The organism is Citrobacter sp. Cpo221, assembly GCF_030332345.1.
In the GTDB taxonomy this organism is placed as follows: domain Bacteria; phylum Pseudomonadota; class Gammaproteobacteria; order Enterobacterales; family Enterobacteriaceae; genus Citrobacter; species Citrobacter portucalensis.
In genome coordinates this window covers 87,636-142,491 of the sequence record NZ_JAOWIA010000063.1, presented here as the reverse complement: position 1 = coordinate 142,491, position 54,856 = coordinate 87,636, and the positions used below count along the sequence as shown (strand labels likewise).

Genomic DNA, 54,856 nt, shown 5'->3' with positions numbered 1-54,856 from the left:
CCCGATAAACGCCGCGGATAGCTGGTTTCTTTACCCGCCAGCCCGACTTTCGCCAGCAGCTCGCGCGCACGAGCTGTCGCTTCAGCTTTTGGTTCACCTTTGACTATCACCGGCCCTTCAATAATGTTTTCCAGCACCGTCCGATGCGGGAACAAATTAAAGTTCTGGAACACAAAACCGACGTGCTGACGTAACTGACGAATCAGCCCTTTCTGCTGGGTCAACGAACGCGCGGTATCAATGGTAATCTCACCCACTTTAATGGTGCCCGCCTCCGGTTGCTCCAGCAAATTAATGCTACGCAGCAGTGTGGTTTTGCCCGATCCGCTCGGCCCGATAATCGCGACTACTTCACCAGGTTTGACGTCAAGATCGATCCCATGCAGCACCGTTTGCCCATGAAATTTTTTGACCAGGTTTCTGACTTCGATAGCACTCATTTCGGCTCTCTCTCCTGGCGATTCAGTTGTTCTTCAAAATAGTTTTGCAGCGCAGAAAGCACCGTCGCCATCACCCAGTAAATCAACGAGGCCGCCAGATACATCGTAAAGACTTCCAGCGTACGCGAGGTAATCAGCTGCGCCTGACGGAACAGTTCCGGTACCTGAATAGTGGCGGCCAAAGAAGTATCTTTCACCAGACTGATAAAGCTGTTGCTCAGCGGCGGCAACGCAACGCGCGCAGCCTGCGGCAGGATTGCCCGGCGCATGGTCTGCCAGCGCGTCATACCAATACTGGCACCCGCCTCCCACTGTCCTTTGTCGATGGAAGAGATTGCCGCACGCAGGGTTTCCGCAGCGTAGGCAGCCGTATTCAGCGACAAGCCAATCATCGCCGCCGGGATGGGATCAAGCTCAATACCAAACTGCGGCAGACCGTAATAGATCATGAACAGCTGGGCAATCAGCGGTGTTCCGCGAAAAATAGAGATATAAAAACGCGCCAGCCAGCGCACAGGCAACAGCGGCGACAAACGCATCAGCGCCAGGATAAACCCCAGCACGAGGCCAAAAAACATGCCGCCGATACTCAGTTGCAGCGTAAAAACCGCGCCTTTGAGCAGATACGGCAGAGAATCTATTACCAGTTGGATACTTTCATGCATTAGCGTTTTTCGACCTGGTTGTTACACGTGAGGATGGTAGGCAAACAGTGCAGGTGCCCCACCGGTATGAATAAAGAGGATTGGCCCTTCGTCTTTAAAGCGTTTCTGGCTGATACCGTCAATCAAACCCGCCATCGCCTTACCGGTATACACCGGATCCAACAAAATGCCTTCCAGGCGCGCCAGCAATTTTACCGCCTCCATGCCCTCTTCGTTTGGCGTACCGTAGCCTGGCGCAAAATAATCGTCCCATAGCAGGATATCCGCGGAGGCCGTCAGTTCCAGTTCTCGGGCAATATCCTGCTGCAGCGTAACAACTTTGGGTTTTTGATCCGCCACGCTGCGCGAGACAGTCACGCCGATAAGTTCGACGTCTGGCATCAATTGTTCCAGACCCACGGCCAGTCCGGCATGCGTTCCCGCACTGCCCGAGGCAACCACTACGGAAGAGAGCGCGACGGCCCCTTCACACTGCTGGGCAATTTCCAGCGCGCTTTCCACATAACCCAGTGCGCCCAGCGCGTTAGAACCGCCAACCGGGATCACATACGGGCGGAAGCCCTGTGCTTCAATGCGCGTCGCCAGTTCCTGAAGCTGCGCATTCGGGTCGGTCAGCGCATCGCACATTTCGATTTGCGTATTAAACAGGTCCAGCAGCAGACGGTTGCCGTTGGTGAGATAGTTTTCCGCAGTAGAGCCTATCGGATTTTCCAACAGCGCCACGCAGTGCAGACCAAGCTTAGCCGCTACCGCCGCCGTCTGACGAACGTGGTTAGACTGGATGGCACCTGCGGTTATCAGCGTATCAGCGCCTTCACGCAGTGCGTCTGCGGCCAGGAATTCCAGCTTACGCAGCTTATTGCCGCCCATAGCCATCGGCGTGACGTCATCGCGTTTGATGAAAATATCGCGCCCGAGGTGGTCGGAGAAACGTGGAAGATATTCGAGCGGCGTTGGCGCGCCAATAAATTCCAGACGTGGAAAGCGCGTTAAGTTATGCAGCGGCATACAGCCTCCGGTATTCGTTGTTGTGATGTTCTTTTTATTATGCACGCTCAGGCGCAATGAAATAAAAAAAGGCGCTGTTAAAGGCGCCTTTTTTCATCGGATGCCGATTATTTCGTCACATCCGCTCCAAACCATTTTTCAGACAGAGCTTTCAGCGTACCGTCTTTCTGCATTTCAGCAATGGCCGCATCAACCGCTTTCAGCAGATCTTCATTGCCTTTGCGCAGCGCCACGCCGGACTCCTGGCGGGAGAATGCTTCACCGGTCACAGCCAGCGTATCCTTGGTTTTCTTGACCAGATCCAGCGCTGCCAGACGGTCAACCAAAATGGCGTCGATACGGCCTACACGCAGATCCTGGTATTTGGTCGGGTCATCATCATAGGTACGAATATCCACGCCCTGCACGTTCTGGCGCAGCCACTCTTCATAGTTGGTGCCCAGACCAACGCCGACTTTTTTACCTTTCAGATCGGCAGCGGTCTTAATAACGCCTTCATTACCTTTCTTCACCAGCGCCTGAATACCAGAAACCGTATACGGGGTAGAGAAATCGTATTTTTTCTTACGTTCGTCAGAGATGGTCACCTGGTTGATGACCACGTCAATGCGCTTGGAATCAAGAGAGGCCAGCATACCGTCCCACTTGGTCGGCTTCAGGTTAGCTTTCACCCCAAGGTGCTTGGCCAGTTCCTCAGCGAACTCCACTTCGAAACCGGTCAGCTTGCCGTCATCGCCCTGAAAACTAAACGGGGGATAGGTCCCTTCCAGGCCCACCAGCAGCGTGCCGCGCTCTTTAACTTTATTTAACAGACCTTCATCTGCATAAGTCTTTACGCTCATTCCAGCGACAAGTGCAACAGCCATTACACCCATCAGAGCCTGACGTCCCAGAAGTGCTAATTTCATAGTTACCCCGAATATTGTCATTAGTGACTACTATTTATTCACAAACCATTCGAGTTGTATCAAGGCGGCAAGCGAGTGAATCCCCAGGAGCTTACTAAAGTAAGTGACTGGGGTGAATGAACGCAGCCAACGCAGAGACAGCTTGAAGGATGACGTGTATATGACTGTAGTGTAGAGCGTTTGTCGTGATCCACAAACACAACTCTGTTACACCTTATTCGTTTTTAATATATATCAGAACTGGCTGTCCAGGAGGATTTCTGCATATGTCCCATATGGGTATGGGCTTTGAACTGCTCATACTTACGCAAGGCGATGCGGTAATTGTTGGTGCTGGTTTCCGGCAGCCACGGGGCAAGGTTTTCGTCTAGGAACCCATCCTGCAGCAGGTCATGAGAGATATTTTGTTCGGTCAGGTGATTCCCGAGGCGACGCAGACGGACAACGTATTCACGTACCGTGCCGTGACTCATTTCGGTTTGCTCAAATAAAAACTGTTTAAAACCGATAATGTCGAAAAAGTCGCTCTGCTCTTTGCAATGCAAATCACCGCAAAAACGACACAGTGCCACCCACTCTTTTTTCTCCTGCTCCCACTCGGCTTCATCCAACAAAGTGTCCAGTCGAGCGATGGCGATTTTATTCACAATTTGCCCGCGACGAACCAGCGTGATCCGGTCGAGCAACTTAAAGCAATGGGCGCAATGCGTCTGGCTGTGTTTGAAATCTTTGAGGTAGCGGCTTAGAGGCCGTCTTTTTGATTGCTGCACCGTCATGAGAACTCCTGGTAGTCAATTCGTAATGCGGCATTGTTCAGGGGTAATGATGTACCCCTATAGCTTACCCAGCTTGGTGCGTAGACGTTTGATGGCCTGACTGTGCAACTGGCTGACCCGTGATTCCCCGACTTCCAGTACCGCGCCAATCTCTTTCAGATTCAGCTCTTCCTGGTAGTACAGCGTTAACACCAGCTTTTCGCGCTCCGGCAACGCCTCGATCGCGTCCATCACGCGCTGGCGGAGGTTACCCTCAAGTAGCTGTTGTAACGGGTTTTCCTGCTGATGTTCTTCCGTCACCAGCTCAATACTATCGCCATGCTCTTCCCGCCACTCGTCATAAGAGAAAAGTTGGCTGTTATTGGTATCGAGCAACATCTGACGATACTCTTGCACAGGAATAGCCAGACGCTCCGCCACTTCGGTTTCCGTCGCGTTGCGCCCTAATTCCTGCTCCAGTTGTCCCATCGCCTGTGCCACTTCGCGAGCATTGCGCCGAACGCTACGCGGCACCCAATCCCGGCTACGTAGTTCGTCCAGCATTGCTCCACGAATACGCTGCACTGCGTAAGTGGTAAATGCCGTTCCTTGCAAAGCGTCATATCGGTCAACGGCATTCAATAACCCGATGCCGCCCGCTTGTAGCAGGTCATCCAGTTCTACGCTCGCCGGCAAACGCACCTGAAGGCGCAATGCTTCGTGACGCACCAACGGTACATAACGCTGCCACAGCGAGTGTTTATCCATTACACCTTCAGCGGTATACAGTGAATTCACGATAAACAGCCCTGCGTTAAATGAGTTATCGGCATGATTATCCGTTTCTGCAGGGGTTTTAATCGGGTGAATAGTGGGTGAAATGAGGGGTTATTTGGGGGTTACGGGTAAAGCTAAATATAAAAAACCCCGCCGGAGCGGGGTTTGTGTAGTAAGCGTAAATTAACGCAGCAGAGACAGAACGTTCTGCGGAACCTGGTTGGCCTGTGCCAGCACAGAAGTCCCTGCTTGCTGCAGGATCTGTGCTTTAGACATATTGGACACTTCGGTCGCGTAGTCGGCATCTTCGATACGGCTACGTGCAGAAGTCAGGTTGTTAATGGTATTACCCAGGTTGGTGATAGTGGAATCGAAACGGTTCTGAACTGCACCTAAGTCGCCACGGAAAGAATCAACTTGAGACAACGCATTATCAATTAAAGCTAACTGTCCGCGAGTAGCTTCGCTTGCGGCACTTTGCTTCACAAGGCTTGCATTCGCTGATCCTGCATCTTTTACAAAAATAACTTCTGAATCATTTTTAACTTTAACTGCACCACCTGCATCAACAGTATAATCAACTTTACCTGCACCGGAGCCAACGCTCAATTCACCACCAGTCTTAGTTGCTTTTTGCTGGATAAGATCAGACTCTTTAGCGGCAACGTTATTGGCATGAGTCGTTAATTTATTTGCGCTTTCTTCATATAGCGAGCCACCCGAAACGGCAAGTTTGGCGTTCGCACCAGTGGCGCCATCGGTAGAGTCACTCACTGTCAAGGTAATTTCTTTGCCATCAATTTTGGCAGTAAATTTACCATTACCTGTTGCAGTAGCGTCGCCAGTTGCGGTCCAAGTTGTTCCTTTCCAATCAATAGTTCCCCCTTGCTTAACATTAGCAGCCAACTTCGCTACATCCACAGCATGCGTCCCCGTGGATGGGTCTATTGATTGGTTAGAATCAGTGGTTACTAATGAACCTGAAGCAGCACCTACATAAACTTTATCTGGTGTGGCGCCTGTAGTAACAGCTCCAGACTTAACATCAACATTATAATTTACGCCGCCGAGGCTATAACTTGTAGTTCCCGTTGCGCCAAAATCTTTTACCAGTTGATCTGCAGTTGCTGCTTTGTCACCGGTAACACGGAAACCATTAAGTCCAAGGGTACCACTGGTGATTTCTTTCAGATCTAAAGTGATGGTCTCATTATCATTCGCGCCAACTTGGATGGTCAGTTTATTATCACTAGATAATACTTTCACACCGTTAAACTGAGTCTGATCGGAAATACGATCAATCTCACTTAGACGCTGAGTAATTTCAGCCTGAATAGAATCCAGGTCGGAATCAGAGTTTGATCCGTTAGCTGCCTGAACAGACAGTTCACGTACACGCTGCAGGTTATTGTTGATTTCGTTCAGTGCGCCTTCAGTGGTCTGCGCGATGGAGATACCGTCGTTGGCGTTTCGGGAAGCCTGAGTCAGGCCTTTGATGTTAGAGGTGAAGCGGTTTGCGATCGCCTGGCCAGCAGCATCGTCTTTCGCGCTGTTGATACGCAGCCCAGAGGACAGACGCTCGATAGCGGAGCTCAGAGTAGACTGAGATTTGTTCAGGTTGTTCTGGGTCAACAGCGACAGGCTGTTTGTATTGATGACTTGTGCCATGATCTTTTCCTTATCAATTACAACTTGATGTTATTGGGCTGTTGCCCACGGTTTCTCACCGTAACCCATGTATCGGCACCTTAAATTCGAACTTTAGAAAATTTTCACTTTCCGCCCTCTTTTTTCTTAGCCCCAGAAATACCCTCTTTATATGTCACTATTCTGCGCATTATTTTTGCAAAACTATTATTAAACTTTGCGCGCAGATTGCCGATAACCCGCTTAACTACTGTTTGCAATCACAAGGAATTAGGCATGCCTTCATTTACATCATTGGGCGTCGGCTCAAACTTACCACTGGATACATTGCTGACAAACTTAACCACTGCTGAAAAAAAACGTTTAACTCCAATTACTCAACAGCAGAGTTCGAATACGGCAAGATTAACCGCCTACGGCACGCTGAAAAGCGCGCTGGAAAAATTCCAGACGGCAAACACCACGCTAAATAGCGCCGATCTGTTTAAAAGCACTACCGTCACCAGCAGTACAGAAGATCTGACAGTTTCGACTTCTGCCGGTGCAGCGCCCGGGATCTATAACGTTAGTGTCACCCAACTGGCGCAGGCGCAATCATTAAGTACCAAAGGTGGAATCAGCTCAACGAAGGAAGCGTTAGGTGATACCTCATCTGACAACCGTACCATTAAAATTGAGCAAAAAGGCCGCAAAGAGCCGCTGGAAATTAAACTCAGCAAAGACCAAACGTCGTTGGAAGGGATCCGTGATGCCATTAACGACGCCGACAGCGGTATTTCCGCCAGTATCGTTAAAGTTAAAGAAAATGATTATCAGCTAATATTAACAGCCGATAGCGGTGTCGATAATAAGATGACCATTTCGGTTAGCGGCGACAGTAAGCTTAATGACTTACTGGCCTACGACAGCACCGCCGGCAGCGGAAATCTGAAACAGCTGGTGGAAGCCAAAAATGCGTTGTTAAAGGTTAACGGCATTGATATTGAACGTCCGAGCAACACCATTACCGATGCGCCGCAGGGCGTGACGCTAAATCTTACTAAAGAAGTGACCGATGCGCGGATCACCGTCACCAAGAGCAATGATAAAGCAAAAGAAGCGATCAAAGGTTGGGTGGACGCCTATAACTCGCTGCTGGATACGTTCTCAACGCTAACCAAATACACTGAAGTTGATCCTGGTGCCGAAACCCAGGACACGAATAATGGTGCATTACTCGGTGACAGTGCGGTACGCACTATTCAGACAGGGATACGTGCCCAGTTTTCCAATGGTGCCAGCGACGGCACATTCAAAACGTTGGGTGAAATCGGTATTACCACCGACGGTACCTCAGGCAAGCTGAAGATTGACGATACCAAGCTGGAAAAAGCGCTGAAAGATAACACCGCGGCGACTCGTCAATTGCTGGTCGGTGATGGTAAAGAAACCGGTATTACTACCAAAATCGCCACCGAAGTAAAAGGTTACCTGGCCGATGACGGCATTATTGACGTTGCCCAGGACAATATTAACGCCACGCTGAAAAAACTGACCAAACAGTATTTGGCCGTCAGCAACAGCATTGACGATACCGTCGCGCGCTATAAAGCACAGTTTACCCAGCTTGATAGCATGATGAGTAAGCTGAATAGCACCAGTAACTATCTGGGCCAGCAATTTACGGCGATGAGTAATTCCTGATAACACGAGGTAAGTATGTATACCGCGAGCGGTACCAAAGCCTATGCACAGGTCAGCATAGAGAGTGGCGTAATGAGCGCCAATCCGCATCAGCTGATTGAAATGTTGTTTGATGGCGCAAATAGCGCCCTCGTGCGCGCTCGCCTGTTTATGCAACAGGGTGATATCGTCGCCAAAGGCGAGGCCATCAGCAAAGCCATTAACATTATCGACAATGGTCTGAAAGCAGGCCTGGATCAGGAGAATGGCGGTGAAATTGCCACCAACCTGTCCTCGCTGTATGACTATATGATCCGCCGTTTACTGCAAGCTAACTTGCGTAATGATTGTCAGGCCATTGAAGAAGTCGAAGAGTTACTCGGCAACATTGCAGATGCCTGGAAACAGATCTCACCGAAAGCGTCGTCCCAGGAGTCTCGTTAATGACCTCAGCCGTGGAGTTTATCAACCGTTGGCAGCGCATCGCGCTACTCAGTCACTCGCTGCTGGAACTGGCGCAGCGCGGTGAATGGGACCTTTTACTGGAACAGGAAGTTACTTATCTGCAAAGTATTGAAGTGGTCATGGAAGAGCAAACTCCACCGGGCATAACGCGAAGTATTCAGGACTTAGTTGCCGGGTATATTAAACAGACGCTGGATAACGAACAGTTACTCAAAACGTTGTTGCAGCAGCGCCTGGATGAGCTCAGCAATCTCATCGGCCAGTCGACACGCCAAAAGACGCTGAATAATGCCTATGGTCGTCTTTCCGGTATGCTGCTGGTACCCGACGCCCCCACCTCGCCACAATAATTTCCCGTCTCGTCTGAATTATCTTCCATACTCCAGAGGTCGGCCAAACGACTTCTGGAGCACGGAAGATGAAAAATCCCACGTTATTGCAGTACTTCCACTGGTATTACCCTGATGGCGGTCAACTCTGGCCCGAACTTGCCGAACGCGCAGGCGGACTCAATGATATCGGCATCAATATGGTATGGCTGCCCCCCACCTATAAAGGCGCGTCCGGCGGCTATTCCGTTGGCTATGATTCCTACGATCTGTTTGATCTGGGCGAATTCGACCAAAAGGGAACCGTCGCCACCAAATACGGCGATAAAAACCAGCTGCTGGCGGCAATTGACGCGCTAAAACACAATGATATTGCCGTACTGCTCGACGTGGTGGTCAACCACAAAATGGGCGCAGATGAGAAAGAAAAGATCCGCGTCCAGCGCGTTAACACTGAGGATCGCACGCAAATAGATGATGAGATTGTCGAGTGCGAGGCCTGGACGCGCTATACCTTCCCTGCCCGCGCTGGCCAGTACTCGCAATTCATTTGGGATTTTAAATGCTTCAGCGGTATTGACCATATCGAGAATCCAACCGAAGACGGGATTTTTAAAATCGTTAACGACTACACTGGCGAAGGCTGGAACGATCAGGTTGATGATGAGTTGGGTAATTTTGATTATCTGATGGGCGAAAACATTGATTTTCGCAATCACGCGGTGACTGAGGAGCTCAAATACTGGGCGCGTTGGGTAATGGAGCAAACCCAGTGTGACGGCTTTCGTTTAGATGCGGTGAAACATATTCCGGCATGGTTTTACAAAGAGTGGATCGAGCATGTGCAGGAAGTGGCACCCAAGCCGCTGTTTATTGTGGCGGAATACTGGTCCCATGAAGTCGATAAGCTGCAAACCTACATTAATCAGGTGGAGGGGAAAACCATGCTGTTCGACGCCCCTTTGCAGATGAAATTCCACGAGGCCTCCCGTCAGGGCCGCGATTACGACATGAGCCAAATTTTCACCGACACTCTGGTGGAGGCCGATCCGTTTCATGCCGTCACGCTGGTGGCCAATCACGACACCCAACCCTTGCAGGCGCTGGAAGCCCCCGTCGAGCCGTGGTTTAAGCCGCTGGCCTATGCGCTGATCCTGTTACGCGAAAACGGCGTACCGTCGGTGTTTTACCCTGACCTCTACGGAGCGCATTACGAAGACACCGGTGGCGATGGCGAAACCTATCCTATTGACATGCCGATCATTGAACAACTTGATGAACTGATCCTCGCACGCCAGCGCTTCGCGCATGGGGTACAAACGCTCTTTTTCGATCATCCTAACTGTATCGCTTTTAGCCGCAGCGGTACGGATGAGGATCCCGGCTGTGTGGTGGTATTGTCTAACGGCGATGACGGGGAAAAGACCATCAATCTCGGCGCCAATTATGGCAATAAAACCTGGCGGGACTATCTGGGAAATAGTGAAGAAAGCGTGGTCACCGATGAAAACGGTGAAGCGACGTTTTTCTGTAACGGCGGGAGCGTCAGCGTGTGGGTGATTGAAGACGTGTTGTAAAGCTCAACCCCGGTGGCCGGTGGCTACCGGGGCGTACGGTTTATGGCAGCGGTGTTGCCAGCGGCGTTTTCTTTAACGCGTCAGCACATTCCTGCGTCGGGCGATCCACCCGTTGCAGCGTCATACCGTCATATTCCAGCGTATTGCCTTCGCGCTCAATCTCGTACAGCTCGCGTTTCACCGTCACGTTGGTGAGATCGCCAGAGAGCATCGTCAGTTTCCCCGGCAGCGCGATCACCCGCTGCCACTGGCGACAATCCAGCGTATCGCCCTCTTTCGTTATCACCAGGCTGGCAATCGCTTCCGGGCTGACCAGACTGCGTTGCGGACCTTTTGACTGCCAGTATCCTTCCAGACCGGCTGGCGCTGGCGTTTTCACCACGTCGTTATAATTTTCTACTTCGGCGCATCCGGTAAGCGCCAGAAATACACCAACGATTGCTAATTTTTTCATCATTCATCCTGCATGCGAAGAAAATGGGATTGTGGCATTAAAGGCCTGATGTCGCCAGCCTTTCGGCAGCGTTGAGAAAGATTGATCCAGACGGTGTTACCTCTTATTACTCATAGTCAAAAATTCTGAACGGTGTAGTATCCACACTTCTTGTTACATACCTTCTGAGTTCAGAGGCACAACGCATGTCATGGCAACACTTCAAACAGGCCTGGTTGATTAAATTTTGGGCCCCCGCCCCTGCGGTCATCGCAGCGGGTATTCTCTCTACTTACTATTTCGGCATTACGGGAACCTTCTGGGCCGTTACCGGTGAATTCACCCGCTGGGGTGGTCAAATCCTGCAACTGTTTGGTGTGCACGCCGAAGAGTGGGGATACTACAAGCTGATCCATCTCGAAGGCTCGCCCCTGACCCGCATCGACGGCATGATGATCCTCGGTATGTTCGGCGGCTGTTTTGCTGCCGCACTGTGGGCCAACAACGTCAAGTTACGCATGCCGCGCAGTCGGGTGCGCATTATGCAGGCGATAGTCGGCGGGGCAATCGCCGGATTCGGCGCACGGCTGGCAATGGGCTGTAACCTGGCCGCATTCTTCACCGGCATTCCGCAGTTCTCACTACACGCCTGGTTTTTTGCGCTGGCCACGGCCATTGGCTCCTGGTTTGGTGCACGCTTTACCCTGCTGCCAATATTTCGTATTCCGGTCAAAATGCAGAAAGTCTCCGCCGCTTCGCCGTTGACGCAAAAGCCGGATCAGGCCCGTCGCCGTTTCCGCCTGGGCATGCTGGTGTTTATCGGCATGATCGGCTGGGCGCTACTCACCGCGATGGATAAACCCAAGCTCGGTCTGGCGATGCTGTTCGGCGTTGGGTTTGGTCTGCTGATTGAACGGGCGCAAATCTGCTTCACCTCCGCCTTCCGAGACCTGTGGATTTCCGGTCGCACCCATATGGCAAAAGCGATCATCTTCGGGATGGCGGTCAGCGCCATCGGTATCTTTAGCTATGTGCAACTGGGTGTCGAGCCTAAAATCATGTGGGCAGGTCCAAATGCGGTGATCGGTGGCTTGCTATTTGGCTTTGGCATCGTTTTAGCGGGCGGATGTGAAACCGGCTGGATGTACCGCGCCGTAGAAGGCCAGGTGCATTACTGGTGGGTTGGTCTGGGCAACGTTATTGGCTCGACCATTCTGGCCTACTACTGGGATGATTTTGCTCCCGCGCTTGCCACCAACTGGGACAAAGTGAATCTGCTCAACACCTTCGGTCCGCTCGGCGGTCTGCTGGTGACCTATCTGCTGTTGTTTGCCGCGCTGATGCTGATCATCGGCTGGGAAAAACGTTTCTTCCGTCGCGCAGGGCTGACGCCTGCCAAGGAGTCTGTATGAAAAATATCGTGCCTGATTATCGCCTCGATATGGTCGGCGAACCGTGTCCATATCCGGCTGTAGCCACGTTGGAAGCGATGCCGCAATTGAAGAAAGGTGAAATTCTGGAAGTGGTGAGCGATTGCCCGCAGTCAATCAACAATATTCCACTGGATGCGCGTAATCACGGCTATACGGTGCTGGATATTCAGCAGGATGGCCCAACGATCCGCTATTTGATTCAGAAGTAACTGGTTGCCGGATGGCACTGCGCTTATCCGGCAAACATTTTCTGCACGTTGTCCCTACACCTGCATCGACATTACTTCCTGATAGGCCGACACCAGTTTATTACGCACCTGAATACCCATCTGCATCGATACCGACGCTTTTTGCATATCGGCCATCACATCATTTAACGCAATACCCGGCTCACCCAGGGTAAATTTCTCAGCCTGCGTACGGGACGCGGTTTGCACATCGCTGATCCTGTCTAACGCCGCATGCAGTTGCCCGGCAAAACTCACGGTCGGTTGTGGCTGCATATCCTGCGTTTTTGCTGACATCGCCGTGGCCTGTAACTGGCTGATGACCCCTTCAATCCCCTGTATTGCCGACATTCTGATCCCCTGGATGATTTTTTACGTAGCTGAGATTACCAGTTAGTCAATAAGATAAAGGCGTTAAATAACGATAAAAAACCACGGTTTTTAACGCATAGAAAAATTCGAAACCGCAAATAATGAGACCGTCAATTTTTCGAGTTTGCTGACCCGGGAGTGAGTCTTGTTCCACTTTGCAAAAAACGCCGTCCACGATAAGCCACGAGGTGCGAGATGAGTGCGACAGCATCGACTGCAACCCAGCTTAAACCTCTCGAGTGGTTAAACCGCCTGCGCGCGAATCCCAGAATTCCTTTGATTGTGGCGGGAGCCGCTGCCGTCGCTATCATCGTGGCGATGGTCCTGTGGGCGAAAGCGCCTGACTATCGCACGCTGTTCAGCAATCTTTCCGATCAGGATGGTGGCGCGATTGTCACCCAACTGACGCAGATGAACGTTCCCTATCGTTTTACTGAGGGAAGCGGTGCTATAGAAGTTCCTGCCGATAAAGTCCACGAACTACGTTTACGTCTGGCGCAGCAAGGTCTGCCGAAAGGCGGCGCCGTTGGTTTTGAACTGCTGGATCAAGAAAAGTTTGGTATCAGCCAGTTTAGCGAGCAGGTCAACTACCAGCGTGCGCTGGAAGGTGAATTAGCCCGTACCATTGAAACGCTGGGACCGGTAAAACGCGCCCGCGTGCATCTGGCAATGCCGAAACCGTCGCTGTTTGTGCGTGAGCAAAAAGCGCCTTCAGCCTCCGTGACCGTGAATCTTGAACCAGGCCGTGCACTGGATGAAGGTCAGATCAGTGCAGTTACGCATCTGGTTTCCAGCGCTGTCGCCGGGTTACCGCCGGGCAACGTTACGCTGGTCGACCAGGCAGGTCATCTGTTAACTCAGTCGAACACCAGCAGCCGCGATCTTAACGATGCGCAGTTGAAATACGCCAGCGATGTCGAAGGCCGCGTTCAACGTCGTATCGAATCGATCCTGTCGCCGATTGTCGGCAACGGTAACGTACATGCGCAGGTCACCGCGCAGCTGGATTTTGCTAATAAAGAGCAAACCGAAGAACAGTACCGTCCAAACGGTGATGATTCCCAGGCCGTCCTACGTTCACGCCAGTTAAACGTCAGCGAGCAGATCGGAAGCGGAGCGCCAGGCGGCGTACCGGGCGCATTGTCTAATCAACCAGCACCGGCTAATACCGCGCCAATCGCCAACCCTCCGGCTAATCAGCAAAATGCGCAAACCACGCAGACGGCAAATAACAACAATAATGCCGGTCCACGCAGTACGCAGCGCAATGAAACCAGCAACTATGAAGTCGACCGTACCATTCGCCACACCAAAATGAACGTTGGCGATGTGCAGCGTCTCTCGGTGGCGGTGGTGGTCAACTATAAAACGTTGCCGGACGGTAAACCGCTGCCGTTAACCGCCGATCAGATGAAACAGATTGAGGATCTGACCCGCGAAGCAATGGGCTTCTCCGACAAACGTGGCGATACCCTGAACGTGGTGAACTCGCCCTTCACGGCAACCGACGATTCCATTGGCGAGCTGCCGTTCTGGAAACAGCCGTTCTTTATTGATCAGTTGATGACCGCAGGCCGCTGGTTACTGGTTCTGCTTGTTGCCTGGATCCTGTGGCGCAAAGCTGTTCGCCCGCAGTTGGTTCGCCGCAGCGAAGAAGCAAAAGCGGTACAAGAACAAACGCGGATCCGTCAGGAAACCGAAGAAGCGGTAGAAGTTCGCCTCAGCAAAGACGAACAGACCCAGCAGCGTCGTACGAATCAGCGTCTGGGTGCAGAAGTGATGAGCCAGCGTATTCGTGAAATGTCAGATAACGATCCGCGCGTCGTGGCGCTGGTCATTCGCCAGTGGATGAGTAACGATCATGAGTAATGCCCTTACCGGTACCGATAAAAGCGTCATCCTGCTGATGACCATTGGCGAAGATCGCGCGGCAGAAGTGTTTAAACACCTTTCCACGCGCGAGGTTCAGGCGCTGAGTACAGCGATGGCGAACGTACGCCAGATCTCCAACAAACAGTTGACGGAAGTGCTGGCCGAGTTTGAGCAAGAAGCAGAACAGTTTGCCGCGCTGAATATCAACGCCAACGAATATCTGCGCTCCGTGCTGGTGAAAGCGCTGGGCGAGGAACGCGCCTCCAGCCTGCTGGAAGATATTCTGGAAACCCGCGATACCACCAGCGGCATTGAAACGCTCAACTTTATGGAGCCGCAAAGCGCCGCCGACCTTATCCGCGACGAGCATCCGCAGATTATCGCCACCATTCTGGTACACCTCAAACGGGGCCAGGCCGCCGATATTCTGGCGCTGTTCGACGAGCGTTTACGTCACGACGTGATGCTGCGTATCGCCACCTTCGGCGGCGTGCAGCCTGCCGCGCTGGCAGAACTGACCGAGGTACTGAACGGTCTGCTCGATGGACAGAACCTCAAGCGCAGCAAAATGGGCGGCGTGAGAACGGCGGCAGAAATTATCAACCTGATGAAAACCCAGCAGGAAGAAGCGGTTATTACCGCCGTACGCGAATTTGACGGCGAACTGGCGCAGAAAATTATCGACGAAATGTTCCTGTTCGAAAACCTGGTGGACGTCGACGATCGCAGTATCCAGCGCCTGCTGCAGGAAGTGGATTCCGAATCGCTGCTGATTGCCCTGAAAGGTGCCGAACAGCCGCTACGCGAGAAGTTCCTGCGCAACATGTCGCAACGTGCTGCCGATATTCTGCGCGACGACCTTGCCAACCGCGGCCCGGTGCGTTTGTCGCAGGTAGAAAACGAACAAAAAGCAATTCTGCTTATTGTGCGTCGTCTGGCGGAAACCGGCGAGATGGTGATCGGCAGCGGCGAGGATACCTATGTCTAACGAACTGCCGTGGAAAGTCTGGACCCCGGACGATCTCGCCCCACCAATGGCAGAGTTCGTGCTGGCTGACCACAGCGAAACGCCGCTGTCCGAAGAGACGGAAGAACCCGAGCTTTCAGCAGAGCAACAGCTTGAACAACAGCTCGCACAGCTGCAAATGCAGGCCCATGAGCAAGGGTATAACGCGGGGCTGGCAGAAGGTCGACAAAAAGGTCACGAGCAAGGTTATCAGGAAGGTCTGAGTCAGGGGCTGGAGCAAGGCCAGAACCAGGCGCGCGCGCAGCATGCGCCGATCCATGCCCGCATGCAGCAGTTGGTGAGCGAGTTTCAGAATACGCTGGACGCACTGGACAGCGTCATTGCCTCGCGCCTGATGCAAATGGCGCTGGAAGCTGCGCGTCAGGTGATTGGTCAGACGCCTATCGTGGATAACGCTGCGCTGATTAAGCAGATTCAACAGTTATTGCAACAGGAACCGCTGTTTAGCGGTAAACCGCAGCTGCGCGTCCATCCGGACGATCTCCAGCGTGTTGAGGAGATGCTCGGTGCCACTCTCAGCCTGCACGGCTGGCGGCTGCGCGGCGATCCCACGCTGCATCACGGCGGTTGTAAAGTCTCAGCAGACGAAGGCGATCTGGATGCCAGCGTCGCCACTCGCTGGCAAGAACTCTGCCGTCTGGCAGCGCCGGGAGTCGTGTAATGACCACTCGCCTGACTCGCTGGCTCAATACGCTGGACAACTTCGAAGAGAAAATGTCGCTGCTGCCTGCGGTGCGTCGTTACGGTCGCCTGACCCGCGCCACCGGGCTGGTGCTGGAAGCCACGGGGTTACAGCTGCCGTTGGGTGCCACCTGCGTCATTGAACGCCAGGATGGCAACGAAACCCAGGAAGTTGAAAGCGAAGTCGTAGGCTTTAACGGTCAACGTCTGTTTCTGATGCCGCTCGAAGAGGTCGAAGGCGTTCTGCCCGGCGCGCGCGTCTACGCGAAGAACATTGCCGGAGAAGGTCTGCAAAGCGGGAAGCAATTACCGCTTGGCCCTGCTCTGCTGGGGCGTGTGCTGGACGGCAGCGGCAAACCGCTCGACGGACTGCCCGCCCCGGACACCACCGAAACCGGCGCGCTAATTACGCCGCCGTTTAACCCGCTGCAACGTACCGCAATTGAACACGTCCTGGATACCGGTGTACGCCCCATAAACGCGTTATTAACCGTTGGTCGCGGCCAGCGTATGGGGCTTTTCGCAGGTTCCGGCGTCGGTAAAAGTGTCCTGCTCGGCATGATGGCGCGTTATACCCAGGCCGACGTCATCGTCGTGGGCCTGATTGGCGAGCGTGGCCGCGAAGTTAAAGATTTTATTGAAAATATTCTCGGCGCTGACGGTCGTGCACGCTCGGTAGTGATTGCCGCTCCGGCGGATGTCTCGCCGCTGTTACGTATGCAAGGCGCGGCCTACGCCACGCGCATCGCCGAAGATTTCCGCGATCGCGGGCAGCACGTATTGCTGATTATGGATTCCCTCACCCGCTATGCGATGGCGCAACGTGAGATAGCCCTGGCAATCGGCGAGCCGCCGGCAACCAAAGGTTATCCGCCGTCAGTATTCGCCAAATTACCGGCGCTGGTTGAACGGGCCGGGAACGGTATCCACGGCGGCGGTTCAGTTACCGCGTTTTATACAGTACTGACCGAGGGTGACGACCAGCAGGACCCGATTGCCGATTCCGCGCGCGCGATACTGGACGGGCACATCGTGCTGTCTCGTCATTTAGCCGAAGCGGGTCACTATCCGGCCATCGATATTGAAGCCTCGATCAGCCGCGCCATGACCGCGCTCATTAGTGAAAAACACTATGCACGGGTACGTAACTTTAAACAGCTGCTGTCCAGCTTCCAGCGTAACCGCGATCTGGTTAGCGTGGGGGCGTATGCCAAAGGCAGCGATCCAATGCTGGATAAAGCCATCGCCTTATGGCCACAGCTGGAAGCGTTCTTACAGCAAGGCATTTTTGAACGGGCTGACTGGGAAGATTCTCTGCAAGCTTTAGAACTGATTTTCCCTGGTGTGTGATTAAGCAGGAGAGCATAGGTCATGGCACAACATGGTGCGTTAGCAACACTGAAAGACCTGGCTGAAAAAGAGGTAGATGACGCCGCTGTCTTATTAGGAGAGATGCGTCGTGGCTGTCAGCAGGCGGAAGAACAGTTAAAAATGCTGATCGATTATCAGCATGAGTATCGCAACAATCTGAATACCGATATGGGCCAGGGTATTACCAGCAATCGCTGGATTAACTACCAGCAATTTATACAGACGCTGGAAAAAGCGATTGAGCAACACCGCCAACAGCTCAATCAGTGGACGCAAAAAGTGGACATGGCTTTGAACAGTTGGCGCGACAAAAAACAACGATTACAGGCGTGGCAGACGTTGCAGGACAGACAAACCTCGGCGGCGTTACTGGCCGAAAACCGTCTGGATCAGAAAAAAATGGATGAATTTGCTCAGCGCGCAGCTATGAGGAAACCCGAATGATTACTTTACCCCAACTGATTACCACCGACACCGACGTAGCCGCAGGTCTTCAGTCAGGCAAAGCGGTAGATTCACCCGAGGATTTTTTAGCGCTGCTGGCTGGCGCATTAGGCGCGGGCGACGCGCAAGGTAAAGACGCACCTCTGTCGCTTGCCGACTTACAGGCGGCCAGCAGTAAGCTGCAAAAAGGGTTACTGCAAAAAAATGGCGATGCCGCGCAGTCGGTCAAATTAACCGATCTGTTGGCGCAACAGGAGCTACAAACCGAGGCTTCTCTTGCCGACATGACGGACGCTCAGCAACTGTTGTCTGCTCTCACACCTTCACTAAAAGCTAATGCCTTGACGACACTGGGCAAAGTTGCTCAGCAGGACGAAAAAAACACCACGCTGAGTGATGACGATCTCGCCAATCTGAGCGCGTTGTTCGCCATGCTGCCAGGACAACCGCTGGCTACGCCTGCCGTCGACAGCGCACCAGCCCCAGTTGATGCCACGCTTTCGGCGTTGTCACGTGGCGCTGCACACGGTGCTATCGCCGATAACGCTGGCGAATTGCTGGCGGGTGATGCCAAAAAAGGCAAAGCGGATGTCACGGTTGCTGGCGGTGGTGCAAATCAAGTAAACAATCCAACATTAACCCCGCTGACGGCGGCGGCGAACGCCAGAGCTGAAATCGACAGCACCCCGTCACCAACCAGCATTGGCATGACTGCGGCCCCGCTAAGTGGTCCGCAAACACACGCACAACCGTTACCGACGGCCGCGCCGGTGTTAAGCGCTCCGTTAGGTAGCCATGAATGGCAGCAATCGCTGAGCCAGCACGTCACATTGTTCACGCGCCAGGGCCAGCAAAGCGCAGAGCTGCGTCTGCATCCGCAGGACCTGGGTCAGGTACATATTTCCCTCAAGATGGACGACAACCTCGCACAGTTGCAAATGGTTTCACCGCACAGTCACGTGCGCGCCGCACTGGAAGCCGCATTACCGATGCTGCGTACGCAGTTGGCTGAAAGCGGGATCCAACTGGGGCAAAGCAACATCAGCAGTGAAAGCTTCGCCGGACAACAGCAGTCTTCCGGGCAGCAACAGCAGGCGGGTCGCGCTCAGGGACAAGACATTTTTGCTGCTGAAGATGACGCAATACTGGCAACCCCAGCCTCACTGCAAGCCGCTGCCCGCGGCGATGGCGCAGTAGACATCTTCGCCTAACGCCAGAGGTAGCATGATTATCCGCGTCTTTTCCACGCTTTGTCGTGGACAGGACACGGGATAATCAGCCCATAAGCTGTACCGAAACAGGAAGCCCGTATCTGATGACTGACTCCGCGATTAACAAAAAAAGTAAACGCGCTATTTGGATCCCTCTGCTGGTATTAATTACCCTCGCCGCCTGCGCAACTGCGGGTTATAGCTACTGGCGCATGCAGCAGCAGCCGTCCGCCAGCGTCAAAGCGGAACCGCCTCCACCGCCAGCCCCGGTGTTCTTTGCGCTGGATACCTTTACCGTCAATCTGGGTGATGCAGACCGTGTGCTGTATATCGGTATCACGTTGCGCATGAAAGATGAGGCGACACGTTCACGTCTTAATGAATATCTGCCGGAAGTGCGCAGCCGCTTGCTGCTGCTGTTCTCTCGTCAGAATGCAGCCACACTCGCCACCGAGGAAGGTAAGCAACAGCTGATTACCGCCATCAAAGAGACGCTGGCGACTCCGCTCGTTGTTGGACAGCCGAAACAGGTTGTCACCGACGTTCTTTATACAGCTTTTATTCTGCGGTAAAGACATGGGCGACAGTATTCTTTCTCAGGCTGAAATCGACGCATTGCTCAACGGCGATAGCGAAACCAAAGACGAACCCATTTCAGGTATCGCAAAAGAAAGCGATATTCGTCCTTATGATCCCAACACTCAGCGTCGCGTGGTACGTGAGCGTTTACAGGCGTTGGAGATCATTAACGAACGCTTTGCGCGCCAGTTCCGTATGGGGTTATTTAACCTGTTGCGCCGTAGCCCAGATATTACCGTGGGTGCGATCCGTATCCAGCCATACCATGAATTTGCGCGCAACTTACCGGTTCCGACCAACCTGAACTTAATCCACCTGAAGCCGCTGCGCGGTACGGGTCTGGTGGTGTTCTCACCGAGTCTGGTATTTATCGCCGTAGACAACCTGTTTGGCGGTGACGGTCGTTTCCCGACGAAAGTCGAAGGTCGCGAATTTACACACACGGAACAGCGCGTTATCAACCGCATGCTGAAGCTGGCGCTGGAAAGCTATAGCGACGCGTGGAAGGCCATCAACCCGCTGGAAGTGGAATACGTTCGTTCCGAGATGCAGGTGAAATTTACCAATATCACCACCTCTCCGAACGACATCGTGGTGAATACCCCGTTCCACGTTGAAATTGGCAACCTGACCGGTGAATTTAACATCTGTCTGCCATTCAGCATGATTGAACCACTGCGTGAGCTGCTGGTGAATCCGCCGCTGGAAAACTCACGTAATGAAGATCAGAACTGGCGCAATAATCTGGTGCGTCAGGTTCAGCATTCTGAGCTGGAGCTGGTGGCAAACTTTGCCGACATTCCGCTGCGGCTATCCCAGATTTTAAAACTGAAACCCGGCGATGTACTGCCGATTGAAAAACCCGACCGCATTATTGCTCATGTGGACGGCGTGCCTGTGCTGACCAGCCAGTATGGCACCGTAAACGGTCAGTATGCGTTACGCGTAGAACATCTGATAAACCCGATTTTGAATTCGCTGAATGAGGAACAGCCCAAATGAGTGATATGAATAATCCGTCCGATGAGAACACTGGCGCATTGGACGATCTGTGGGCTGACGCGTTAAACGAGCAAAAAACCACGCCCACCAAAAGTGCGGCCGATGCGGTATTCCAGCAGTTAGGTGGCGGCGACGTCAGCGGTGCTTTGCAGGACATCGACCTGATCATGGACATTCCGGTCAAGCTGACCGTCGAACTGGGCCGTACCCGCATGACCATCAAAGAGCTGCTGCGTCTGACGCAGGGTTCGGTTGTCGCACTGGATGGTCTGGCAGGCGAACCGCTGGATATTCTGATCAACGGTTATCTGATTGCGCAGGGCGAAGTCGTCGTAGTTGCGGATAAATACGGTGTGCGTATCACTGACATTATCACCCCGTCTGAACGTATGCGCCGTCTGAGCCGTTAATCATGAATACCCAGGCTACTGTTTCTCAACCCGCCGCCGTTCCCGGCTCACCGCTGGTGCAGGTAAGCGGCGCGCTGCTCGGGATCATCGTCTTGATCCTGGCGGCGGCCTGGGTCATTAAACGTCTAGGGTTTGCCCCCAAAAGTGCCGGTACGCGCGGGTTGAAAGTTACGGCCAGCACCTCACTGGGTCCACGTGAGCGCGTGGTGATTGTCGAGGTCGAAGATGCCCGTCTGGTACTTGGCGTCACAACCTCGCAGATTAACGTCCTGCACACCCTGCCCCCGGCACCTGCCGATGCAGAAGAAAAAACGGCCTCCCCTGCGGATTTCCAGGCCATGATGAAGAGTTTGCTGAAGCGTCCTGGGAGATCCTGATGCGCCGTTTGTTATCGCTTACGCTGGCAGGCTTGTGGCTTTTCAGCCCCGTTGCCCTCGCCCAACTCCCGGGTCTGGTCAGTCAGCCGTTGCCGGGCGGCGGACAAAACTGGACGTTGCCCGTGCAGACGCTGGTGTTCATCACCTCGCTGACGTTCCTGCCTGCAATTTTACTGATGATGACCAGCTTCACCCGCATCATCATCGTTTTCGGTCTACTGCGAAATGCGCTGGGTACCCCCTCTGCACCGCCTAACCAGGTGCTCCTGGGCCTGGCGCTCTTTTTGACCTTTTTCATCATGTCGCCGGTGATCGATAAAATCTACGTTGACGCATACCAACCGTTCAGCGAAGAGAAGATCTCCATGCAGGAAGCAATGGAGAAAGGCGCCCAGCCGCTGCGTGAGTTTATGTTGCGCCAGACCCGTGAAGCCGATCTGGCACTCTTCGCGCGCTTAGCAAACAGCGGTCCGTTACAGGGACCAGAAGCCGTGCCGATGCGAATTTTGCTGCCTGCTTATGTCACCAGTGAGTTGAAAACAGCATTCCAGATAGGCTTTACCATTTTTATCCCGTTTCTGATTATCGACCTGGTGATTGCCAGCGTGCTGATGGCGCTCGGGATGATGATGGTACCGCCCGCCACAATCGCGTTGCCGTTCAAGCTGATGCTGTTTGTGTTGGTAGACGGTTGGCAGCTGCTTGTCGGCTCGCTGGCACAAAGCTTTTACAGTTAGAGGCGCGAAATGACTCCTGAATCGGTCATGATGATGGGCACAGAGGCGATGAAAGTCGCCCTGGCCCTTGCTGCGCCTTTGCTGTTGGTCGCTCTGGTCACAGGTCTTATCATCAGTATTCTGCAGGCGGCGACCCAGATTAACGAAATGACGCTGTCCTTCATCCCCAAAATTGTCGCGGTGTTTATTGCCATCATTGTTGCTGGCCCGTGGATGCTTAACCTGCTGCTCGACTACGTGCGTACGCTGTTCAGCAATATCCCCTATATCATCGGGTAGACAACGTTATGTTGCAGGTGTCCAGCGTTGAGTGGCTCCACTGGCTGAATTTATACTTCTGGCCTTTGCTGCGCATACTGGCGCTCATCTCAACGGCCCCCATCCTCAGTGAACGAGCCATCCCTAAACGGGTAAAGCTGGGGCTGGGATTGATGATTACCGTCGTTATTGCCCCGTCGATTCCCGCCGTTGACGTCCCCATCTTTTCTGTTGGCGCGCTTTGGCAGGCAATGCAACAAATCCTGATCGGTATCGCTTTAGGCTTCACCATGCAGTTTGCGTTTGCCGCAGTACGTACCGCCGGGGAATTAATTGGCCTGCAAATGGGCCTTTCCTTCGCGACGTTCTTCGATCCCGGTAGCCGTCTGAATATGCCGGTACTGGCTCGACTGATCGACATGCTCGCCATGCTGCTGTTCCTGACCTTTAACGGCCATTTATGGCTGATATCGCTGCTGGTAGATACTTTTCATACTCTGCCCATCGGCGGCAATCCGGTGAACAGCAATGCGTTTCTCGCGCTGGCACGGGCGGGCAGCCTGATTTTCCTCAATGGGCTAATGCTGGCCCTGCCGGTAATGACGCTGCTGCTCACGCTGAACCTCGCACTTGGTTTGTTAAATCGCATGGCGCCACAGCTGTCGGTTTTCGTCATCGGCTTTCCTCTCACTCTGACCGTAGGTATTTCACTAATGGCGGCACTAATGCCATTAATTGCGCCATTCTGCGAACGATTATTCAGTGAAATTTTTAATTTACTGGCCGATATCGTCAGCGAAATGCCTGGAAAATAATAACCCTTATTTTTTATCCTGTTTTACTAAGGATTGTCCTAAATTTAAAAAGTGACAACATCCACCAGGATATCTCTGTCGCGGCTTATTTGTTTTTGCCTCACTCACATAACGCAACATTCACTTTACTTTAAGATGTTTCCTGGCAAATTATACGCAACTTTACGGGATAGTAAATTCGCCTGAAAAACAGCGAAAGCGTCATCTTGGGTCGTTATTATTCCGTTTAGTTGTGATGAAATAATCAGGTAAGGGGAATTATCGTTACGCATTGAGTGAGGGTATGCCATGTCAACGATTATTATGGATTTATGCAGTTACACCCGACTAGGGTTAACCGGATATCTGGTAAGTCGGGGAGTGAAAAAAAGGGAAATCAACAACATTTCCAACGTTGATGAACTCAGTCTCGCCTGTGTCTCTCAACAACCCGCTGTGGTGTTTATTAATGAGGACTGCTTTATCCACGATCCTGCTAATAGCCAGCAAATAAAGCAAATCATTAATCAGCATCCCAGCACATTATTTATTGTGTTTATGGCAATTGCCAACGTGCATTTTGATGAATATCTACTCGTCAGAAAAAATTTATTGATTAGTTCTAAATCGATTAAACCTGACTCACTGGATAAACTACTTGGCGATATTCTGAAAAAGGAAGTAGATATTGCTATTGATGTGAATCTGCCGACATTATCATTAAGTCGAACCGAATCCAGCATGCTGCGTATGTGGATGGAGGGTCAGGGAACAATACAGATATCAGATCAAATGAATATCAAAGCCAAGACGGTGTCATCCCATAAGGGGAATATAAAACGAAAGATTAAAACGCATAATAAGCAAGTTATCTATCACGTTGTGAGGCTTACGGATAACGTCACCAATGGTATCTTTGTGAATATGCGCTAAGACGTTCTGACTGGTGGCGACTCCACCAGTCAGAATCAAACAGCAGAACTCATGTCACTCCACTTTTTCCACAAAGATACCATCCTGATGACCTGATTCATTAAAGAACCAGATACCGAGCGGGTAGTCTTCCAGCGAAACCAGGTACATGGTGCCTTCACTAAACTCTTCGATTGCCAGTACCACGCCCGGTCGACGAGGACCGCCGTCCGTTTTGACTGTGACCCGATCATTCACCTTCATAGTTTTCCTCCTGTGGCTTTGTGCCAGTGTAGAACAAATTCCTTTTTCTGGCAGCGCTGTGCACGCGCGATTGCGGGTTTTATCGACGGTCTATACTTAAGTTGTACGTATCTGATGTTTGGGTACGCTCCCCCGGTATCCTTAACGGTTGAGAGGTATGAGGATGAAAACCGCGAAAGAGTACAGCGATACGGCCAAACGTGAAGTCAGCGTCGATGTCGACGCGCTGCTAAAGGCAATCAACGAAATCTGCGAGAGTGAAATTCATCGTAGCCAGGATGACCCGGAGCGCGTCAGCGTTGACGGGCGTGATTACCATACATGGCATGAACTGGCCGATGCGTTCGAGCTTGATATCCATGACTTTAGCGTGTCGGAGATCAATCGCTGACTGAGGGCGAAAAAAATCCCGGCCCTTATCGGGTCGGGATCAAGCTTGCTTATGCAAGAAGCACTTGTAAATTCGTTACACCAGAAAATCTGATGTGAACCAAACCTTATCTGCAATTTTTTTGCCTGACAAGTAAATAATTCTCACCGGAATGATAAATATAACTAATGGGTGAGAGATCACCAGGTTACGGTCGAGCCAAATGTTCAGGCATCCTGGGAGAGCTGTCTTCGCTCGCCAGGCACCACCAGTTCATCTTCACGGAATGCTTCCCGTTTAACGCCAAAGCCGTCGTACCAGCGACACTCCACCATTCCGCTGGCATACCCGGTAACGATCATACGTGGGCCACCCTCTTTGGAGGTGACTTCCTCACTGACAGAAAAGACCATACCCGCCTCCTGTATCAAGAGAAACCTTTACACCTTAGATGACAAAGAGGCGTTTTGCGTAATCAGTCCTGTAACAATTAGTGCGAAACTCCGCGCACTCTGGCGACAGCTTTTACCAGCAGAACGACAATCCCACCGATGATAAAGCCGAGCACCAGGTTAAGCAGGGTCGGAAGCATTAGCGAAATCAATGTACTTTGCTGCTGAGCAAAATGTTCAATCGCATGATGCAGCGGCGATATTCCGTGTACCACAATGCCGCCTCCCACTAAAAACATCGCCAGCGTGCCGACCACAGAAAGTGTTTTCATAAGCCAGGGGGCAACCACCAGCAACCCTTTGCCCAGCGACTGGGCAAGCAGGCTACGCTTTTCTGCCAACCAGTACCCGATGTCGTCAAGCTTAACGATAATCCCAACCAGGCCATACACGCCCACGGTCACCACTAACGCGATACCAGATAGTACCAACACCTGATTCAGCAAGGGCGCGTCCGCGACAATACCCAGCGTAATTGCGACAATCTCGGCAGACAAAATGAAGTCGGTACGTATTGCCCCTTTGATTTTATCTTTCTCAAAGGTGAGTGGATTCTGTGCGGCCAGAGCAGTCAGACGCTGCTGACGCTCCTCCGGGCTTTCTTTGTGCTTACGCGCCTCCAGGGTATGCAGAACCTTTTCCACCCCTTCAAAACAGAGAAACGCCCCGCCTACCATTAATAAGGGGGTGATCGCCCAGGGGATAAATGCGCTTATCAATAGCGCCAACGGCACCAGAATAACTTTGTTAACAAACGATCCTTTCGCCACGCTCCAGACTACCGGGAGTTCGCGGTTAGCCCGCACGCCCGACACCTGCTGCGCATTAAGCGACAGATCATCCCCCAGCACGCCCGCGGTTTTTTTCGCGGCCAGTTTTCCCATCACTGAAATATCATCCAGCAGCGTGGCGATATCATCGAGTAAGGTCAGTAAGCTACTTCCTGCCAAAATTTTCACCCTCAATATTATTTTTTTGCAGTCATAAGTATGAAGTAAAACACGCCATGCTGAAACTGACCTTTCTGGTCAACAAGTTTTTAACATCAACACGTAATTATAAATCTCGCCAGTAAGATAGTTTTGACGTTTACTATGTTGCACCTTTTTATTTCCACCGTGAGGGATTATGCGTTTCAGGCAATTGTTACCGCTTTTCAGTGCGCTATTCGCGCTGTACATCATTTGGGGTTCCACGTACTTCGTTATTCGCATTGGCGTTGAAAGCTGGCCGCCGTTAATGATGGCAGCCGTACGTTTTCTCTCCGCGGGAATTTTATTAACAAGTTTCTTACTTATTCGTGGGCATAAGCTGCCCCCCTTACGCCTAATCCTGAACGCCGCGCTAATTGGTATCCTGCTGCTGGCTGTAGGTAATGGGCTGGTCACCGTCGCAGAACATCAAAATGTCCCTTCTGGTATTGCCGCCGTGGTGGTCGCCACCGTCCCGCTATTTACGCTGTGTTTTAGCCACTTTTTTGGCATCAAAACGCGCAAGCTGGAATGGTTGGGGATAGCGATTGGGCTAGCAGGGATCATCATGCTAAACAGCGGAGGCAATTTAAGTGGCAATCCGTGGGGCGCTATTTTAATCCTGATCGGTTCGATAAGCTGGGCGTTTGGCTCGGTGTACGGTTCACGCATTACCCTACCCGTTGGCATGATGGCCGGAGCCATTGAAATGTTAGCCGCCGGTATAGTGCTGATGTGTGCATCGCTACTCTCCGGGGAAAAACTGACCACCATGCCAACATTTTCAGGCTTTATGGCGGTGGCTTACCTGGCCCTGTTTGGTTCCATTATTGCCATTAATGCGTATATGTTCCTGATCCGCAATGTCAGCCCGGCGCTAGCCACCAGCTATGCCTACGTCAATCCGGTTGTTGCCGTGCTGTTAGGTACCGGTCTGGGGGGAGAAAGACTGGCTCCTATCGAATGGCTGGCACTCGGCGTGATCGTGTTTGCTGTGGTGCTGGTGACGTTGGGGAAATACCTGTTCCCTGTTAAAGCGGATGCCGTTGCTACCCCGTCGGAAAAAACGTTACAGTAAATGAATACCGAGAGTGTCGATCTGCGCGGTGTCACCACCGCCGCAGATCCACTCGATGACACGTTCAGATAACGCTTCATCGTCCAGCTTTTCGCGACCACGCAGGGCACACTCCCAGACAATCAGTACGCGCCAGCCCAGAACCTGCAACTTTTCACAATCCCGCGCATCGCGCTGGACATTTTTGCCTATTTTTTCCAGCCAGAATTCCGTTCGTGTCGCGGGGACTTTAAACAAATAGCAATCGTGGTGGTGCCAGAAACAGCCGTGAGTAAAAATCACACAATGATAATCATCCACCACAAAATCGGGGCGACCGGGTAACGTCCCATCCTGCACGCGAAAAGTTACCCCCTGCTCTGTCAGCACGCTGGCAAGGCGTTTTTCAATTGCGGTATCGCGGGTAGCTATCGCCCGCATATTTTTACTGCGTGTTGCTTTATCGTGAACGTCCGCCACGCTGATTCTCTTTCTCGCGAATAGCAACTGCCTGCCTGATTTTCGGCTCCAGCAGCCTGGCCACCGCCGCAAATGCCGGAACGACCACCGAATTACCAAACTGGCGATAAGCCTGGGTATCCGACACGGGGATCCTGAACTGATAGCCCTGCGGAGATTCAAACCCCATCAGACGCGCGCACTCTCTGGGCGTAAGTCTGCGTGGGCGGTGGCGCTGATTCTGCGGATCGTCAAAATCTTTTTCACCCAGCGCCATATCCCAGCCACGGTCAATCAGGATCTCCGCCCCATCCTTATAATAACGCGCAGATAATGTGCGCGTTACGCTATCAGGGTTACCGGGATACACCATGCCATAGCCAAATCCATTGCCCCGCGCCTGATGCTTTTTCGCATAGCGATAGAGGTATTTCCACAGCACCGGCGTCAGCACATATTTCGCATCGACGGTCGGCTCAAGCAGTTCCGCCAGCGTGGTACGCCGCGGCGGATAACGCGTGACGATATCCCGCAGCGTGAAGTCTGATTTCAGATTTAGATCGCGTCGGAAGCCGACAAGCACGATACGTTCGCGATGCTGAGGCAAAAAATGTTGCCCATCGATAATTTTCGGATCGTCCGGACCGTTATCCGCCGCATCCGCCACGTCATAACCCAGCTCGTCCAGCGTTTGCATAATGATGCGAAACGTTTTGCCCTGATCGTGACTCTTCAGGTTTTTGACGTTTTCGAGCACAAATATGGCTGGCCGACGCGCATCGATAATGCGCACCACGTCAAAAAATAGCGTGCCTTGCGTATCACAGGCGAAACCATGGGCCCGCCCTAACGCGTTTTTCTTTGATACACCAGCCAGAGAAAATGGCTGGCAAGGGAATCCGGCCAACAGCACGTCGTGTTCAGGAACATGCTGGCGAATATGTTCTGCCGCCTGCTGGTCACTCACCCCGTCATGATGGCTGAGTGTGATATCACGAATATCTTCATTAAAGCGGTGTTGGAGCGGATCGCAGTAGTTGTTCGCTTTATAGGTGCGCACCGCATGCTTGTTCCACTCACTGGTAAACACGCACTGCCCGCCAATCGCTTCAAAGCCGCGACGAATGCCGCCAATGCCGGCAAATAGATCGATAAAGCGAAAGGCATAGTGCGGATGATGCGCAGGTGGTTTCGGCAACAAAGTATTCAGATGAATGAGCTCGCGGTCGCTGAGGCGATGCCATGTTTCATTAGCAACCACTCGCTTAAAGATGGCCGGGCTCCAGCGGTTCTCGCCAACGCCATTCAGATGAGCAACCAGCGTTTTCACGTCATATATTTCAAGCAACTTGGCCAACATCACCTGCACGTCGGTCTCGTTTTCATCTGTCATCGGGTTCATGGAGCCTGCTACTGAAAAATTATCCTGCATACATTTAACCGGCAGAAATGGATAACCGACAGATTAACATAAATTAGCGCGATTGACGTTTCAGCCGAACTGGCGACTAGCGCGCTTTAAAGGGTTGAATCGCGTCAAGATCCAGCATTTCGTATTCTCCTTTTAACTCCGCACTCAGCTTCGCCATATACGTCAGTAAAAAATCCGCATTATGTTGTGCCAAATACCGCCCTCGTTCGGTTTGCATCGTCAACGGCAACGTCAATAATTTGGTCTGGAAGTGATCGAGCGCGTACTGTTTATCGTCAAGGCTACGCTTGCGGGCAAACGGATCTTCCGCATTAAACAGCGAAACCCCCAACGCCCCTGAAACGGCAAACACGCGCGCTAAACCAATTGCACCCAGCGCCTCAAGCCGGTCAGCATCCTGCACGATTTTGGCTTCAAGGGTTTCTGGCGCGATTTTGGCGCTAAAACTGTGTGCCTCAATGGCATGACACACTGCCGATAACCGCTGTCGTGGAAAATCCGGAAAATCGCGCATCAAAACGCGACGTGTTTCCAGAGCTGCCAGTACCGACGAACGATGACGCTCAGGATGGTTCTTCGGCAGGCTGACGAGATCGTGGAAGTAGCATGCGGTCAGCACCACCAGCCAGTCCACGGGGGCATCTGTACCCAGCTTTTGCGCCGTCATCCACACACGTCGAAAGTGAAAGATGTCATGTGCAGCATCTTGTCCGGAATGGTTATCAGCTAACCAGGCTTCAAATTGCGACTGCCAGTCGTGCAGTTCCATGCTATCTCCCTTTGTAGAAAGAAAATCACCTTAGCAACAATTATCATTGCAAACCACTGCCTGCCCCATCACATAATTATTTTTTATTATCACACCGAAAACAAAACCCTCATGAATTTATAAAACCCAAAATCTCAATATCGACAAATATATTATATGAATAACAAAAACAAATTCTCATGACAAATAAAATGCACTCCAAAAATAAATAATGTACCATACATAATATATTGATTAAAATGATTTATTTTACAAATAACAATGTAATACACATACATTCAAAGTTATAAAAATGCACCCAAGAAACATTTGGAAATATTTTAAATACATTTGTTACATGTTATATTTTAAATTAAATGAACTTCACGGATAGTATCCAAATGTAGTCACTCGGATAGTACTACATATTCATTTTAATTATCATGCAAAGGGAATACATAATGAAAAGAAAAGTATTGGCACTGCTTCTCCCTGCTTTATTAGCTGCAGGCGCAGCAAATGCGGCTGAAATCTATAATAAGAACGGCAATAAACTGGATCTGTACGGTAAAGTCGATGGTCTGCGTTATTTCTCTGATAACCCTGGCGACGATGGCGATCAGACCTATGCCCGTCTGGGTTTTAAGGGCGAAACACAGATTAATGAGATGCTGACTGGCTATGGCCAGTGGGAATATAACATTAAGGCCAACACAGCTGAAGGTGAAGGCGCAAATTCTGCGACCCGTCTGGCCTTTGCCGGTTTAGGTTTTGGCCAAAACGGTACTTTCGACTACGGTCGTAACTATGGCGTGGTCTACGACATTGAAGCCTGGACCGATATGCTGCCGGAATTCGGTGGCGATAGCTACACCCAGACCGACGTCTATATGACTGGTCGTACCAACGGCGTGGCCACCTACCGCAATAATGGTTTCTTTGGCCAGGCTGATGGCCTGAACTTCGCCCTGCAATACCAGGGTAATAATGAAAGTGCAGGAGCAGGCGAAGGTACTGGTAACGGTGAGAACCGTAAATTATCTAGAGAGAACGGCGACGGTTTCGGCCTGTCAACCTCCTATGATTTCGACTTCGGTTTAAGCCTCGGGGCAGCATACTCCAGTTCTGACCGTTCAAATAACCAGGTTGCTAAAGGTTATCAAGATGGAATTAATCATCGCAACAGCTATGCAGGCGGTGAAACAGCAGATGCATGGACTGTTGGTGCGAAGTATGACGCGAACAACGTGTACCTGGCTGCTATGTACGCAGAAACCCGTAACATGACAGCATACGGTAGCGGAAAAAATGATGATGGCTCCGCGAAAGGCGGTATTGCCAACAAAACGCAGAACTTTGAAGTTGTTGCACAGTATCAGTTCGACTTCGGTCTGCGCCCTTCCATCGCTTACCTGCAATCTAAAGGTAGCGATTTAGGTGGTCAGGAAGTCAGTCGTGGTAACTGGCGTTATGTCGACAAAGACCTGGTAAAATATGTTGATGTGGGCATGACGTACTACTTCAACAAAAACATGTCCACCTATGTCGATTATAAAATCAACCTGCTGGACGAAGACGACAGCTTCTATGAAAGCAATGGTATCGCAACTGACGACATCGTTGCGGTTGGTTTAGTCTACCAGTTCTAATTGACTCAAAAACAAGCAAGCCCGCTTCATATGAAGCGGGCTTTTTATTTATACGAAACGTATTTTTTTATCACACGGGCATTACAACGATAAACTTGTGAGGATACTCAAAGAAAAAAACATCCATGAGAACTGTCGTTGAAAGCGAGGCGTGCAAGTGCTTGAATAGTGGCGGAGAGAGGGGGATTTGAACCCCCGGTAGAGTTGCCCCTACTCCGGTTTTCGAGACCGATTTCATTGGTAATATTTTCAATAACTTAACTTTTCTTGCTGGTATATCCACAATATTTCCACTTCATAAAATTCAACTAGTTACGCGTTTATCCATACTTAATATACCAACACTTTCTGAGCTAAAACCTATACTTCAAAGTACAACCTAGAGGTGAGACTGTGTGGAAGATATTCCCAGTCAATGACGCGTGAAGCCTAACTCGGCCAGCTCTCTGATGAAGCCGAACATGACATTACATACAATTTTGAACCAACTCGCAGATTGAATGCGGCAAGATATCAAAATCCTTCTGCAGTTAAATTTATATAGCTCGCGGTTACACGTGTTATATAGAATGCGAAAACAATGAAAATAAAGTGTTAAATGTTAAGGCAAATTGGCATCCTCGACTAATTTTGTCAATTTATCTATAGATAGTGGCTTTGAGTAATACCACCCTTGGACACCGCACTCAGGGAACATTTCAGTTAAATATTTCACCTGAGTTGATGTTTCTACACCTTCGAAAACAACTTTGTGAGTTATATCTTTAAAAATCTCCACCAACCCTGACAATACATTATTATTTATAGAGCATTCATCGATAGAATCTGTAATTGATTTATCAATTTTAATTTCATCTATTTGTAAATTTGATAGCCAGTTTAAATTTGAATGACCAGTCCCGAAATCATCAATAGCTATTGATATACCTTTATTATTAAATAAAGAAATAACCTTTTGGAGGGAATTTATTTCCGCGCTCTGCCTTTCTGTTAACTCCATCATTATCATACCAGGTTTTATATTTGATTCATCAATCATCTGAAACACTTTTTCTTGAAATGATTCCGACAGAAGGTCTTGAAAACTAACATTAATGCTTATAAAAATATCAAATTCCTCAGAAAGAGACATGGTTTGCTTTACTGCCATTCGAAATACAAAATCACTTATTTCCTGGATTAAACCATGCTTCTCTGCAATAGGGATAAAAATATCAGGAGGAATGCTACCAATATCATGATCATCCCATCTAATTAGTGCTTCCACACCAATAATTTTTCCGGTTTTTATTTTATAAATAGGTTGATACACAAGATATAATGATTCGCTTCTTATCGCATTTTTTAATCTTGAAACTAATGATTGCTTACGTGCAACTCTTTGATTATAAAAACCGCCCAGAAGAACACCGGTTACAATAGATGTAAAGGAAATCAACAACATCGTTAGCCAACTATCGAAACTCATCCACGGAAATTTAACTCCCCCCATGACACAGACATTATTATTTTTATTACAGCTTTGCGTGGTAATAAGTCCTAGTTGGTAGGATTTATCATGCTGAGCCTCTTCAAGAAGATCGACCTGCTCACCAAGTTTGAACAAATGAAGCGAATGATCTCTGTCACCTACAATTGCAGAAAACCCCTTCTCTTCATGGTCTGTAACAAATCTATTAAATGCAAATGGTGAAATCGTTATGGCTAATTTTTGATTGCTTAGCAAATCAGCTTTTACATTATTTTCCAGTAACACACCAAAAAACCAAGTTACATTGTCCTTTTCAACTTTTCTATCATAGATATTGAGAAGCAATGGTGCTGGCAACACTCCCCATAAAGCACTACATATGACTGCACCATTTGAAATAAATGATATATCTTTTATAAGAGCATAGGGCCATAAGGCCACTCTTAGAGCATGAAGTTGTAGTTCACTACAAGGACTATAAGCATTAAATATTTCATAACTATCATTTATTTTATCAATCTGTTGAATGAGACTAACGCTTCTATTCAAAACTCGTTCTGTATATGATGCAATCCTCTCCTTGTATATATAATACATTGAAATCTCAGACAATGAGAAAAAAATAAAAAATGAAAACGTGATTGATATCACATAAGGCTTAATTCGTTTTAAATTGTGGTTATTCTTCACACCGACCTCTTTATATGCCTGACCCTATGTAACAACATACATTCTACTATCTGTCGTGAATCAAATAGATACAGTTATAACAGATTATCGGCTAAAACAAATATTTCTTTATGTTTTTTATTAGAAAAGAACGTTATAAAATAACGCAAAACCACATCCAAGTTAGATTTATGTTTGCATTTTAGCCAAATAAGTGGCACTTCATCTTGTATTCATAGGTCTAATGTAAAGGATGTAATTCTAAGGGAAATAAGTGTGAAACCGCGCCTTTTCCCGATACTGGTACTTGGGTAAAACCGGTGATGACACTGCCGGCGATCAACACTGACGCCAGCAAGCATGAGAAGGAACAGATAAGCCGTACTGTTCAGGAAATGTTTGAAGAGGCTGAATTCTGGTTAGTGAGTGAGTAAAGATTTTCAATGTCCGCCACAGTTACATTTTGATTACGCTGTGGCGGATTTTCATTTTCGTAAACGTTCCTATATTGGCATCTCAGGCCAGACAGGGTTGACTGGGTCAACCTTTGTCAGTGCATAGCGATATTTCTGCCACGCAGTGAGTTTTGGCTTATCTGCATCATCAATATAGTCACCATCAAAAGCATTCTTAAGTGGGTCAATAATATATGTTGCATATGCGATAAGAGATGATTTTTTTGACACCGCATCTGCTTCAAGTTCTTCTGGCGTACGTGGGGGGATTTCACCCCATGTTGGCATGCCGTCATTGCCTGCGATGCGCACTAATCCATCAACGGTTCGATCCTGAGTGAACGCAGTAAATTGCTCAGGGGTTACGTCAACCAGGTCAGCTAGATCCCAACCCGCATCCTCATAATTCGCCAGCTCAGCAGTACGAAAAAATGCGTTGTTCTTAGCGCTGTATTGATATGTCATCTTATTTTCCCCAGGCAATGTAATAAACATCTTCACTGAATGGTTGGATACCACCAGAGCCACTCCAGCACCGACCATCAAAACCAAAACCCGTCTTATTAAGGTACGTGACATAGGGAGAGAACATCCAGGCTTGACCAATCATTACGCCGAATGCAATGGCAGTACATTCGTTGGGGAACGGGGTATCAAATAATTTATCACCGGACCGTGAGACCTTGCCGGTTCTTACATGGCCTGTTGCTGCATTGCCCAGCCCCAGATTATTTCTGGCCGCGTCTGCCGTAACTCCACCAGTTCCGCCTTTAGCTACAGGGATTATGTCTTCAGTGGCTACGGCACCCAGGCCAAGATTAGTTCTGGCCCCGCCTGCCGTAACTCCACCAGTTCCGCCTTTAGCTACAGGGATTATGTCTTCAGTGGCTACGGCACCCAGGCCAAGATTAGTTCTGGCCCCGCCTGCATCCTTTGCACCTGTTCCACCCTGCTCAATACCCAGAGGAATAAAACCATGTTCTGGATCGTAAAAACCCCACAGGCCATCATTTCTGATTGAAAAAAATATGGAGTGATCATTCCCGGCATAAATTTTCGTTTCGTTATTGAGCTGCTCCACCCTGTCAATTCCAAGGTTTGAGAGAGCCTCTGCAATTGCTGCAGCTCCGTCTGCTTTAATATCTGCAAAAGGATGTGCGCGGCTTAGCAGCAGTGCTTTCAGGGCAGTAAGTAACTGGTTATGTTTTGATTTTTCCAGGTTAACGCCGCTTGCTTCGACTACTCCCGCCAGTTCTTCCTGCAACATGTCGAAATAGTCGTCATCCAAATCAGTGGCAGGCGTTCCTGTTTGCGGGTTTCCACGGGTAAAGCCGTTCTTGCCCGCGCCGAATTTATCTTTCTGCGCAGTAGGTGTGTCAATACGATGCATAATGTCTCCGGTTACGGATATTTGAAGATTACGTAGGTATGGGACGGGCAGAGTTTATTGATCACGCATTCAGCTACCGTATCACCCCAGTAACGAATCGGTGTTTCACAATTGTCTGTGCAGGTCATCCAGTTGGCATCCGTTGAAGCAGGCATATTTACCTGCCAGTAATAACGCCATTCAGTTGAATAGGTCGCATCCATACACGACGACGTACATTTGAAAGGTCCCTTGTTATAGCGCGTGATAGTGGCGCCGGGTTTCCCCAGAGCGGCCAATTGACGAAGATAGAAATCTTCGTTGATTCCTCCGGTAAGATTAACTTTTGCGTCCAGCCGTTGCTGTCGCTGCCGTAACGTCTGTGTGCCTGATGGTATGCATTCATCAGGCAGACCGCAGCACCGCTCCCATCGGTCAATAAGTTCTGTTGTGGTGCGCGGATCAAGCTCCAGCATAAGTTCATCACTACGCTGATGCACCCTGAGTAAAGAAGGAGCTACGCCACTTATCGCAACATCGTCAACTGACCACGCAGGCCCAGGTGGAAGCAAGGCTCTCAGTAACTGGACATAATCATCATTACTCACGCCCACGTTATTACCCCCAGTACAGCCAGTTCATTTTTTGCAACTGGCGTATCAACTGTTGGTGAAAGTAGCTTATGGCTGTGCTCACCGGCAGCTATAGAAATAGCCTCGTTTGTACGGGACAGCTCAAGTGTCCCTTCCGGATAGCCGTCACGCAGCAGGAATGAACGAAGCTCGGCCTCAACTGCGGCACGTATTTCAGGAGTATCCGGGGTCAGGTCAATGGTGTAGTTGACTGTTTTTGGCGTTCCCTTAAATACATAGAGGTCTGAACCCGCTACGGGTGCCAACGGTTCAATATGTGCATGAGCTGCAGCCACTGTTGCATCATCAAGAATCGGGTTAATCAGGTCGCTACTGGCAATCAAAACGCCAACTGTTCCCGTCCCCATCCAGTGACGGTAAGTCCACGCACGCGTTACGCCGGGTACTTCTTTTGCCCAGACAACATAATCTCCGTCAGCGCCACCTTGCGGGGTCCAGTAGTAGCGCTCCATAACACGGGCACGCCAGGCCTCAAGGTCTTCAGTATCAAAACCGCCAGCGATCGTATCGGCCATGCCACCAGAAGGAAGTCCGTTAACCGGCGTAACCAGTGAGAGTGCCTCACCATCATCCATATTTCCGGTCGTGCCTGTCACGCTGCAGGTAATGGGCACACGAAGCACACCACCGGCACTCGTTACATCTGCCTGAACGATGTACTGGACAAGGTCGTCACGCTGGATGACCGATCCGGCACTCACCTTCAGCCCGTTCGTTACACCATCCCATCGCATAAAACCTGATGCGGCCACGGCATCTTTTCTCGGACAGCGTTTCATCGCCGCATGCCGATAAAGCCATGACTCATCGCACAGGTCAGGCAGCATATTCATCGCCAGATAATCTATATAGCCATAAACCGTATGCAGCGCCCCCGCATAAACCTTGGCCCTGACATCTTCATCCATGCGGCGAAGCTCATCATTGATGTCAAGTCGTGCAAAAAGGTCGGTGCGGATCATGCTGATGTTTTCGGCCAGCGTTGGCCGCTGAAATTCACTGTCCGCCATTTGCAATCACGCTCCAGAAATCGTTAAAAGAAATTGTTACCGGACCATCCCGGCGCCACAGAACAATGCTGTTTCCCAGTTCATTGATACCGGTTCGCTGTACATCGATATCTACCCTGGAAACAACACCGTCATCGAGCATCCACTGAAGGGATTCCCGGATATACGTTCGTACCGTGTTCACCAGCGCGTTGGTGAGCTTGCTCCGTTGTAAAAGCCATAGCTTTGACCCATACCGATCGTTAGCCACCATCGGCCAGGTATCTCCCCACCACCCCATAGGTACATCAGCATTGTCGTCAGGATCTGCGCGCCGGTGAGTGAAGAGCGAAATCACCACTGCGCGCGTCAGTGGGTCAAGCTGAGAACTGGCGCTAACCTGTTTTCCGTTTACCGTAAGCCAGAGTTCCATCACGCCTCCATTTTCGTATCAGGCACATCAGTGGTGTTGCCGTTCTCTTTATGCTTGTGCCCGTTGTAGGCAACACGCATCGCGGCCATCGTCTGGCCTGTTGAGTCACAGAGATCCGTTATCTGTCCTGTCGATTCGATGGGCATTTCAAAGCGGGCTTTAGTCGCGTTTTTGAACGTAATCACCTTGCCACCACCATCAACAACAATCCCGGCGCGTGTCAGCGTGACTGACTGCCCCTGGTCATCGTAGAGAGCAACCTCCCCCGTTTTGAGCCCCTTCATGCGATAGCGACGATCAGACACAGTGATCGCAACGGCGTGAGAACGGTCGCCGTCAGGAAACAGAACAACAGCCTCAGCACCCGCTTTTGCACGAGAAGTGAAACCATAGGGTTCAAGGTGCTCAATGCCGGCCTTTTGCTGCCCAGCCAGTAACTCAACATCTATCATCTGGCACTTAGAAGCCGCGTTGATGCTCTTCACAACAGCGCGCCCAATGAGTCCCAGAACCTGCCTCTGAAGGCTTTGCATTGCTCCCATCAGAACGGGTCCTCTTTGACTTTGCGTTTTTTAGCTCGCTTCTGACTGCTCTCTTCGGGCTCAGGAAGATAGGCATCCGGCGGCCCGACGCGTAACTCTGTCAGGGTGCCGTTATGGTCTTTAGTGAATGAGACTTCAGAGATGAGGAGTTCGCGGTTGTTGAAGCCGCAGACCGGATCGAAAACAATAACCCGCTGGTTTGGCTGCCACAGAGAACCATCCCCCTGTCGCCAGCCCCACACCGTATACGTGGTTTCATCGGTACGTGCAGCGCGTTGCCGCGCCTCGAATTCAGCGCGCGCAATGCAACTGGCGCCAGTGGACTGCCCCGTTTGTTGTACTGCCATAGGGCGGTAACGGCCAATTGAGGCATCTGTTGTTTTTGCACGAAGATCCGTTGTGGTAGCAGCACCAAAATCATCATCATTTCCGGCACGCTGCCCCGATACCTGGTAGGTTGAAAAACGTTCACGGATGCTTTTCTCTGTATCGCAGGAAATAACGTTTTTACCCAGCACCAGAGCTGTATGAGCGCGCGTGCTACCAATGCCGCCGATAACAAGCCTTCCGCGCGGATCGTCGTAGGCCAGCGCCTGCTGTTGCCCAAGCATCTTGTTCAGGACTTCGATAACCGTTTCACCGTGATCGGGTTGTACTCCGGGAATAGCGCCCCCCGGTGCGCCAGCGTTTACAACCGCTATACCGAAAGGTCTGGCAAGCGCAGCGGTCACCTGAATGAGTGATTGCCCATTGAACTGGGTTGGCTCAGCAGCACAATCAATCAGATCGGCAGTCAGGCTGCGCCCGCTAATTCCGACACTAATTGATCGTGAATCATAGCGAACCGGCGTTGCTTCAACCCAACCGGTAACCACCAGGTCATCACCGATTAGAACCTCGACTTTGTCGCCGTTTTTAACCCTGGGCTGAAGTGACGCAACACCATCACCACCGGGCCACTGGCGGGTAATCTCTACACTAAAATCGCGAGCCAAACGCTCAATCCCGCAACCAATACGAATTGACGTCCAGCCCCCCCACTCACGACCGTTAACACGGAGAGTTACGTTATCGTTCATCGTACAGGCACCCTCAGCGGAGCTACCGGCACAAAGCCAGGGTGAACCACAGCATTACGCCTGACAATGTCAGACTCCCGTGAAGCGTTATCGAACCAGGTTGCTGCCAGAACCAGTGCCGGAGTTACCTCATCAGGCGTTCTGATAACTGTCTTTTGGGTCTGCACAAGGCGGTGTTTTATGTCGTTGTTAAGGTCCGACTTCACCCGGCGCAAAGCCAGAAACAAACGGTCATCGGTAGTGCGGGATAGTTCTTTATCGATAGCGGTATTCAGCGTGTCGAGGATATCAACGAGGTCATCCCATGTCGGCACATCAACCACCGCCGTCTCATCCGGTGCGTTATTCAGCGCAGGGTGTGTCACAGCAGGCCATCCAGAAGACTGCTGAGTTTGTTCCTTTGTCGTTATTGCAGGTGTTGGCAGTGTTGTAACAGCGTAAACCGCTTCGCTTATGGCGGTTGTGCGTACTGCACTGGCAACATAATTCCCCTGTTCCTTGCTGCTCTGTGTGCTTTTGCTGTCTGTTTTCCATATACCTCGCGGGGCCATATCTGATCCCAACGAAATACCGGCGAACCACTTAATCATTTTCATAACGTCAGAAGCATTTCCGGATAGTCTGTTCGCCGCACGCCACACTTTCTGAATAGCTTCGACATATCCTTTTCCTGATGACGGAGGAGGAAGAAGAACAGAAATATCACCCTGCATAAGTCTCGCTGCGTCTGCGACATAGCTGTCGACCATCGCCATAGAATCAGAAACAAAGTCCAGGATGCCAGTGGCACGCTCAAGCACATCTCCCTGAGCGAAGTCAGGCAAACCATCCATGCCGAACTGTTCAAAGTTGTCGCTGATACAATCATCAAGTGCTGAACAGGAAGATACCAGCGTGTTAGCTGTTGCTGCGCCAGCCGTTGGATATTCAAGTTCACCCGCTTCGACGAACTGCAGATCAAAGCGCACCATCCGCCCTTCACTACTGGTCGTGCCAACACGGATCTCACCATCAACACAGACGTTAAGCTCACCATATGTTGGATGTACCAGAGTGCCAGGTCCTGGTTTATTCAGTGCTTCAATTAGTCTGTCACGCTGTTCGAAACAATCGTCGCCGACGACATAGGCGGTGATATTTGGCCGGAAGGTGACCTTACCGAGATCTTCGGTGTAGGGTTTATCGCGGTTGGGGTATTCGTGTGTTTCAACTCGACGGCCAACCGCCGCCCCTTCACCTTCGAACTTAAATGGTACGCCACGGAATGACGCATCCTGAAGTCTGTCTTTCCACGCCATATAAACTCCGGGCATTAAAAAACCCGCCGAAGCGGGTTAAATTATCGATATGGGAATTCACATATCGCCTGTATGGTAGCCAAAACCGGAAACGATGCTTATACCTAACTCACGTCCCGCTCAGTCCACGGCAGAAGTTATTTCATGATGCAACGAGCGTTCCTGCCAGACAATCCAGGCAACCGCTGCCTCCCATGATATATATCCGTTATCGCCATTTGTCGCCCGGCGGAGATCAACTGCATCGCCAAACCTTTCAATGATGAATTTTTCAAATTCTGTGCGTTTTTCTTCGTCGTGCGTTGAATCCATGTTCTCCCCAGCGGCATCCTGATCATCGCTCTGATTGCATAAAAAATAGCATACCCGTTAGGGTGTGGAAAACCCACTCTGGCGGGTTACACTGAACATGACAGATGGGTTAACTATCTCTGCTAAAGCGACTGTATCCCACATCATAAGAAAGCCACGGTATCGCACTTCCGGCAGGTGTCGCAACGCGCATTCCTGGAGGCGCATTATCGAAAGACACGTTAAGTTCGCTACGCTGCGTCTGTGGGGATTGCGCCCGCTCCATAACGGCACCGGGCCTCAGCAGTGGAACCGCGGGTTGATAGTTATCCCTGGTCGTCTGACCGGCAAACATTTCCCTTTGCTGCTTGTTGTTATACCAGCCGCCTGAATTCCAGCGATTCTTCAGGGAATCCCAGAATGAGTCGGTATGATCGGCCTCTTTTGCCGCATCGGCGATTTCCTTGAGTTGCTCAAACATATAAATGGCAACCCCTATCTGAACTGTCGTGGCTCCCAGCATGGCGATTTTCCCAAGAACACCCGATAGCTGACTGGCGAGAGCAAAGGCTGTACGCAGCGAACCGATGGTTTTCACTGCAAATGCACCAGTCATGTACATCCCAATACCACCCAGTACAGTTTCCCACCCTCCCATTACCTGTGCGACATTATCCACCTCCAGCCAGACAGATTTGATCACCGGTGCGGCATCATCCCAGTTCTCGATAATGAGCAGAGCGCCTCCTGCCAGTGCCGCAATTGCCAGTTTTGCGGGCGAAAGATTGATAACGCTATTCAGTATCCGGAAGGCACGAGAAAGAACGCCAACGGCCCCGCCAGCCACAATGAGTGCCGCACCGAATTTCGCGACTGACTTCACCATCTCTGGGTTTTCTCTTACCAGTTCGCGGACATGCTCCAGCCACGGCATCACAGCTTCGGCGGCCTCGTTGATAACCGGAAGAAAGGTATCCCCCAGCGTGACAGAAATGGCGTTAACACTGTTTCTCAGTAGGGTTAACTGGTTTTCAGTGGTAGCCGCACGAGAAGCATATTCCTTTTGCATCGAGCCACCGTACTGCTGGGCGTCTGCCACTCGCTCAAAGTTGATACGCAGCAGGTCCATATTGGTGAGAAGCGGTGCTATCGCACCAGCAGACTCACTGCCAAACAACATATTCATTGCCGCAGCCTGCTTTTCTTTCGGGATTTTTGATATCCCGTCAAGCACCTTCAGCATCGTGCCTTTCGAATCTTTCTGCATATCTGCAGCCAGCTTTTTCGGGTCAATCTTCAGCGCAGCAAGAACCGTCCTCTGCGCTTTGGTTGCCGCGCCGCCTGAAGTTAAGGCTTTCATGAAGTTTTTGATGCCCGTTGCAGCAATTTCTGGCTCCACACCCATACCGGCAATCGTTGCACCTAATGCTGCAATTTCCCCCGAAGCAACTCCCGCAATCTCACCAAGAGGTCCAATTCGGGTCACAATCTCTGATATTTTTCCGGCATTTGCTGGCCCGGTATTCCCCAGATAGTTAATTTTATCAGCCAGAACAACCACATCATCCTGGGTCAGTTTAAACGCCGTTCGCCACTGCGCCATCATCTGACCAGACTCTTCAGCGGTGGTGTCAAACGCCACGCCCATTTTTACCGCGTCGCTGGCAAACTGCATTAGATCGCTTCGCGCGATGCCCGCCTGACCACCTGCCGCGACGATCTCTGCAATCCCTTCCGCTGCCATCGGTAACTGAGTGGAGAGCGTCAGGATATCATCGCTCATTGCGGCAAATGCGTTCCTGTCGTCCAGACCGTCAACAACCTTGCGGATGTCAGCCATCTTCGACTCAAAACCCATCGCCGCAGTAACAGGCATAGCCAGCGCACCGAGAATGGCCGCCCCGGCAGCGGTAGCGCCCACTGACAGTCCGGCCATTTCCTTCTGAAATCCCTTTAACTTTTTCTGCATTCCCTTCATTGGCCCAGACAACCGGTCAACGGCGGTAATAATCGCTTTTAGTTGAAAGTCATCAGCCATGTTTTATTTCCTCGTTGATGCGAACAGCCTCTGACTCCAGCGTCAGGAACTCAGAAATCGCCGTCCGCCGGAGATCAAGAGGGTTTATTCGCCAGAAGTAAGCGGTGTTGTAGAAGCGTTGTCGGAGGTTTGCTCCGTCCCCGATCGGGTAAAAAAATTCAGGATCAACATGCAGGCTTTAAAAATATCAAGCTTAGCCATCTGCGCTGCAGAAGAACGGGGGATCCCGGCAAGTAAAGGGATGTATTTCAGCGAAACAGCGCTGTCCAGTCTAACACCACCATCCGCAGATACTGTAAACGGAAATCCCACGCCCTCTATTTCGTCATATGTGGGTTCCCGTAACTCCAGTACATGGAGATCTTCACCATGAGCTTTAACCGGTTTGCTGAGTTTGAGTTCTTTCATTACTGGTAATCCCCTTCTTCACCGTGGAATTCAAGATCCGCCGTACCTTCTTCGGCGTTGTGGTTTGCCTCACCGTGTAACCAGGCAGACGACAAGACATAAACCTGACCGTTTGCCAGTTCGGCGGTAATGGTCATCTGGTCTGAAGTCGTTACTTTGCTAACCGGAAAATTTTTCGGCACTTTGAAGGTGCCTTTGATATACGGCGCGCGGTGCGTTTCTTTACGATCCACCGAGCCATCAAGGCCAATAACATCATCATTGACCTTAGTGTTCATCGGCACCTCAATACCGCCGGTCATGGATAATTGCTGACCATCAATTTTGAAATAACAAGTACCTGCAATGCGCGGCATTATGCGGACTCCTCTTGATACTGAAGGCGGAACTGGTTAACGACAGCAAACACTCGCAGCTGGTTAACATAGTCAGGCGGGAACAGGGTGTTGATACGGTTTGGGTCGGTCGCGTCGCGCTCAACCTTCAGGTATTGCTTGAACAGGTCGTAATTTTCTACGATCCCGGCGCGCTCCATCTGTCGGTAAGTCGCCAGCAGTTCCCCTTTGATAACCGCCGGGGTAACAATCGCCTGACCAGGACCGAAGCGGGCACCGTCGTTCGCCAGTTTATGGCGGCCGTATTTGCTGGTAATGACAGATTTCAACTTACGCAGCACATATGCGCTGGTATGAAGTGTTTCACTATCGAGATAGCTGTTGTCTGCAACACCGTAGGCGTTTTTCTTGTACGTTGTAACGTCGCGCTGAATGCGAAGCGTACCGCTTTCTACGTATGACGTTGCAATCCCATGCGACAGCAGAGACTGCTGTTCGGTCATCGTGAAGCGCTTCCCTTTTGGTGCCGGTAGCATATCCACGAGTTCACCTGTCTGGGTTGGTCGCGCCGGATCGTTACGGATAAAGACCGCATTACGTGCGGTGCGACTGGCTGCCAGTTCATCTGCCGGGGTCTGAGTTTCTTTCTCGTACCCGGCCAGGGTGATGTGCTGTTGGTTAAGCTGATCACCTGCGGCAACCAGCTCAGAAAGCGTTCCGAGTTTTGCAGTATAAACGTGGCCATAAAGCTGGCGCGCGTAGCTCCAGCGACCGCTGGTATCATTCATTTCGCTGACAAATGCATTAACCGAGGCCAAATCGCTGAACGGATGACCAATATAATCAAACGGCTCATCGGCCATGGCAGCAATAGCACCGTTGAGTACCGGGGCACCAGTTCCGGCAGTACCAGCGGCAACGGCTACAGCTACGCCTGCGGGCAAAACTTCCCCGCCACCGTAACCGTAATAATTCAGAACCACGGGGATTTCATTCCCGCTCAGACCTTTGTGACGCGCTGTCAGAGTGACCACGCCAGCAGCAGACGAAGCGATAACCGGCAATGTCGGATCAGCATTGATTGCATCTTTAATGCTCGATGCTACAGCCTCAACATCATCACCGCTTACAACTGCAGCCTGAATGCGAGTACGCCCGACATAAACATTCACCGTGCCGCTCTCGGTTGCTGCGCCAGTTACGGTCAGGGTATACGTGGCCGCCACTCCTGCCGCTGGCTCTGGAACTGCAATAATGTAAAGCTCACCAAAAGGATCGGTTTTGCGATACGCAGCAACCATGCGAGCAAGCTGACTACCGGGACCACAAATCTGCTTTGCGTAATCAGCGGACGGCATCAGCACCAGTGAATCAGGCTGAATTGACGCACCTGTATTCGCATGGCCAAGCAGCAATGATGGCGCTGACTCCTGACTTGTATTCGCCGCCGAATTATCCATCTCAGCATAAAACAGTGGCACCAGCGTATTTGCCGGGATAGTGCTGAAACTAACGGTCATTGGTTTCCACCTTTTTTTGTTTAACTTTGTTCACGCGCCTGATATCGCCAGCGGCTTCCCGACGCAGCCAGTAGCTGCTTTCTTCAACATTTCGCCCTTCAACAGGCAAAAGGTCGCCTCGGGCAGGGTCATGTACTGACCGCCCTTTTTGGGGTTTTACAAACATGGTTTTCCTCAGGAGGGGAGAGTTATCTCTGTGTGATGCTCGGGCTTCCCGTCGGGGCCATGTCCCGGATCGATAAAATCAACATCAATCGCCAGCGTTTTAAAATCATCCAGACTGCTCAGTTCATCCTGCTGACGGGTGTCATCCTCAGTCAGTTCATTCTCAACAGTAAAATCGAACTGGTAGCTCAGTTCATGCCGGTTCACATCAAGCAACGTACCACCTGCATAGGTGATAGGGTTTCCGCACTCTTCAGGATTCCAGCCCAGGAGCGCCTTGAACAGTGACTGTCGCACATCGTGAACAACATCATATGAGGCAAACTGACCGCGCTCATCCCGGCCATTGCTGGCAAACACAATGACTGAAAACCCTTCGGTTAAATCCTGCCAGTAGTCCGTCTGGCTCTTCTGTTCCCCTGGAGAATCATCTCCGGGAACAACATATGCCGCCGGCAGTTTCATCTTTCCGACTTCCGGCAAGTCCTTAAACTGCGCAGCACCTGCTACACGATTCTGGAACTCCGGGCAACGCGCCCGAAGTGCTGCAATAATCGGGGCCAGTTTCATCAGCGTCGCCTCTCCGGTTTGAGTGATAGCCGCAGTTCACGCGCCAGGAAGTAACGCGTCCACGGGTTGTTTTTGTTGAGTGTCTCAACCATAAAATTATTACGCGGAGCCAGCCGCCAGCCGCTACCACCAGAAGCGCCACGGTGATGACTGCGCCGACGTTTTGCGCCACCGCGTACACCGAAAAACAGGAAAGCCGGATAGAAATCGCCCTTAATCAGCCGGTTTCCGTGTCCGTTCCGCTGGTTTGGTGCAATTTTAGTCATAAAGCCAGGACGCTTCTTACTGGCCTTTGGCACCATATAACCAATGGATTTTGCCAGCCGCCCCGTCTGATATCCGGGGTTTTCCCCGGGCTCAGAGCGACCGCGCCGCATGACCAGACGGCGTGCATCGCGCATATGACGCTGACCAATAGTGATAAATGCCCGCCGGACACGCGAGCGGTTAAAGCGCATTTCGTTCGGCTGCTGAAAATCAACGTGAAAAAAGGGTCCCGCCACTGGAAATACCTCCGCTATTTTCTGTAAATGACCCCAGTTCGGTGCACTCAAGAAGCAGAAATCGCCGTTTACTGTTTAGATCGCGAACACGTTTCACGCGGTACACCTCGTCACCATTAGCCACCTCAAAATCAGTGGTAATCCCACGACGCCAGCGAATGGTGATGTAATGTGTGATAGCGTTATCCGTCTGCGCCGTTTCCTGGTATGTGGTGGCACTGGTTTGCAGCACCTTTGCCCATGCGTTGAATGAAACCGGGTATTCAGGCTCGGTACCGAAATCATCAGCAGGAACATCCACTCTTTCCCTGAGAACCACTCGCTGATCAAGTTCCCCGGGATCAGGCATGGTATAGAGGGCGCTGGTATTAGTTGACCGTCTCTTCATACTAAAAACCCGATACTGGTAACCGCCGTGGGTATAACAGAAATTCAAAAGCCTGAGGAGTCTCTGACATTTCCAGTTCTGATACTGAACTTCTATTTTCATACCAGTGACTGATTAGCATCAGCATCCCCAGCTTGATATCATTGGTAAGGGTTATGCCGTCATCATCAGTGTCAGGAATTACGTCTTTTGTTGGGTAAAGATTACGATTCAGATAGGTTGTAGCCTTTGCTTCCGCAGCTTCACCAAGCAGGGTCAGTAGCATATCCTCGTCCGTAAAATCCACCTCAAGACGGCACTGTTCTTTTATTTCTGGAAGCGTAAGTAACATCCTGCCCCCTTATTATTTATCCGTTCGTTTTTTGGCCTGCTCTGCCTGCTCTGCCTGCTCTGCCTGCTCTGCCTGCTCTGCCTGCTCTGCCTGCTCTGCCTGCTCTGCCTGCTCTGCCTGCTCTGCAGGAGTATCCTCGCTCACACATTCCGCATAACCTTTTCTGATCAGCTCCCGGCCATGCTGCTCCAGCGTTTCAAACTCGCTACCTTCAGTCTGTACAGTACCGTTGAAATAAACCGGTTTAAGGGATCGCATTTTCATTTCGGTTTCCTCAGGGTGAAAGCGGCCAGAAGGCCGCTGTTGTGAATTACACGCCGCCAGGAGCAGGTGCTGTAAAGGAGCCATAGATAAACGCCTCCGGGCGTTTTACCGCCAGCGCCAGACGTTCTTCACAGCGGATCGAAATCATGTTTTTCTCGAAGTCATCGGCGTTTTCGGTGGAAATAACCACATTGGCATCTTCACGATCGAAGATTTGTGCACCGGCATTGAATGCACCGGTCAGGAATTTTCCGAGGAATGCTGCTGCTTCAGTCGCCACAACCGGCAGGCCCCACAGGGTAGGCCCGGTCAGTGCTGACGGATTTGCAAGAATGTAACGGCCCAGCGTGTCTTTGCTGAGTTCAATTTTCGCCCAGTCGGTGAAATGCAGAACATGACCAGATACCGGGAAGCGAGCCAGTTGCGCCTGCAACATTGCCAGACGCAGATCGTCAATACCATTTTGATTAGCAACAGCAAACGCCGCAGCAAATGCAGATGCCTGAGGGACAATCCCCTCCAGGTGGGCGCCAGTACCATCACCAAAGAGAATTTCCTGTTCTTCGACATACTTCAGTCCATAGCGAAGCTCGGCATCAATAGTTGATTGAAGCTGTGGCATATCGTCAAGGATCTGTTTAGCCGCTTTGAACAGATGAGCGATAGTACGAACCGGCGTAATTTTTTCAGCAAATGCGATATCGCTGTACGGCTTGGTGGTATTTTCTGCCACCGCTTTAGCATTATTGGTAAATCCGGTCTGCTGAACCCAGTAAATGGTATTGGACTCAGTACGCCCAGGCGCGATTAAATCACGAATAAAAAGGCGCTGCTTCGGCTGTGTTTCAATGCCAGGAAGACGGTCCGGCGCAACAATCTGACCAGGGACATTCACTGACAACAGAGCGGCACTAACAGGAATGCTCAGGCGCTTGTTGCCTTCAACACTGGCAGCAAAAGTTTTCAGCGCTTCAGCAGAGATAACCTGATGGCCAACAGTCTCGACAACCTGTTTTGCATTTGCCAGTGGCATCTGCGCGACATGTTGTTCAAGGTCACCAACGGTTGCTTTTAGTGTTTTTTCAGCTTCACGAAGGGCGTTAAATTCAGACGCCATTTTGTCGACAGCCGCTTTCGTTTCTTCTGAAAGCTGGCCTGATTTTTGCGCTTCTTTGAGTGCGTCTTCTGCTTTCGCGTTGAACTTACTGGTTGCCTCTTCAATGCTGGCAGTGACTTTTTTCAGAATATCGTTTACTTCAGACATAAAGGGTCCTTATTTGACTAACGCCGCCAGAGCGCTTTCAAGTGAATTGATGGTTTCAGGTTTGATATCTTCGGCAGCGCCCGGCGTACCGTCGTTGTGGGTGACAGCGCCAGGCATGCCACCGGATAAGGCTTTAATGAGTTTTCTACGCTCAGAACGGGGAGTATTGGTTTTAGCCAGTAGCGCATCGAGTTTGCGCAGTGCGGCGGCGGGTGATTCATCGCCATCGCTGACTGCATCAGCAGAAAGCAGGCTGTCAGCCAGCCCTTTCGCCACGGCGTCGCTTCCACCGATATAGCTTTCAGCATCCATCAACTTCTGCACAGCTGTCATATCAAGGCCGGAGCGTGCCGCGTAGATATCAGCCATCGCGGTATCGAATGGCTTCAGTGACTGTGCCAGTTCAGCAAAGTCATGGCGGTTTCCCATAGCGTATACCCAGCAGTTGTGGATCATCAGGAAGGCACCACGACCGATCTGAATATCATCGCCAGCCATCGCAATGATCGATGCGGCACTGGCAGCAATACCCAGAACCTTGACCGTTACACGGCCTTCGTATTCGCGGAGAAGGTTATAAATCGCCAGGCCTTCGAACATATCACCGCCCGGTGAGTTGATATTCACCGTAACGTCGGCACCATTCATCGCCCGAAGTGCACCGGCAATACGTTTGGCTGTCACCCCTTCGCCCCAGTAGTCCTGTCCGATAACATCAAAAACAGAAATGCTGTTATCGTCGGTGGACGCAGCTTTAATCCCGCCGTCCCAGCGGTCCAGTGCAGACGGTAAGGTTTCACAGGTAACGCGCGCACAGGGGCGACCCGCCGGTGCTACCGGAAGTTGTTTTTTGCTCATCAGGAAATTGCTCCTAAGCGGCCTGTTTCAGTGGAGATTGTTCGAAAGGAATATCAGGGAAAACCGCATTATGGACTTCACGAAGCAGTCTAGCTTTTTCGGCTGTACTGTTTTTACGCAAGTCTTCAAGCGGGGTGAGATTCAGTTGAACGGTGTAAATATCCCCACCGTCAATCGGTGGAAGGTTTTCAAGGCGTCGCACGTCATTACGCGACATCCATCCGTTTTGCAGTGCGGTAGTGTAGTACGCCGCACGCCCTGCGCTGTCGGCACGGAGCAGGCCTTCTACTGAGAACTCCGCAAATAAATCCTCATCTCCGTTAAGAAGACAGCGTGAAATCTCCTGCTCAATATTGACCAGCATTGGGCGCAGTGTATTAGTCAGGAACAGGAGGTTCATCCCTTCAACGCTCGATGCCCAACTGCTCTGCTTCGTCGTGTGTCCTACCATAAAGGGAGGTACCCGGAACCAGCGGCAGATTTCCTCGATGCTGAATGAGCGTGATTCCAGCATCTGCGCATCTTCAGGATTCAGAGTTATGCCCTGATAGGACATATCCCCCTCCAGCACCATCACTTTTCCGGCGTTTTTAGAGCCGACGAAGCGGTTAAGGTTTTCACGGTTTTTCTGGCGCTGCTCTTTGGTCAGAAGATTCTTTGACAGGAAAAATCCGGATGTCTGAATACCGTTTTCGAAAATTTTCGCTGCGGACTCTTCAACCGCCATCGCCGCACCAAACACGTCACGCCCGGTACGCATTGGCATCATCCCGCAGACACCATCAAGGCCAAAGCCCCGGATGTGCATCATGTTTTTAACCGGGATGATGCGCGCTATGCCCTTCTCTGTGTATGTATAACGCAGTTCGCCACTGTCCAGCCGCTCCACCTTCATGCACTGAGGCAGCAACGGCACCAGTGAAACCAGTTTGGTACCAATCAACTTTTTTTCAACGTAGGCATTACCCCGAAGGCAGATACTGGCAACCACCATCAGCATAAAGCGCGACGGCGTCATTTCACTGTTGGGACGGCGACACAGCACCTGATAAGCAGGATGATTAAGCGCCAGTTTGCGGGAACCATCAGCCGCCCGTTCGTATACCTTCATCGGCAGGGTTGAAACTGATTCACTCAGCAGACGTACACAGGCCCAGACAGAAGCCAGTGCCAGCGCTTTTTCTGCTGTAACGACTTTTCCGCTGCTACTGGTGCCATACCACTCCTGCCAAAAGGCTGCGTCATTCAGTCCAATTGTTTCGCCAAGCCAGTTAACAATCGCGGTTTTGATGCGGCCAGGCCGTTTTTTTTCCTTCATCAGATACCTACCATGATCGGATCATCAAAAAAATCATCAGGGTCGCCAGTCTCTACAAGAACCGCATCCTCCGCTGCGCCAATAGCCATAGCGCCAGCCACCACGCCATCAATACGGCCAGTGCTCTTCTTCTTGGCAAAGATACGGTTGTCTTTCTGATCGGCTTCCAGAACTGCAGATGCCGCATTCCAGCGCAGACAGGGATTAGTACGGATAATCAGTTCGCCACTGTTAAGGTGCTCTTCAAACAACTCAATTGATCGCGGCATCCACAACCCTGACTCCTGAGCCTTGTAAAAACCCTGGCCGTGCGGAACTAGTTCAACATCAACGGACTGGTTCGCCAGTTCAACTTCAAGATATTTAATACGGTACTGGTCGCAGGCAATGCACCTGATATTGTGCTTTTGCGTTAACTCTCCGATGCGGTCAGCCACAAACCCGTAGTTAACAGCCTTACCCGGTGGAGCATGAATAAACCCGTTACGCAGCCAGGCGTCATAGGGAACATGGTCAGTTTTGGCGCGATCCAGCAGTGTGTCTTTTGGCGTCCAGAATTCGACCAACAATTTTTTGAATTTTGGAAAGTAAAGTGCCAGCGAGGTAAGGTCGCGGGAGCCGGAAAGGTCCAGACCGCCATAGCACTCCTCACCTACCAGCTCTTCAGGGTCGAAATCCTGCTCGCATTTCATCCACGTCTCGCTGTCCACCCAAGGATCAGCAGATTCCACCCACTGACAGAAATTAAGGCGGCGGACGATACTCTCTTTTGACGGCATCCCGCGCGCCTGCGTCACCTGCTCACGCAAATATTTCTCGGTGAAGGTGTATCCCAGTGACGGATTAGCCTTACCCCAGCAGGATTCATCTTTAAACGGGTCGTCTCCTTCATCCAGCGAGCAGATGAAGCTGAAGAAGCTGTCATCTTCCAGATCACCGGAGGCAACTTTGCGTCCGTACTCGTGATACTCAAAACAAACACTGGTTTTATCGTGACCGCTGTTGGTAATAAGGAACATCAACGCCTGCCGACGCCCCTTCGTGCCAGCGCGCATCATCTCAACGACCTGATTGCTTTTATGTTCGTGAACTTCATCAATCAGGGCACAATGTGGGCGTGGCCCTGACTGACCATCATCCGAACTGATTGGCCGGAAAAAAGAACCAGTCTGAACAAACGCCAGATTCCATTCTTTTCCAGTACCACCTGATTTATCAATTCGCTGAGACAGAGCAGGAGACTGATCCACCATCGCCACAGCATCCCGGAACAGGATCATCGCCTGGTCTTTTTTGGTGGCGGCGGCATACACTTCAGCGCGTGGTTCTTTGTCAGCGACCAGACAATATAATCCGACGCCACCAGCGAGAGGGGATTTACCGGAACCCTTCCCGGACTCCACATAGACCATGCGGAAGCGTCGGTATCCATCACTGGCCTTCCAGCCAAAAATAGAACCAACAATGAAGGACTGCCACGGCAATAGAATAAAGGGCAAACCTTCATGCTCACCGCCGTTGAGCTTTAAAACTTTTGCAAAAAAATCAATGCCCCGTTGCGCGGATTCAATGTCCCAGGTAAGTCCTCGCGCCGGTCCATTTTCCAGATCGCGGAGATGACGGGCGCAGGCGTTACGGATATCCGGCCCGGCAAGAATCTTACCGGTTGTGACATCCAGCGCATACTGCGTGGCCGGGTCAACCGAAGAACTGGTTGAGCGGGTCTTCTTCTTTTTCTCCACCATCAACTTTCACCTTCGTTCTGGCGGCCGGGGTAAGACCGAATTCGACCAGGTAACTTTTAAAGCGGCGGTCTGCATCTGCCAGCATAGCTACAGCAGGATTTGCCTTAATCAAAAAACCACCATCCGTCTGTACGGTATAAGTTCTGCCCTCATCAGCGATCGTCAGACGCAACTGCAGAATATCGGCGTAAATATCGCAAAGGCGTTCCAGCGCAAGCACGTCTGCGACGGTGAGGACTCCCATACCATCAAGCAGTACGGTAAGTTTTCCCCATGCGACTTTCCCCCAGTCTGTGAGGTGTGCCGGTGGGCTTGGAATTTCTCTGATCGGGGTGGGTTCTTTGTCGTTAAGTTTACGTTTGCCCGGGTTACCAGTTACCACCTTCAGGTGGGACGGTTTCGGGCGCCTTCCTGCCATCGGAACCTCCCGGAAAAAAACTTTTCATTTCGCGGTTGTGCACAAAAAGGGGGGCTAGCGGTCAGGGAAGCGATGTCTCCTGAACTCTTTACCCGCCCTCCCCTTCGCGCTCGTGTCATCTCACCTTCTCCAGTGCGACTGTGGGTCGAGTGGCAGCCCGTTCTCATCACATCCAATCACGTGACCGCGTTTCTCTTCACGTTGTTTGGTAGAGTCGTGGTGCTGTTTACAGAGGGGTTGCCAGTTATCCTTATCCCAGAAGAGCTTCCGTGCCTTCGCTATATCTTCCTGATTGCCACCCTTCAGTGCTTCCTTCAGCTTATGAGGCCTTATGTGGTCAACCACCATTGCAGGGATTGCCCTGCCCTGACGACGACACATGACACATAGAGGATTAGATTTCAGAAATGAGAGCCTGGCTTTGTCCCAGCGACTGTTATAGATACGCGGCTCGGACATGTCTTCTCCTGTATTTGATGTGCGCGTGAGATGCGCATAAAAAAGCCCCGCATGTGCGAGGCTATTGTTTCGTTGACCACGTAGAAGCTATTAATCCAGTTTATTCCTGTGATCCTGAAGCTTGCGACGTAAATAGCCTTCAAATGTTGGTGGGACATAAATATTAACCGACTTTTGAGGTCCACCGATGTCATATTCGATTCGGTAATTTTGTTGCGTCACTTCAAACTCATCAACTTGATTAAGTATTTTGGGTTCAGCTATCCCCTTCGTTTGCTCATCGTAAACTTTAACAATATAGTCATCGGCAGATTTCTTAATCACATCATAGCGAACAAGCCGTTGATTATTTTCACTGGTTATATAAAACGTCATTATGCCGGTATAGATCACAAGTATCTCCTTTCACTCATATTGAAGAGGAAACATTATACCTACAGGTAGCGATGTTAAAGCATTATCGCAGACACTCAGGGAATGCCTGCTGAATGCCACTAATCGTCGAGTTGCAATACACCGTGCTCAAGTGACTCTGAGTAGGCGATCATCCCTGTGTATTCAGGGATAATCTCGCCATCATCCGCTTCAAATTCCGGGATCGTGCCAGTGGTGATGGTGTATTGGGGCTGCCCATCTTCTTTCGCGAAGGCTGCCAGGTCTTCAATCTGCGTAGCCGTAAGAACTACTGTCATGCGCATACCTCAGTTGTTAAAAAGCCCCGCTATTGCGAGGCCTAGGGTTATTTGTATCGCGACCGACTACCTGTGAATGATAAAAAGCGATTTACACTTTGGGCAAAGTAATACCTGTTGCTGACGTACTTTCGTGGTCGACTGAGTAGATTTATGTCCACATATCGGACACGTGACAGTCATATTGGCTACAAGCCCAACACGCTGCATTGCGTAATCGAAGAATGACATGATGGCTGACCTTTTAATGAATGTGGTTTATCATACCGCATTCCGTTCAATTATTAACCAATTGCTGTCATCCAACTAGCAAATGTGGATGCATAATGTACTCATGCTCAACAGCCAGTACATGCTTATTCTCTTTCATCTGGCGACTGCTGATTGCGAAGCTCATTGTTGGCTATTTGACTCTCTCACCGAGTCATGAATCCGCTCACACGTCATTCCAGCGCGGTAGCTTTCGTCAGCTCGTCCAGCATAATATCGAGCTTCTTCTGCAAGGCGTCCGAGCATGTCGGCGAGCACTGCGGCGTCGGCTCCGGCTGTTTTGCTT

The 54,856-nt window shown here is 50.9% G+C and carries 67 protein-coding genes, 1 tRNA gene and 3 pseudogenes (1 of these 71 running past the window's edge); 24 read left to right on the top strand and 47 right to left on the bottom strand.

All coding sequences use genetic code 11. The features are described from left to right. The 7 genes from tcyN to OGY72_RS24130 all read right to left on the bottom strand — a co-directional run. Positions 1-440: the 5' portion of an L-cystine ABC transporter ATP-binding protein TcyN gene (gene tcyN, locus OGY72_RS24160; RefSeq protein WP_003030477.1), read on the bottom strand. The gene continues 313 nt to the left of window position 1, outside the view; 440 of the gene's 753 nt are visible here — the first part of the coding sequence; it begins with the start codon at positions 438-440; its stop codon lies beyond the left edge, outside the window. Further along, positions 437-1,105 carry a cystine ABC transporter permease gene (gene tcyL, locus OGY72_RS24155; RefSeq protein ID WP_003030474.1) on the bottom strand — a complete coding sequence of 223 codons (669 nt, stop codon included), beginning with the start codon at positions 1,103-1,105 and terminating at the stop codon, positions 437-439. Before tcyL ends, tcyN begins: the two co-directional genes overlap by 4 nt. Before the next feature lie 21 nt (positions 1,106-1,126). Then, on the bottom strand, positions 1,127-2,113 hold the full coding sequence (gene dcyD / locus OGY72_RS24150) for a D-cysteine desulfhydrase (protein ID WP_286550041.1): 987 nt from the start codon (positions 2,111-2,113) through the stop codon (positions 1,127-1,129). A gap of 107 nt (positions 2,114-2,220) precedes the next feature. Next, positions 2,221-3,021, bottom strand: a complete 801-nt coding sequence (gene tcyJ / locus OGY72_RS24145) for a cystine ABC transporter substrate-binding protein (protein WP_003030469.1) — start codon at positions 3,019-3,021, stop codon at positions 2,221-2,223. A gap of 224 nt (positions 3,022-3,245) precedes the next feature. Continuing rightward, on the bottom strand, positions 3,246-3,797 hold the full coding sequence (gene fliZ, locus OGY72_RS24140) for a flagella biosynthesis regulatory protein FliZ (protein WP_286550038.1): 552 nt from the start codon (positions 3,795-3,797) through the stop codon (positions 3,246-3,248). Between the two features lie 57 nt (positions 3,798-3,854). Then, positions 3,855-4,574 (bottom strand): RNA polymerase sigma factor FliA, encoded by a 720-nt coding sequence (gene fliA, locus OGY72_RS24135; RefSeq protein ID WP_016153479.1) that lies wholly within the window; start codon positions 4,572-4,574, stop codon positions 3,855-3,857. Positions 4,575-4,736: 162 nt separating this feature from the next. Further along, the gene (locus tag OGY72_RS24130; RefSeq protein WP_286550035.1) at positions 4,737-6,221 is read right to left on the bottom strand and encodes a flagellin N-terminal helical domain-containing protein; all 1,485 of its coding nucleotides are present in this window, start codon (positions 6,219-6,221) and stop codon (positions 4,737-4,739) included. 255 nt (positions 6,222-6,476) lie between these two features. Between OGY72_RS24130 and fliD the strand changes: the two genes are divergently transcribed. The 4 genes from fliD (at position 6,477) to amyA (ending at position 10,233) form a co-directional block, all read left to right on the top strand. Further along, positions 6,477-7,883: a flagellar filament capping protein FliD gene (gene fliD, locus OGY72_RS24125; protein WP_286550033.1), complete on the top strand. Its 1,407-nt coding sequence runs from the start codon at positions 6,477-6,479 to the stop codon at positions 7,881-7,883. A gap of 15 nt (positions 7,884-7,898) precedes the next feature. After that, positions 7,899-8,306 carry a flagellar export chaperone FliS gene (gene fliS, locus OGY72_RS24120; RefSeq protein ID WP_128317479.1) on the top strand — a complete coding sequence of 136 codons (408 nt, stop codon included), beginning with the start codon at positions 7,899-7,901 and terminating at the stop codon, positions 8,304-8,306. After that, complete coding sequence (gene fliT / locus OGY72_RS24115; protein ID WP_008785101.1) at positions 8,306-8,677, top strand: flagella biosynthesis regulatory protein FliT; 372 nt, start codon at positions 8,306-8,308, stop codon at positions 8,675-8,677. Before fliS ends, fliT begins: the two co-directional genes overlap by 1 nt. Positions 8,678-8,745: 68 nt before the next feature. Then, the gene (gene amyA, locus OGY72_RS24110; RefSeq protein WP_286550027.1) at positions 8,746-10,233 is read left to right on the top strand and encodes an alpha-amylase; all 1,488 of its coding nucleotides are present in this window, start codon (positions 8,746-8,748) and stop codon (positions 10,231-10,233) included. Positions 10,234-10,273: 40 nt separating this feature from the next. Here the strand turns inward: amyA and yedD are convergent, their stop codons facing one another. Next, entirely contained in the window at positions 10,274-10,687 is a 414-nt protein-coding gene (gene yedD / locus OGY72_RS24105) for a lipoprotein YedD (protein ID WP_003030454.1), read from the bottom strand. Between the two features lie 185 nt (positions 10,688-10,872). Between yedD and yedE the strand changes: the two genes are divergently transcribed. Beyond that, positions 10,873-12,078: a selenium metabolism membrane protein YedE/FdhT gene (gene yedE / locus OGY72_RS24100; protein WP_063940428.1), complete on the top strand. Its 1,206-nt coding sequence runs from the start codon at positions 10,873-10,875 to the stop codon at positions 12,076-12,078. Then, on the top strand, positions 12,075-12,308 hold the full coding sequence (gene yedF, locus OGY72_RS24095) for a sulfurtransferase-like selenium metabolism protein YedF (protein WP_000790504.1): 234 nt from the start codon (positions 12,075-12,077) through the stop codon (positions 12,306-12,308). The genes yedE and yedF overlap by 4 nt, the downstream gene beginning before the upstream one ends. A 54-nt stretch (positions 12,309-12,362) precedes the next feature. On the opposite strand, the gene fliE is transcribed toward yedF, so the two are convergent. Beyond that, positions 12,363-12,677, bottom strand: coding sequence for a flagellar hook-basal body complex protein FliE (gene fliE / locus OGY72_RS24090; RefSeq protein WP_198579290.1), 315 nt, complete (start codon positions 12,675-12,677; stop codon positions 12,363-12,365). Between the two features lie 216 nt (positions 12,678-12,893). Between fliE and fliF the strand changes: the two genes are divergently transcribed. The 14 genes and pseudogenes from fliF to rcsA all read left to right on the top strand — a co-directional run bounded on the left by fliF (position 12,894) and on the right by rcsA (position 24,394). Continuing rightward, positions 12,894-14,567, top strand: coding sequence for a flagellar basal-body MS-ring/collar protein FliF (fliF, locus tag OGY72_RS24085; RefSeq protein WP_125112511.1), 1,674 nt, complete (start codon positions 12,894-12,896; stop codon positions 14,565-14,567). Beyond that, positions 14,560-15,558: a flagellar motor switch protein FliG gene (gene fliG, locus OGY72_RS24080; protein WP_003030443.1), complete on the top strand. Its 999-nt coding sequence runs from the start codon at positions 14,560-14,562 to the stop codon at positions 15,556-15,558. Before fliF ends, fliG begins: the two co-directional genes overlap by 8 nt. Further along, a complete protein-coding gene (gene fliH, locus OGY72_RS24075; protein WP_003834049.1) occupies positions 15,551-16,258 on the top strand; it encodes a flagellar assembly protein FliH in 708 nt (235 codons plus the stop codon). The genes fliG and fliH overlap by 8 nt, the downstream gene beginning before the upstream one ends. Beyond that, on the top strand, positions 16,258-17,628 hold the full coding sequence (fliI, locus tag OGY72_RS24070) for a flagellar protein export ATPase FliI (RefSeq protein ID WP_003030440.1): 1,371 nt from the start codon (positions 16,258-16,260) through the stop codon (positions 17,626-17,628). The genes fliH and fliI overlap by 1 nt, the downstream gene beginning before the upstream one ends. Positions 17,629-17,649: 21 nt before the next feature. Further along, positions 17,650-18,093 carry a flagellar export protein FliJ gene (gene fliJ / locus OGY72_RS24065; RefSeq protein ID WP_003834052.1) on the top strand — a complete coding sequence of 148 codons (444 nt, stop codon included), beginning with the start codon at positions 17,650-17,652 and terminating at the stop codon, positions 18,091-18,093. Next, positions 18,090-19,304, top strand: a complete 1,215-nt coding sequence (fliK, locus tag OGY72_RS24060) for a flagellar hook length control protein FliK (protein WP_218667340.1) — start codon at positions 18,090-18,092, stop codon at positions 19,302-19,304. The genes fliJ and fliK overlap by 4 nt, the downstream gene beginning before the upstream one ends. A 104-nt stretch (positions 19,305-19,408) precedes the next feature. Then, positions 19,409-19,876: a flagellar basal body-associated protein FliL gene (gene fliL / locus OGY72_RS24055; protein ID WP_003834054.1), complete on the top strand. Its 468-nt coding sequence runs from the start codon at positions 19,409-19,411 to the stop codon at positions 19,874-19,876. 4 nt (positions 19,877-19,880) lie between these two features. Beyond that, a complete protein-coding gene (fliM, locus tag OGY72_RS24050; RefSeq protein ID WP_003030434.1) occupies positions 19,881-20,885 on the top strand; it encodes a flagellar motor switch protein FliM in 1,005 nt (334 codons plus the stop codon). Then, complete coding sequence (gene fliN, locus OGY72_RS24045; protein ID WP_003030433.1) at positions 20,882-21,295, top strand: flagellar motor switch protein FliN; 414 nt, start codon at positions 20,882-20,884, stop codon at positions 21,293-21,295. The genes fliM and fliN overlap by 4 nt, the downstream gene beginning before the upstream one ends. After that, on the top strand, positions 21,295-21,672 hold the full coding sequence (gene fliO, locus OGY72_RS24040; RefSeq protein WP_286550215.1) for a flagellar biosynthetic protein FliO: 378 nt from the start codon (positions 21,295-21,297) through the stop codon (positions 21,670-21,672). Before fliN ends, fliO begins: the two co-directional genes overlap by 1 nt. Further along, positions 21,672-22,409 carry a flagellar type III secretion system pore protein FliP gene (gene fliP, locus OGY72_RS24035; protein WP_003834056.1) on the top strand — a complete coding sequence of 246 codons (738 nt, stop codon included), beginning with the start codon at positions 21,672-21,674 and terminating at the stop codon, positions 22,407-22,409. The genes fliO and fliP overlap by 1 nt, the downstream gene beginning before the upstream one ends. 9 nt (positions 22,410-22,418) lie before the next feature. Next, entirely contained in the window at positions 22,419-22,688 is a 270-nt protein-coding gene (gene fliQ, locus OGY72_RS24030) for a flagellar biosynthesis protein FliQ (RefSeq protein WP_003030425.1), read from the top strand. Positions 22,689-22,696: 8 nt separating this feature from the next. Continuing rightward, positions 22,697-23,537: pseudogene (fliR, locus tag OGY72_RS24025) on the top strand (flagellar biosynthetic protein FliR). 233 nt (positions 23,538-23,770) lie between these two features. After that, positions 23,771-24,394, top strand: a complete 624-nt coding sequence (gene rcsA / locus OGY72_RS24020) for a transcriptional regulator RcsA (protein WP_003030421.1) — start codon at positions 23,771-23,773, stop codon at positions 24,392-24,394. Positions 24,395-24,448: 54 nt separating this feature from the next. Here rcsA and dsrB read toward each other — a convergent pair whose 3' ends face one another. Next, a complete protein-coding gene (dsrB, locus tag OGY72_RS24015; protein WP_003030419.1) occupies positions 24,449-24,637 on the bottom strand; it encodes a protein DsrB in 189 nt (62 codons plus the stop codon). Between the two features lie 163 nt (positions 24,638-24,800). Here dsrB and yodD point away from each other — a divergent pair, with 163 nt between their 5' ends. Beyond that, entirely contained in the window at positions 24,801-25,028 is a 228-nt protein-coding gene (gene yodD, locus OGY72_RS24010) for a YodD family peroxide/acid resistance protein (protein WP_003030417.1), read from the top strand. A 206-nt stretch (positions 25,029-25,234) separates the two neighbouring features. Here yodD and OGY72_RS24005 read toward each other — a convergent pair whose 3' ends face one another. Both OGY72_RS24005 and OGY72_RS24000 read right to left on the bottom strand, forming a co-directional pair. Next, the gene (locus OGY72_RS24005; RefSeq protein ID WP_003834060.1) at positions 25,235-25,420 is read right to left on the bottom strand and encodes a YodC family protein; all 186 of its coding nucleotides are present in this window, start codon (positions 25,418-25,420) and stop codon (positions 25,235-25,237) included. Positions 25,421-25,497: 77 nt separating this feature from the next. Next, positions 25,498-26,409, bottom strand: a complete 912-nt coding sequence (locus OGY72_RS24000) for a DUF808 domain-containing protein (protein ID WP_286550015.1) — start codon at positions 26,407-26,409, stop codon at positions 25,498-25,500. 178 nt (positions 26,410-26,587) lie between these two features. On the opposite strand from OGY72_RS24000, the gene yedA reads away from it, so the two are divergent. Further along, a complete protein-coding gene (gene yedA, locus OGY72_RS23995) occupies positions 26,588-27,508 on the top strand; it encodes a drug/metabolite exporter YedA (protein ID WP_003834062.1) in 921 nt (306 codons plus the stop codon). Here yedA and OGY72_RS23990 read toward each other — a convergent pair. The 3 genes from OGY72_RS23990 to OGY72_RS23980 all read right to left on the bottom strand — a co-directional run bounded on the left by OGY72_RS23990 (position 27,500) and on the right by OGY72_RS23980 (position 30,147). Continuing rightward, complete coding sequence (locus OGY72_RS23990) at positions 27,500-27,967, bottom strand: very short patch repair endonuclease (RefSeq protein WP_003834064.1); 468 nt, start codon at positions 27,965-27,967, stop codon at positions 27,500-27,502. The two genes, yedA and OGY72_RS23990, sit on opposite strands and share 9 nt — an antisense overlap. Beyond that, positions 27,948-29,378, bottom strand: a complete 1,431-nt coding sequence (locus OGY72_RS23985) for a DNA cytosine methyltransferase (protein ID WP_032934488.1) — start codon at positions 29,376-29,378, stop codon at positions 27,948-27,950. Before OGY72_RS23985 ends, OGY72_RS23990 begins: the two co-directional genes overlap by 20 nt. 76 nt (positions 29,379-29,454) lie before the next feature. Continuing rightward, positions 29,455-30,147 carry a phosphohydrolase gene (locus OGY72_RS23980; RefSeq protein WP_286550011.1) on the bottom strand — a complete coding sequence of 231 codons (693 nt, stop codon included), beginning with the start codon at positions 30,145-30,147 and terminating at the stop codon, positions 29,455-29,457. 440 nt (positions 30,148-30,587) lie between these two features. Between OGY72_RS23980 and ompC the strand changes: the two genes are divergently transcribed. After that, a complete protein-coding gene (gene ompC, locus OGY72_RS23975) occupies positions 30,588-31,775 on the top strand; it encodes a porin OmpC (RefSeq protein ID WP_148361818.1) in 1,188 nt (395 codons plus the stop codon). A gap of 169 nt (positions 31,776-31,944) precedes the next feature. On the opposite strand, the gene OGY72_RS23970 is transcribed toward ompC, so the two are convergent. Next, positions 31,945-32,067, bottom strand: a tRNA-OTHER gene (locus OGY72_RS23970). A gap of 309 nt (positions 32,068-32,376) precedes the next feature. Beyond that, entirely contained in the window at positions 32,377-33,936 is a 1,560-nt protein-coding gene (locus OGY72_RS23965; RefSeq protein ID WP_286550007.1) for an EAL domain-containing protein, read from the bottom strand. A gap of 269 nt (positions 33,937-34,205) precedes the next feature. On the opposite strand from OGY72_RS23965, the pseudogene OGY72_RS25010 reads away from it, so the two are divergent. Next, a pseudogene (locus OGY72_RS25010) lies at positions 34,206-34,349 on the top strand (DinI-like family protein); the annotation flags it as partial. Between the two features lie 69 nt (positions 34,350-34,418). Here OGY72_RS25010 and OGY72_RS23955 read toward each other — a convergent pair. The 30 genes and pseudogenes from OGY72_RS23955 to OGY72_RS25000 form a co-directional block, all read right to left on the bottom strand. Further along, complete coding sequence (locus OGY72_RS23955; protein WP_170987860.1) at positions 34,419-34,835, bottom strand: tail fiber assembly protein; 417 nt, start codon at positions 34,833-34,835, stop codon at positions 34,419-34,421. 1 nt (position 34,836) lies between these two features. Next, positions 34,837-35,760 carry a hypothetical protein gene (locus OGY72_RS25005; protein ID WP_470288199.1) on the bottom strand — a complete coding sequence of 308 codons (924 nt, stop codon included), beginning with the start codon at positions 35,758-35,760 and terminating at the stop codon, positions 34,837-34,839. Positions 35,761-35,771: 11 nt separating this feature from the next. Continuing rightward, positions 35,772-36,353 carry a YmfQ family protein gene (locus OGY72_RS23945; protein ID WP_286550002.1) on the bottom strand — a complete coding sequence of 194 codons (582 nt, stop codon included), beginning with the start codon at positions 36,351-36,353 and terminating at the stop codon, positions 35,772-35,774. Beyond that, a complete protein-coding gene (locus tag OGY72_RS23940) occupies positions 36,344-37,402 on the bottom strand; it encodes a baseplate J/gp47 family protein (RefSeq protein ID WP_286549999.1) in 1,059 nt (352 codons plus the stop codon). The genes OGY72_RS23945 and OGY72_RS23940 overlap by 10 nt, the downstream gene beginning before the upstream one ends. Continuing rightward, on the bottom strand, positions 37,389-37,814 hold the full coding sequence (locus OGY72_RS23935; RefSeq protein WP_286549996.1) for a phage GP46 family protein: 426 nt from the start codon (positions 37,812-37,814) through the stop codon (positions 37,389-37,391). The genes OGY72_RS23940 and OGY72_RS23935 overlap by 14 nt, the downstream gene beginning before the upstream one ends. After that, positions 37,814-38,356: a phage baseplate assembly protein V gene (locus OGY72_RS23930; RefSeq protein WP_286549993.1), complete on the bottom strand. Its 543-nt coding sequence runs from the start codon at positions 38,354-38,356 to the stop codon at positions 37,814-37,816. The genes OGY72_RS23935 and OGY72_RS23930 overlap by 1 nt, the downstream gene beginning before the upstream one ends. Beyond that, the gene (locus tag OGY72_RS23925; protein ID WP_286549989.1) at positions 38,356-39,435 is read right to left on the bottom strand and encodes a phage baseplate assembly protein; all 1,080 of its coding nucleotides are present in this window, start codon (positions 39,433-39,435) and stop codon (positions 38,356-38,358) included. Before OGY72_RS23925 ends, OGY72_RS23930 begins: the two co-directional genes overlap by 1 nt. Further along, positions 39,432-40,733 (bottom strand): DNA circularization protein, encoded by a 1,302-nt coding sequence (locus tag OGY72_RS23920; protein WP_286549986.1) that lies wholly within the window; start codon positions 40,731-40,733, stop codon positions 39,432-39,434. The genes OGY72_RS23925 and OGY72_RS23920 overlap by 4 nt, the downstream gene beginning before the upstream one ends. A gap of 120 nt (positions 40,734-40,853) precedes the next feature. After that, entirely contained in the window at positions 40,854-41,045 is a 192-nt protein-coding gene (locus OGY72_RS23915; RefSeq protein WP_086550238.1) for a hypothetical protein, read from the bottom strand. A gap of 109 nt (positions 41,046-41,154) precedes the next feature. Continuing rightward, entirely contained in the window at positions 41,155-43,062 is a 1,908-nt protein-coding gene (locus tag OGY72_RS23910) for a phage tail tape measure protein (RefSeq protein WP_286549982.1), read from the bottom strand. An 84-nt stretch (positions 43,063-43,146) separates the two neighbouring features. After that, positions 43,147-43,470, bottom strand: a complete 324-nt coding sequence (locus OGY72_RS23905; protein ID WP_086550240.1) for a phage tail assembly protein — start codon at positions 43,468-43,470, stop codon at positions 43,147-43,149. After that, a complete protein-coding gene (locus OGY72_RS23900) occupies positions 43,470-43,826 on the bottom strand; it encodes a phage tail tube protein (protein WP_286549979.1) in 357 nt (118 codons plus the stop codon). The genes OGY72_RS23905 and OGY72_RS23900 overlap by 1 nt, the downstream gene beginning before the upstream one ends. After that, entirely contained in the window at positions 43,826-45,325 is a 1,500-nt protein-coding gene (locus tag OGY72_RS23895; RefSeq protein WP_286549976.1) for a phage tail sheath subtilisin-like domain-containing protein, read from the bottom strand. The genes OGY72_RS23900 and OGY72_RS23895 overlap by 1 nt, the downstream gene beginning before the upstream one ends. After that, positions 45,315-45,491, bottom strand: a complete 177-nt coding sequence (locus OGY72_RS23890; RefSeq protein WP_000497746.1) for a DUF2635 domain-containing protein — start codon at positions 45,489-45,491, stop codon at positions 45,315-45,317. Before OGY72_RS23890 ends, OGY72_RS23895 begins: the two co-directional genes overlap by 11 nt. Positions 45,492-45,499: 8 nt before the next feature. After that, on the bottom strand, positions 45,500-46,060 hold the full coding sequence (locus tag OGY72_RS23885; RefSeq protein WP_049015467.1) for a phage tail terminator protein: 561 nt from the start codon (positions 46,058-46,060) through the stop codon (positions 45,500-45,502). Further along, positions 46,060-46,563 (bottom strand): hypothetical protein, encoded by a 504-nt coding sequence (locus OGY72_RS23880; protein WP_286549973.1) that lies wholly within the window; start codon positions 46,561-46,563, stop codon positions 46,060-46,062. Before OGY72_RS23880 ends, OGY72_RS23885 begins: the two co-directional genes overlap by 1 nt. After that, positions 46,538-46,951, bottom strand: coding sequence for a phage head closure protein (locus OGY72_RS23875; RefSeq protein WP_286549970.1), 414 nt, complete (start codon positions 46,949-46,951; stop codon positions 46,538-46,540). Before OGY72_RS23875 ends, OGY72_RS23880 begins: the two co-directional genes overlap by 26 nt. A gap of 1 nt (position 46,952) precedes the next feature. Continuing rightward, entirely contained in the window at positions 46,953-47,282 is a 330-nt protein-coding gene (locus OGY72_RS23870) for a head-tail connector protein (RefSeq protein WP_165712289.1), read from the bottom strand. 12 nt (positions 47,283-47,294) lie between these two features. Then, the gene (locus OGY72_RS23865) at positions 47,295-47,546 is read right to left on the bottom strand and encodes a DUF7210 family protein (protein ID WP_286549967.1); all 252 of its coding nucleotides are present in this window, start codon (positions 47,544-47,546) and stop codon (positions 47,295-47,297) included. A gap of 46 nt (positions 47,547-47,592) precedes the next feature. Next, positions 47,593-48,810: a phage major capsid protein gene (locus OGY72_RS23860; RefSeq protein WP_286549964.1), complete on the bottom strand. Its 1,218-nt coding sequence runs from the start codon at positions 48,808-48,810 to the stop codon at positions 47,593-47,595. A gap of 9 nt (positions 48,811-48,819) precedes the next feature. Then, positions 48,820-49,668 (bottom strand): head maturation protease, ClpP-related, encoded by an 849-nt coding sequence (locus OGY72_RS23855; protein ID WP_286549961.1) that lies wholly within the window; start codon positions 49,666-49,668, stop codon positions 48,820-48,822. Positions 49,669-49,681: 13 nt separating this feature from the next. Then, complete coding sequence (locus OGY72_RS23850) at positions 49,682-50,986, bottom strand: phage portal protein (protein ID WP_286549960.1); 1,305 nt, start codon at positions 50,984-50,986, stop codon at positions 49,682-49,684. Then, the gene (locus tag OGY72_RS23845; RefSeq protein ID WP_286549957.1) at positions 50,986-52,731 is read right to left on the bottom strand and encodes a terminase large subunit; all 1,746 of its coding nucleotides are present in this window, start codon (positions 52,729-52,731) and stop codon (positions 50,986-50,988) included. The genes OGY72_RS23850 and OGY72_RS23845 overlap by 1 nt, the downstream gene beginning before the upstream one ends. Continuing rightward, positions 52,685-53,149 (bottom strand): phage terminase small subunit P27 family, encoded by a 465-nt coding sequence (locus tag OGY72_RS23840; RefSeq protein ID WP_000919033.1) that lies wholly within the window; start codon positions 53,147-53,149, stop codon positions 52,685-52,687. Before OGY72_RS23840 ends, OGY72_RS23845 begins: the two co-directional genes overlap by 47 nt. Positions 53,150-53,269: 120 nt before the next feature. Then, complete coding sequence (locus OGY72_RS23835; protein ID WP_286453228.1) at positions 53,270-53,608, bottom strand: HNH endonuclease signature motif containing protein; 339 nt, start codon at positions 53,606-53,608, stop codon at positions 53,270-53,272. A gap of 90 nt (positions 53,609-53,698) precedes the next feature. Beyond that, positions 53,699-54,001, bottom strand: a complete 303-nt coding sequence (locus OGY72_RS23830; protein WP_286549954.1) for a hypothetical protein — start codon at positions 53,999-54,001, stop codon at positions 53,699-53,701. 101 nt (positions 54,002-54,102) lie between these two features. Beyond that, positions 54,103-54,300: a hypothetical protein gene (locus OGY72_RS23825; RefSeq protein WP_048221277.1), complete on the bottom strand. Its 198-nt coding sequence runs from the start codon at positions 54,298-54,300 to the stop codon at positions 54,103-54,105. Between the two features lie 66 nt (positions 54,301-54,366). Then, positions 54,367-54,531, bottom strand: a complete 165-nt coding sequence (locus OGY72_RS23820) for a YnfU family zinc-binding protein (RefSeq protein WP_215532526.1) — start codon at positions 54,529-54,531, stop codon at positions 54,367-54,369. A 162-nt stretch (positions 54,532-54,693) separates the two neighbouring features. Then, a complete protein-coding gene (locus OGY72_RS23815) occupies positions 54,694-54,816 on the bottom strand; it encodes a DUF2514 family protein (protein ID WP_502873604.1) in 123 nt (40 codons plus the stop codon). Then, positions 54,810-54,856: pseudogene (locus OGY72_RS25000) on the bottom strand (hypothetical protein); the annotation flags it as partial. The gene OGY72_RS23815 and the pseudogene OGY72_RS25000, both read right to left, overlap by 7 nt.

What these genes read in the sequence shown, in the direction of transcription:
- tcyL (WP_003030474.1), bottom strand. Translation starts at nt 1,105, where the DNA reads ATGCATGAAAGTATCCAACTGGTAATAGATTCTCTGCCGTATCTGCTC.
- dcyD (WP_286550041.1), bottom strand. Translation starts at nt 2,113, where the DNA reads ATGCCGCTGCATAACTTAACGCGCTTTCCACGTCTGGAATTTATTGGC.
- tcyJ (WP_003030469.1), bottom strand. Translation starts at nt 3,021, where the DNA reads ATGAAATTAGCACTTCTGGGACGTCAGGCTCTGATGGGTGTAATGGCT.
- fliZ (WP_286550038.1), bottom strand. Translation starts at nt 3,797, where the DNA reads ATGACGGTGCAGCAATCAAAAAGACGGCCTCTAAGCCGCTACCTCAAA.
- OGY72_RS24130 (WP_286550035.1), bottom strand. Translation starts at nt 6,221, where the DNA reads ATGGCACAAGTCATCAATACAAACAGCCTGTCGCTGTTGACCCAGAAC.
- fliD (WP_286550033.1), top strand. Translation starts at nt 6,477, where the DNA reads ATGCCTTCATTTACATCATTGGGCGTCGGCTCAAACTTACCACTGGAT.
- fliS (WP_128317479.1), top strand. Translation starts at nt 7,899, where the DNA reads ATGTATACCGCGAGCGGTACCAAAGCCTATGCACAGGTCAGCATAGAG.
- fliT (WP_008785101.1), top strand. Translation starts at nt 8,306, where the DNA reads ATGACCTCAGCCGTGGAGTTTATCAACCGTTGGCAGCGCATCGCGCTA.
- amyA (WP_286550027.1), top strand. Translation starts at nt 8,746, where the DNA reads ATGAAAAATCCCACGTTATTGCAGTACTTCCACTGGTATTACCCTGAT.
- yedD (WP_003030454.1), bottom strand. Translation starts at nt 10,687, where the DNA reads ATGAAAAAATTAGCAATCGTTGGTGTATTTCTGGCGCTTACCGGATGC.
- yedE (WP_063940428.1), top strand. Translation starts at nt 10,873, where the DNA reads ATGTCATGGCAACACTTCAAACAGGCCTGGTTGATTAAATTTTGGGCC.
- yedF (WP_000790504.1), top strand. Translation starts at nt 12,075, where the DNA reads ATGAAAAATATCGTGCCTGATTATCGCCTCGATATGGTCGGCGAACCG.
- fliE (WP_198579290.1), bottom strand. Translation starts at nt 12,677, where the DNA reads ATGTCGGCAATACAGGGGATTGAAGGGGTCATCAGCCAGTTACAGGCC.
- fliF (WP_125112511.1), top strand. Translation starts at nt 12,894, where the DNA reads ATGAGTGCGACAGCATCGACTGCAACCCAGCTTAAACCTCTCGAGTGG.
- fliG (WP_003030443.1), top strand. Translation starts at nt 14,560, where the DNA reads ATGAGTAATGCCCTTACCGGTACCGATAAAAGCGTCATCCTGCTGATG.
- fliH (WP_003834049.1), top strand. Translation starts at nt 15,551, where the DNA reads ATGTCTAACGAACTGCCGTGGAAAGTCTGGACCCCGGACGATCTCGCC.
- fliI (WP_003030440.1), top strand. Translation starts at nt 16,258, where the DNA reads ATGACCACTCGCCTGACTCGCTGGCTCAATACGCTGGACAACTTCGAA.
- fliJ (WP_003834052.1), top strand. Translation starts at nt 17,650, where the DNA reads ATGGCACAACATGGTGCGTTAGCAACACTGAAAGACCTGGCTGAAAAA.
- fliK (WP_218667340.1), top strand. Translation starts at nt 18,090, where the DNA reads ATGATTACTTTACCCCAACTGATTACCACCGACACCGACGTAGCCGCA.
- fliL (WP_003834054.1), top strand. Translation starts at nt 19,409, where the DNA reads ATGACTGACTCCGCGATTAACAAAAAAAGTAAACGCGCTATTTGGATC.
- fliM (WP_003030434.1), top strand. Translation starts at nt 19,881, where the DNA reads ATGGGCGACAGTATTCTTTCTCAGGCTGAAATCGACGCATTGCTCAAC.
- fliN (WP_003030433.1), top strand. Translation starts at nt 20,882, where the DNA reads ATGAGTGATATGAATAATCCGTCCGATGAGAACACTGGCGCATTGGAC.
- fliP (WP_003834056.1), top strand. Translation starts at nt 21,672, where the DNA reads ATGCGCCGTTTGTTATCGCTTACGCTGGCAGGCTTGTGGCTTTTCAGC.
- fliQ (WP_003030425.1), top strand. Translation starts at nt 22,419, where the DNA reads ATGACTCCTGAATCGGTCATGATGATGGGCACAGAGGCGATGAAAGTC.
- rcsA (WP_003030421.1), top strand. Translation starts at nt 23,771, where the DNA reads ATGTCAACGATTATTATGGATTTATGCAGTTACACCCGACTAGGGTTA.
- dsrB (WP_003030419.1), bottom strand. Translation starts at nt 24,637, where the DNA reads ATGAAGGTGAATGATCGGGTCACAGTCAAAACGGACGGCGGTCCTCGT.
- yodD (WP_003030417.1), top strand. Translation starts at nt 24,801, where the DNA reads ATGAAAACCGCGAAAGAGTACAGCGATACGGCCAAACGTGAAGTCAGC.
- OGY72_RS24005 (WP_003834060.1), bottom strand. Translation starts at nt 25,420, where the DNA reads ATGGTCTTTTCTGTCAGTGAGGAAGTCACCTCCAAAGAGGGTGGCCCA.
- yedA (WP_003834062.1), top strand. Translation starts at nt 26,588, where the DNA reads ATGCGTTTCAGGCAATTGTTACCGCTTTTCAGTGCGCTATTCGCGCTG.
- OGY72_RS23985 (WP_032934488.1), bottom strand. Translation starts at nt 29,378, where the DNA reads ATGCAGGATAATTTTTCAGTAGCAGGCTCCATGAACCCGATGACAGAT.
- OGY72_RS23980 (WP_286550011.1), bottom strand. Translation starts at nt 30,147, where the DNA reads ATGGAACTGCACGACTGGCAGTCGCAATTTGAAGCCTGGTTAGCTGAT.
- ompC (WP_148361818.1), top strand. Translation starts at nt 30,588, where the DNA reads ATGAAAAGAAAAGTATTGGCACTGCTTCTCCCTGCTTTATTAGCTGCA.
- OGY72_RS23955 (WP_170987860.1), bottom strand. Translation starts at nt 34,835, where the DNA reads ATGACATATCAATACAGCGCTAAGAACAACGCATTTTTTCGTACTGCT.
- OGY72_RS25005 (WP_470288199.1), bottom strand. Translation starts at nt 35,760, where the DNA reads ATGCATCGTATTGACACACCTACTGCGCAGAAAGATAAATTCGGCGCG.
- OGY72_RS23940 (WP_286549999.1), bottom strand. Translation starts at nt 37,402, where the DNA reads ATGGCGGACAGTGAATTTCAGCGGCCAACGCTGGCCGAAAACATCAGC.
- OGY72_RS23935 (WP_286549996.1), bottom strand. Translation starts at nt 37,814, where the DNA reads ATGGAACTCTGGCTTACGGTAAACGGAAAACAGGTTAGCGCCAGTTCT.
- OGY72_RS23930 (WP_286549993.1), bottom strand. Translation starts at nt 38,356, where the DNA reads ATGGGAGCAATGCAAAGCCTTCAGAGGCAGGTTCTGGGACTCATTGGG.
- OGY72_RS23925 (WP_286549989.1), bottom strand. Translation starts at nt 39,435, where the DNA reads ATGAACGATAACGTAACTCTCCGTGTTAACGGTCGTGAGTGGGGGGGC.
- OGY72_RS23920 (WP_286549986.1), bottom strand. Translation starts at nt 40,733, where the DNA reads ATGGCGTGGAAAGACAGACTTCAGGATGCGTCATTCCGTGGCGTACCA.
- OGY72_RS23915 (WP_086550238.1), bottom strand. Translation starts at nt 41,045, where the DNA reads ATGGATTCAACGCACGACGAAGAAAAACGCACAGAATTTGAAAAATTC.
- OGY72_RS23910 (WP_286549982.1), bottom strand. Translation starts at nt 43,062, where the DNA reads ATGGCTGATGACTTTCAACTAAAAGCGATTATTACCGCCGTTGACCGG.
- OGY72_RS23905 (WP_086550240.1), bottom strand. Translation starts at nt 43,470, where the DNA reads ATGAAAGAACTCAAACTCAGCAAACCGGTTAAAGCTCATGGTGAAGAT.
- OGY72_RS23900 (WP_286549979.1), bottom strand. Translation starts at nt 43,826, where the DNA reads ATGCCGCGCATTGCAGGTACTTGTTATTTCAAAATTGATGGTCAGCAA.
- OGY72_RS23895 (WP_286549976.1), bottom strand. Translation starts at nt 45,325, where the DNA reads ATGACCGTTAGTTTCAGCACTATCCCGGCAAATACGCTGGTGCCACTG.
- OGY72_RS23890 (WP_000497746.1), bottom strand. Translation starts at nt 45,491, where the DNA reads ATGTTTGTAAAACCCCAAAAAGGGCGGTCAGTACATGACCCTGCCCGA.
- OGY72_RS23885 (WP_049015467.1), bottom strand. Translation starts at nt 46,060, where the DNA reads ATGAAACTGGCCCCGATTATTGCAGCACTTCGGGCGCGTTGCCCGGAG.
- OGY72_RS23875 (WP_286549970.1), bottom strand. Translation starts at nt 46,951, where the DNA reads ATGAAGAGACGGTCAACTAATACCAGCGCCCTCTATACCATGCCTGAT.
- OGY72_RS23870 (WP_165712289.1), bottom strand. Translation starts at nt 47,282, where the DNA reads ATGTTACTTACGCTTCCAGAAATAAAAGAACAGTGCCGTCTTGAGGTG.
- OGY72_RS23865 (WP_286549967.1), bottom strand. Translation starts at nt 47,546, where the DNA reads ATGAAAATGCGATCCCTTAAACCGGTTTATTTCAACGGTACTGTACAG.
- OGY72_RS23860 (WP_286549964.1), bottom strand. Translation starts at nt 48,810, where the DNA reads ATGTCTGAAGTAAACGATATTCTGAAAAAAGTCACTGCCAGCATTGAA.
- OGY72_RS23855 (WP_286549961.1), bottom strand. Translation starts at nt 49,668, where the DNA reads ATGAGCAAAAAACAACTTCCGGTAGCACCGGCGGGTCGCCCCTGTGCG.
- OGY72_RS23850 (WP_286549960.1), bottom strand. Translation starts at nt 50,986, where the DNA reads ATGAAGGAAAAAAAACGGCCTGGCCGCATCAAAACCGCGATTGTTAAC.
- OGY72_RS23845 (WP_286549957.1), bottom strand. Translation starts at nt 52,731, where the DNA reads ATGGTGGAGAAAAAGAAGAAGACCCGCTCAACCAGTTCTTCGGTTGAC.
- OGY72_RS23840 (WP_000919033.1), bottom strand. Translation starts at nt 53,149, where the DNA reads ATGGCAGGAAGGCGCCCGAAACCGTCCCACCTGAAGGTGGTAACTGGT.
- OGY72_RS23835 (WP_286453228.1), bottom strand. Translation starts at nt 53,608, where the DNA reads ATGTCCGAGCCGCGTATCTATAACAGTCGCTGGGACAAAGCCAGGCTC.
- OGY72_RS23825 (WP_048221277.1), bottom strand. Translation starts at nt 54,300, where the DNA reads ATGACAGTAGTTCTTACGGCTACGCAGATTGAAGACCTGGCAGCCTTC.
- OGY72_RS23820 (WP_215532526.1), bottom strand. Translation starts at nt 54,531, where the DNA reads ATGTCATTCTTCGATTACGCAATGCAGCGTGTTGGGCTTGTAGCCAAT.
- OGY72_RS23815 (WP_502873604.1), bottom strand. Translation starts at nt 54,816, where the DNA reads ATGCTCGGACGCCTTGCAGAAGAAGCTCGATATTATGCTGGACGAGCT.